The organism is Streptomyces fumanus (assembly GCF_014655295.1).
In the GTDB taxonomy this organism is placed as follows: Bacteria; Actinomycetota; Actinomycetes; order Streptomycetales; family Streptomycetaceae; genus Streptomyces; species Streptomyces fumanus.
Genome location: NZ_BNBI01000002.1, coordinates 171218 through 228888 on the forward strand (window position 1 = coordinate 171218; position 57671 = coordinate 228888).

Annotated in this window: 46 protein-coding genes and 1 pseudogene (2 of these 47 running past the window's edge); 15 read left to right on the top strand and 32 right to left on the bottom strand. The window is 71.8% G+C overall.

Annotation, left to right across the window (positions count from 1 at the left end; genetic code table 11):
* The 6 genes from IE316_RS05015 to IE316_RS05040 all read right to left on the bottom strand — a co-directional run.
* A protein-coding gene (locus IE316_RS05015; RefSeq protein ID WP_190202893.1) for a restriction endonuclease subunit S domain-containing protein crosses the window boundary here: on the bottom strand, window positions 1–866 show its 5' portion. The gene continues 382 nt to the left of window position 1, outside the view; only the first 866 of its 1248 coding nucleotides appear in the window; the start codon lies at window positions 864–866; its stop codon lies off the left edge, out of view.
* Complete coding sequence (locus IE316_RS05020; RefSeq protein WP_190202894.1) at window positions 863–2380, bottom strand: N-6 DNA methylase; 1518 nt, start codon at window positions 2378–2380, stop codon at window positions 863–865. The genes IE316_RS05015 and IE316_RS05020 overlap by 4 nt, the downstream gene beginning before the upstream one ends.
* Window positions 2377–2562 (bottom strand): hypothetical protein, encoded by a 186-nt coding sequence (locus IE316_RS05025; RefSeq protein WP_190202895.1) that lies wholly within the window; start codon window positions 2560–2562, stop codon window positions 2377–2379. Before IE316_RS05025 ends, IE316_RS05020 begins: the two co-directional genes overlap by 4 nt.
* A 257-nt stretch (window positions 2563–2819) precedes the next feature.
* On the bottom strand, window positions 2820–6410 hold the full coding sequence (locus IE316_RS05030; protein WP_491591178.1) for an ATP-binding domain-containing protein: 3591 nt from the start codon (window positions 6408–6410) through the stop codon (window positions 2820–2822).
* A gap of 127 nt (window positions 6411–6537) precedes the next feature.
* Window positions 6538–6879, bottom strand: coding sequence for a hypothetical protein (locus IE316_RS05035; RefSeq protein ID WP_229910204.1), 342 nt, complete (start codon window positions 6877–6879; stop codon window positions 6538–6540).
* Between the two features lie 74 nt (window positions 6880–6953).
* Window positions 6954–9455, bottom strand: coding sequence for an AAA family ATPase (locus IE316_RS05040; protein WP_190202897.1), 2502 nt, complete (start codon window positions 9453–9455; stop codon window positions 6954–6956).
* Window positions 9456–10205: 750 nt separating this feature from the next.
* Between IE316_RS05040 and IE316_RS05045 the strand changes: the two genes are divergently transcribed.
* From IE316_RS05045 to IE316_RS05055, 3 genes are all read left to right on the top strand, one after another.
* Entirely contained in the window at window positions 10206–11090 is an 885-nt protein-coding gene (locus IE316_RS05045; protein WP_190202898.1) for a hypothetical protein, read from the top strand.
* A 97-nt stretch (window positions 11091–11187) separates the two neighbouring features.
* A complete protein-coding gene (locus IE316_RS05050; protein WP_190202899.1) occupies window positions 11188–11844 on the top strand; it encodes a DUF433 domain-containing protein in 657 nt (218 codons plus the stop codon).
* Window positions 11834–12223, top strand: coding sequence for a PIN-like domain-containing protein (locus tag IE316_RS05055; protein ID WP_190202900.1), 390 nt, complete (start codon window positions 11834–11836; stop codon window positions 12221–12223). The genes IE316_RS05050 and IE316_RS05055 overlap by 11 nt, the downstream gene beginning before the upstream one ends.
* Window positions 12224–12270: 47 nt before the next feature.
* On the opposite strand, the gene IE316_RS05060 is transcribed toward IE316_RS05055, so the two are convergent.
* The 6 genes from IE316_RS05060 to IE316_RS05085 all read right to left on the bottom strand — a co-directional run bounded on the left by IE316_RS05060 (window position 12271) and on the right by IE316_RS05085 (window position 22294).
* Window positions 12271–15540 carry a type I restriction endonuclease subunit R gene (locus IE316_RS05060; protein ID WP_190202901.1) on the bottom strand — a complete coding sequence of 1090 codons (3270 nt, stop codon included), beginning with the start codon at window positions 15538–15540 and terminating at the stop codon, window positions 12271–12273.
* Window positions 15537–16775 (bottom strand): restriction endonuclease subunit S, encoded by a 1239-nt coding sequence (locus IE316_RS05065; RefSeq protein WP_190202902.1) that lies wholly within the window; start codon window positions 16773–16775, stop codon window positions 15537–15539. Before IE316_RS05065 ends, IE316_RS05060 begins: the two co-directional genes overlap by 4 nt.
* A complete protein-coding gene (locus IE316_RS05070) occupies window positions 16768–18408 on the bottom strand; it encodes a class I SAM-dependent DNA methyltransferase (RefSeq protein WP_190202903.1) in 1641 nt (546 codons plus the stop codon). Before IE316_RS05070 ends, IE316_RS05065 begins: the two co-directional genes overlap by 8 nt.
* A 15-nt stretch (window positions 18409–18423) precedes the next feature.
* Complete coding sequence (locus tag IE316_RS05075) at window positions 18424–20535, bottom strand: amino acid adenylation domain-containing protein (protein WP_190202904.1); 2112 nt, start codon at window positions 20533–20535, stop codon at window positions 18424–18426.
* 939 nt (window positions 20536–21474) lie between these two features.
* A complete protein-coding gene (locus IE316_RS05080) occupies window positions 21475–21792 on the bottom strand; it encodes a hypothetical protein (RefSeq protein ID WP_190202905.1) in 318 nt (105 codons plus the stop codon).
* A gap of 82 nt (window positions 21793–21874) precedes the next feature.
* Window positions 21875–22294: an ATP-binding protein gene (locus tag IE316_RS05085; protein WP_190202906.1), complete on the bottom strand. Its 420-nt coding sequence runs from the start codon at window positions 22292–22294 to the stop codon at window positions 21875–21877.
* A 175-nt stretch (window positions 22295–22469) separates the two neighbouring features.
* On the opposite strand from IE316_RS05085, the gene IE316_RS05090 reads away from it, so the two are divergent.
* On the top strand, window positions 22470–23384 hold the full coding sequence (locus IE316_RS05090; protein ID WP_190203281.1) for a helix-turn-helix domain-containing protein: 915 nt from the start codon (window positions 22470–22472) through the stop codon (window positions 23382–23384).
* On the top strand, window positions 23347–23484 hold the full coding sequence (locus IE316_RS35315; RefSeq protein ID WP_308438892.1) for a DUF397 domain-containing protein: 138 nt from the start codon (window positions 23347–23349) through the stop codon (window positions 23482–23484). Before IE316_RS05090 ends, IE316_RS35315 begins: the two co-directional genes overlap by 38 nt.
* On the opposite strand, the gene IE316_RS05095 is transcribed toward IE316_RS35315, so the two are convergent.
* The 4 genes from IE316_RS05095 to IE316_RS05110 all read right to left on the bottom strand — a co-directional run bounded on the left by IE316_RS05095 (window position 23441) and on the right by IE316_RS05110 (window position 28955).
* Entirely contained in the window at window positions 23441–24514 is a 1074-nt protein-coding gene (locus IE316_RS05095) for a PucR family transcriptional regulator (RefSeq protein ID WP_190202907.1), read from the bottom strand. The genes IE316_RS35315 and IE316_RS05095 overlap by 44 nt on opposite strands.
* 40 nt (window positions 24515–24554) lie before the next feature.
* Window positions 24555–26072 (bottom strand): flotillin family protein, encoded by a 1518-nt coding sequence (locus tag IE316_RS05100; RefSeq protein WP_190202908.1) that lies wholly within the window; start codon window positions 26070–26072, stop codon window positions 24555–24557.
* Between the two features lie 78 nt (window positions 26073–26150).
* On the bottom strand, window positions 26151–26648 hold the full coding sequence (locus IE316_RS05105) for an NfeD C-terminal domain-containing protein (protein ID WP_190202909.1): 498 nt from the start codon (window positions 26646–26648) through the stop codon (window positions 26151–26153).
* Window positions 26649–27092: 444 nt separating this feature from the next.
* Complete coding sequence (locus IE316_RS05110) at window positions 27093–28955, bottom strand: S9 family peptidase (protein ID WP_190202910.1); 1863 nt, start codon at window positions 28953–28955, stop codon at window positions 27093–27095.
* Window positions 28956–29085: 130 nt separating this feature from the next.
* Here IE316_RS05110 and IE316_RS05115 point away from each other — a divergent pair, with 130 nt between their 5' ends.
* Window positions 29086–29907: an SURF1 family protein gene (locus IE316_RS05115; protein WP_190202911.1), complete on the top strand. Its 822-nt coding sequence runs from the start codon at window positions 29086–29088 to the stop codon at window positions 29905–29907.
* Between the two features lie 33 nt (window positions 29908–29940).
* Here IE316_RS05115 and IE316_RS05120 read toward each other — a convergent pair whose 3' ends face one another.
* The 7 genes and pseudogenes from IE316_RS05120 to IE316_RS05150 form a co-directional block, all read right to left on the bottom strand.
* Window positions 29941–31149, bottom strand: coding sequence for a hypothetical protein (locus IE316_RS05120; RefSeq protein ID WP_229910205.1), 1209 nt, complete (start codon window positions 31147–31149; stop codon window positions 29941–29943).
* A pseudogene (locus IE316_RS05125) lies at window positions 31146–31725 on the bottom strand (SigE family RNA polymerase sigma factor). The gene IE316_RS05120 and the pseudogene IE316_RS05125 overlap by 4 nt, the downstream one beginning before the upstream one ends.
* Window positions 31726–32141: 416 nt before the next feature.
* Entirely contained in the window at window positions 32142–33218 is a 1077-nt protein-coding gene (locus IE316_RS05130) for an aspartate-semialdehyde dehydrogenase (protein ID WP_190202912.1), read from the bottom strand.
* Window positions 33218–34495, bottom strand: coding sequence for an aspartate kinase (locus IE316_RS05135; RefSeq protein ID WP_190202913.1), 1278 nt, complete (start codon window positions 34493–34495; stop codon window positions 33218–33220). The genes IE316_RS05130 and IE316_RS05135 overlap by 1 nt, the downstream gene beginning before the upstream one ends.
* 206 nt (window positions 34496–34701) lie before the next feature.
* Window positions 34702–35280, bottom strand: coding sequence for a Uma2 family endonuclease (locus tag IE316_RS05140; RefSeq protein ID WP_190202914.1), 579 nt, complete (start codon window positions 35278–35280; stop codon window positions 34702–34704).
* Between the two features lie 285 nt (window positions 35281–35565).
* Window positions 35566–35751, bottom strand: a complete 186-nt coding sequence (locus IE316_RS05145) for a DUF397 domain-containing protein (protein WP_190202915.1) — start codon at window positions 35749–35751, stop codon at window positions 35566–35568.
* A complete protein-coding gene (locus IE316_RS05150) occupies window positions 35744–36523 on the bottom strand; it encodes a helix-turn-helix domain-containing protein (protein WP_190203283.1) in 780 nt (259 codons plus the stop codon). Before IE316_RS05150 ends, IE316_RS05145 begins: the two co-directional genes overlap by 8 nt.
* Before the next feature lie 102 nt (window positions 36524–36625).
* Between IE316_RS05150 and IE316_RS05155 the strand changes: the two genes are divergently transcribed.
* Complete coding sequence (locus IE316_RS05155) at window positions 36626–37018, top strand: hypothetical protein (protein ID WP_308438893.1); 393 nt, start codon at window positions 36626–36628, stop codon at window positions 37016–37018.
* On the opposite strand, the gene IE316_RS05160 is transcribed toward IE316_RS05155, so the two are convergent.
* From IE316_RS05160 to IE316_RS05170, 3 genes are read right to left on the bottom strand one after another with little or no spacing between them, the layout of a single operon-like run.
* Entirely contained in the window at window positions 37011–37670 is a 660-nt protein-coding gene (locus IE316_RS05160; RefSeq protein WP_190202917.1) for a DUF5063 domain-containing protein, read from the bottom strand. The two genes, IE316_RS05155 and IE316_RS05160, sit on opposite strands and share 8 nt — an antisense overlap.
* A complete protein-coding gene (gene recR / locus IE316_RS05165; RefSeq protein ID WP_190202918.1) occupies window positions 37663–38262 on the bottom strand; it encodes a recombination mediator RecR in 600 nt (199 codons plus the stop codon). Before recR ends, IE316_RS05160 begins: the two co-directional genes overlap by 8 nt.
* A 57-nt stretch (window positions 38263–38319) precedes the next feature.
* Window positions 38320–38664: a YbaB/EbfC family nucleoid-associated protein gene (locus tag IE316_RS05170; RefSeq protein WP_190202919.1), complete on the bottom strand. Its 345-nt coding sequence runs from the start codon at window positions 38662–38664 to the stop codon at window positions 38320–38322.
* 232 nt (window positions 38665–38896) lie between these two features.
* On the opposite strand from IE316_RS05170, the gene IE316_RS05175 reads away from it, so the two are divergent.
* The gene (locus IE316_RS05175; protein ID WP_190202920.1) at window positions 38897–39619 is read left to right on the top strand and encodes an SLATT domain-containing protein; all 723 of its coding nucleotides are present in this window, start codon (window positions 38897–38899) and stop codon (window positions 39617–39619) included.
* Between the two features lie 252 nt (window positions 39620–39871).
* Here IE316_RS05175 and IE316_RS05180 read toward each other — a convergent pair whose 3' ends face one another.
* Window positions 39872–41413, bottom strand: a complete 1542-nt coding sequence (locus IE316_RS05180) for a substrate-binding domain-containing protein (protein WP_190202921.1) — start codon at window positions 41411–41413, stop codon at window positions 39872–39874.
* A 227-nt stretch (window positions 41414–41640) separates the two neighbouring features.
* Here IE316_RS05180 and IE316_RS05185 point away from each other — a divergent pair, with 227 nt between their 5' ends.
* The 3 genes from IE316_RS05185 (at window position 41641) to IE316_RS05195 (ending at window position 44718) form a co-directional block, all read left to right on the top strand.
* The gene (locus tag IE316_RS05185) at window positions 41641–42996 is read left to right on the top strand and encodes an aspartate aminotransferase family protein (RefSeq protein ID WP_190202922.1); all 1356 of its coding nucleotides are present in this window, start codon (window positions 41641–41643) and stop codon (window positions 42994–42996) included.
* Window positions 42997–43170: 174 nt separating this feature from the next.
* Window positions 43171–43866, top strand: coding sequence for a GntR family transcriptional regulator (locus tag IE316_RS05190; protein ID WP_190202923.1), 696 nt, complete (start codon window positions 43171–43173; stop codon window positions 43864–43866).
* A 201-nt stretch (window positions 43867–44067) separates the two neighbouring features.
* Window positions 44068–44718, top strand: coding sequence for a putative DNA-mimic protein (locus tag IE316_RS05195; protein ID WP_190202924.1), 651 nt, complete (start codon window positions 44068–44070; stop codon window positions 44716–44718).
* A gap of 82 nt (window positions 44719–44800) precedes the next feature.
* Here IE316_RS05195 and IE316_RS05200 read toward each other — a convergent pair whose 3' ends face one another.
* Complete coding sequence (locus IE316_RS05200) at window positions 44801–46084, bottom strand: adenylosuccinate synthase (RefSeq protein WP_190202925.1); 1284 nt, start codon at window positions 46082–46084, stop codon at window positions 44801–44803.
* Between the two features lie 186 nt (window positions 46085–46270).
* Here IE316_RS05200 and IE316_RS05205 point away from each other — a divergent pair, with 186 nt between their 5' ends.
* On the top strand, window positions 46271–47149 hold the full coding sequence (locus IE316_RS05205) for a diacylglycerol kinase family protein (protein ID WP_190202926.1): 879 nt from the start codon (window positions 46271–46273) through the stop codon (window positions 47147–47149).
* Window positions 47150–47191: 42 nt separating this feature from the next.
* Here the strand turns inward: IE316_RS05205 and IE316_RS05210 are convergent, their stop codons facing one another.
* Window positions 47192–47680, bottom strand: coding sequence for a GbsR/MarR family transcriptional regulator (locus tag IE316_RS05210; RefSeq protein WP_190202927.1), 489 nt, complete (start codon window positions 47678–47680; stop codon window positions 47192–47194).
* 73 nt (window positions 47681–47753) lie between these two features.
* Here IE316_RS05210 and IE316_RS05215 point away from each other — a divergent pair, with 73 nt between their 5' ends.
* Genes IE316_RS05215 through IE316_RS05225 form a run of 3 tightly spaced genes read left to right on the top strand, consistent with a single transcriptional unit; the run spans window position 47754 to window position 50555 of the window.
* Window positions 47754–48641, top strand: a complete 888-nt coding sequence (locus IE316_RS05215; RefSeq protein ID WP_190202928.1) for an ABC transporter ATP-binding protein — start codon at window positions 47754–47756, stop codon at window positions 48639–48641.
* Window positions 48638–50242: an ABC transporter permease gene (locus IE316_RS05220; protein ID WP_190202929.1), complete on the top strand. Its 1605-nt coding sequence runs from the start codon at window positions 48638–48640 to the stop codon at window positions 50240–50242. Before IE316_RS05215 ends, IE316_RS05220 begins: the two co-directional genes overlap by 4 nt.
* A gap of 37 nt (window positions 50243–50279) precedes the next feature.
* Window positions 50280–50555 carry a hypothetical protein gene (locus IE316_RS05225; RefSeq protein WP_190202930.1) on the top strand — a complete coding sequence of 92 codons (276 nt, stop codon included), beginning with the start codon at window positions 50280–50282 and terminating at the stop codon, window positions 50553–50555.
* Here IE316_RS05225 and IE316_RS05230 read toward each other — a convergent pair.
* The 3 genes from IE316_RS05230 to IE316_RS05240 form a co-directional block, all read right to left on the bottom strand.
* Entirely contained in the window at window positions 50538–51740 is a 1203-nt protein-coding gene (locus IE316_RS05230) for a cytochrome P450 (protein WP_190202931.1), read from the bottom strand. The genes IE316_RS05225 and IE316_RS05230 overlap by 18 nt on opposite strands.
* A 54-nt stretch (window positions 51741–51794) precedes the next feature.
* Entirely contained in the window at window positions 51795–53108 is a 1314-nt protein-coding gene (locus IE316_RS05235) for a wax ester/triacylglycerol synthase domain-containing protein (RefSeq protein ID WP_190202932.1), read from the bottom strand.
* Window positions 53109–53208: 100 nt separating this feature from the next.
* Window positions 53209–57671: the 3' portion of a type I polyketide synthase gene (locus IE316_RS05240; RefSeq protein WP_190202933.1), read on the bottom strand. It continues 2956 nt past the right edge of the window; the window shows 4463 of its 7419 coding nt (coding positions 2957–7419); its start codon lies off the right edge, out of view — the gene reads right to left on this strand; its stop codon occupies window positions 53209–53211.

A 57671-nucleotide genomic window follows, 5' to 3' on the forward strand; every position in this document is an offset into this window, starting at 1 on the left:
AGGGTCACGGCAGCGCGCATTCCGTCCGGTCGAGTGGCGATCAGGATGGTCCCCGGTTCGCAGATGTCGCCCGGCACAGCAAGACCTTGGCGTTCTGTGCCATCGAGGTACGGCAGGCGTGTGGTCAGGATGTCTGACGGCGCTCCCCAGTTGCAGGTGACGCCGTTCTCAGGAGCGGAAGACGACGCCGCCCTGCCGGTCGACGCACGCGCAACCCGGCCGAACTCGCACGTCGGCCATGACGTGCGGTACCGATTCCATGTGGCGTAGTGAGCGTCTGCCAAGGCGACCGCATCGGCCGCGATGGACAGATTGAGTCTCGTCTTGTCCTCGATCAGAGTGACCAGTTCATGGAGCTTCTCGATCCGTTCCAGCGGTGGAACGGCCACCGGCATCTTCCTCAGTGCGTCGATGCTGAGGGTCGGCTCGACGTGAGCGGAGACGTGCTGCTGGATCCATGCCTGAGCCCGACGAGTCCTCAGCCAGATGCGCAACCACCGTGTGATGTGCCGTTCCTTCGACCTGACGATGCCGACACTGCGGGTAGTCACCCAGCCCTCGTGCTCCTCGGTGACCAGGGCCGCGTCGCCGACCCGGCGCACGAGCACGACGACCAGGTCGTCGCGCTGCAAGGTCGCCCGCGTGGTCCGCTGCATGACACCGCCTTCGCAGCCGGGCTGATCCGTGGTGATGCGGCCGTCGCGGACGTCTCCGGCCCGTACTACTCCCTGATGGCGGGGCAGCCCTCGGTCGTTGATCCCGTACGTCACGTGGAGGTCTTTGGCGAGGTCCTCCAGCCTTGCGGTCGTCCATGCCTCCGGCCGTTCGGAGCGACCGATGTGGTGCGTGGCGAGATCGTCCCTCACAGTTCGTCCAGGACGCGCCGCAGGTCCCGTTCCAGTGCGTGCGACTTCTCGAACTTGCCGTAGAGATCCCATTTGAGTTCCTCCACGCGCTCGCGCGCTGCCGTGTGTTCGTCGGCTGGTTCCAAGGCATGGACCACAGGCAGGAGGACGTACCCAGCGTCCGCAACTTCTGCTGTGGAGAGCGAGGTGCACCAGCCGGGATCGTTCTCGTACCTGGCCGGCGCCTCACCTTGCATGGTGGGGGCGCCCCTCCAAGCGGACAGGGTGCGCAGAACGCGGCCGACCCCGTCAGCGGCAAGACGGCGCTGCCGGGAGCCGGCCATGGTCTCGTACGCGGTGCGGGCGTTGACGAACAGGATCTGCTTGCGACGGTCGGCGGCCCCCCAGCCCCGGTGAGGGCTCTTGTCCCGGTTTAGCAGCCACAGGCAGCAGGAGATACGTACGTGAGGGAAGAGGCCGGGTGGGAGTGCGACGACGCACTCGACGAGGTCTTCTCGGACCAGGCGCTCACGGATGCGCTTCTCGGACGGGCGCAGTCCGGTGGCGGCCCCGTCGGCCATCAGGACGGAGGCCCTTCCCTGCGGGGCAAGTGCGTGGGCGATGTGCAGGATCCACGCGTGGTTCGCGTTGTCCCGCGGGGGGACCGTGCCCGTCCAGCGCGGATCGTCGCCACGTGGAGGGGCGGCGCACCAGTCCGACAGATTGAACGGCGGGTTGGCCATGACGATGTCGTACGAGTCACTCGCCGGCTGGGCGAGACTGTCGGTGGGGGAGCCCACGTCGGCCTCGATGCCACGCGCGGCGAGGTTCAACCGCGCGATCTGCAACGTGTCAGAGCGAAGATCCCGGCCCGTCAGCAGGAGGTTCGGCTGCAGGCCGGTCCGTTCCCGCACATAGCGCTCCGCGTCGGCCAGGAGCCCCGCCGATCCACATACCGGGTCGAGCACACGGTGACCGTTCTGCGGCGCGACCGCTTCCACCATAAGACGCACGATGTCGCGCGGGGTGAAGTAGTGGCCTCCTCTGGCCTGGGCGGCGGACAGTTCCTCCAGGCACTGTTCCAGTAGCTCCACCACTCGGTCGGCCTGGTCGATCTCTGTGATCAGAGTCCGCAGATGGTCATCGACCGTCGGAGGAAGAGAGGGTACGAAGTTCTGGTCCGTATCGCCGTCCTCCGTGCGAAGCACGGGCGCCAGCCATGTGCTCACACAACGCCATACGTGAGGCCCGAGCGGCGAGGGTTTCGCGGCCTGGTCGACGAGCCAGCGCCATGACGGCAGTTGGCCACTGACTCGCCCCTCACCGTGGCCCTCCCCCGCTCGCGGGACGGCGTCCTGCGCCTTGTTCCTCACGTAGATCAGGCCGAGGACGATCCGGCAGGCATTCTGCGTGTTCATCCGAACGGCCAGGCTCTTCACCAGCCGCCGGACCCGGTACGACATCCCGCTCCCCCCGGCCGGCGGGACTCCGAGCGACGGTGTCGCGCTGCGCACGGGCTGCTGATCCACGGTCACACCAGTCCCAGTGTCGAGAGGCAAAGAAGCGCGAGCGTGAAGGTGGCAGCGAAGGAAGCGGCACCTGCTTGGAGCGCCCCCGTCATGGGCGCGCCGCCTGCCTTTTTCACGATCCCTCCCATCAAGGCGACGATCACGGCCAGGAGAAATGCCACGCTCGCGAGCAGCAGCTTCCGCTCCATCCCAACTCCCCATTCTTTCCCGGGCCTGCAGCACGGGCGCTGCCCGTGGTGATCCTGCGCATCGGCTCCGCCGTCACGTTCCACCAGAACCGTAAGAGCCCGGAGGGAACTAGGCTCTGGAGCACGCCGTTTGGGATTTCTCTAGGAGCGCGCACGCGGGTTAGCCCCTGAGGACATGGAGCACCAAGTTCGGGTTTTCAGCGCAGTGTTCGCTTCGGCGGCGCAGTGATGCGACTTCCGAGCCGTCGGCTCGGGGCTCAGTCCCGTAGGTGCAGGGCGATGCGCGAGTCCGGTCCTTCCCACCCGTCCGCGGTTCTCCAGACGGTGCCCACTCCGAAGACTCCTCGGAGCGCGCCCGCTGCCCATCCCTCCGCCGGCGGCTCGGAGAGGACCAGGAACCGGTGATCGATGGCACGGGACTCGAGGTGCTCGATCTCCATGAGACGTGCCGCGCCTGCGCGCAGGTCGGCGTAGGTCGAACGGTCCGCGCCGAGCACTTCGTAGAGGAAGAGGCCCTTCGGACCGTCCACGATCACGTCGGCCGCCGGTGAGTCCGAAGGGCGCAAGCCGGCCCTCAGGAGGGCGGCCTTCAGCTCGTAGCGCACGGCTTCGTGGGTGTTGCACTCTCTGTCGGCCTCCGCCCCGAGCACCAGTTCGCGTGAGAGGGCCTCATCAAGGGTCGGCTGCGCGGTGGGCTCGTGTGCGGAGATGTCCGTAGGAGCGGCAAGGTCCATCGAAGGAATGTCTTTCTGCTCATGTGTCGTCTGGCGTCCCGGCGAGGGCACCGGGCCCGTCCCGGGCTTTCGGTCACGCTCGGCTGCGTCCAGTTGTGTGAGCCCGCAGCCATGCGGTGGCGTGGGTACGGGGTCAGATGTGGTGTCCGTTTCGTGGGGTGGCTCGCCGTCGAACCGCCGGGACAGCTCCTCTCGGGCCTGAGCCAGGGGACCAGCCCAGTGGACGAATGTCGGGTCGGCCGCCAGGGCCGTGTGCAGGTCGAGAGTTCCCGAGGTGACCGCCTGACGTGTGCGCTGGGCGAGGTCCGCCAGGGCGCTGAGCCGGTCGCGGTCCGCAGAGCCCAGCAGACGCCATACGCTGAGCCAGTCGACCCGGTCGCGGCGCAGGCACCGGTTGGCCATGCCCTTCAGCTCCGAGAGGCGGTCCGTGGTCCCGGGCGGGACCGTGCCGCCGCCCTCGACGATGTCCTGGAGTGCGCCGAGGGCTCCCAGGTACCGCGGTGCCATCCGGGCACTGATGGGCTTGCGGCCGAAGTCACCGGCCGTGACGAGGCTCACCGGCCCCTCGTTCCGCGTCACCCAGGTGTCCAGCCGGACGCCCGCCTTGGGTGCGGGCTCCCCGTGCCGGGTCACGAGCAGCAGGGTGCGCGCGGTCGCCGGAGCAAGAGCCTTGACCTTCCAGTGCGCCCCCGGCCCCGGGCCGACCACGCGCACCGTGACCGGCGTACCGATCGGCAGCTCCTTGACGACCTGAGGGCTGGCGCCGTCCGGCGTACCGGCGGCCCCCGTCGCGGTGGCCGGGCCGGAGCCCAGGGGCGGGGAAGCCGGGGACGCCGAGGTGTCGTCGTCTTCGTCTGCGGTGCTCAGTTCTCGGGGCAGCGGGGTCGTGTGCAGGACGGTCAGCGTCTGAGTGCTCCGCGTCAGTGCGACGTACAGCTGCCGCAGTCCGGCCGGACCGCGGTCGGCGATGGTCGACGGCTCCAGGACGAGGACGTGGTCGAACTCCATGCCCTTGGCCTGTGCGGCGGGAAGGACGGACACCGTGCGCAGCTTCTCCTCGGTCATGCCGTCCACGCGGTCCACGCGTCGGCGGACCTCGTCGAGCCAGTCGGAGTCGTCGGGTACGACGACCGCGATCGACCGCAAGGACCGCCCGTCGTCGGTGCCGACGAGCCGGGCCGTACAGGCCGTGGTCTCCTCCAGGAGGCCCCATGGGGTTGTCGGAACGAGTCGGACCGCGTCCTCACCGGCCATCCGCACGGCCGTCGGATAGGGCAGGGAGGGCGCCACGGCACGGGCCAGGGGAGCCACGAACTCCATGATCTCCGCGGGCACCCGGTAGCTGGTGTTCAGCTCCGCCACCCGCCAGTCCCCGTGGTCCGAGAGGAGTCCGCCCAGCCGCTCCCAACCGGTGTACGTGTGCGGGCCGGTGGCCTGCGCCAGGTCGCCGAGCACCGTCATGGAGCCGGTCGGACAGCGCCTGCGCAGTGACCTGGCCTGCATCGGGGTCAGGTCCTGGGCCTCGTCGATCACGATGTGCCGGTAGCGCCGCGGGGTCTCCCCGGCGATCAGGAAGCGCAGTTCCTCGAGGCAGACGAGGTCGTCCTGGGTCCAGGGTTCGTCGTCCGCGTTGTCCGCCCTCGGTCGCCGGAGGGCGGCCTGCTCCGCTTCGTCGAGGTCGGTCGCGGCACACTCGCTCAGCCGGGTGCGCGAGTCGAGCAGGCTGCGCAGTGCCTCCTCGGGGCTCAACGAGGGCCATGTCCGCTCGACGACGGCCGTGACCTGCCGGTTGCGCTCCAGGTCGCGGCGTACGGTCCGGTCCCGGCTGCGGCGCGGAGCGATCCGTACGAGCTCGCTCAGAAGCCGGTCGACCAGCAGGGTGCGGAAGCGGTCCCTGCGCGCCCGGTACGCTCCGGCACCCTCGCGGGCGTTCTGGAGGAGGCCGAGCACCTCAGAGCGCGGGAGCCGGAGGGCCAGGCTGCCCACGGTGACGACGAAGGCCGCCTCGTCCTGGGCATGCGAGGGAGCGGATACGAGGGAGTCCAGGGCTTCCGGCCTGCACTCGCTCTCCACTCGTCGCCGCAGGACGGCCGCCATCCGTTCGTCGGACTTCACCAGCCGCGCTGCGACGGTGTCGGTGCCGCGGATCTCTCCCTCCCACAGGCGGGCCGACTGGACCGCGTTGACGTTGCGGGTACCGAGGGTGGGCAGGACTCGGCCCACGTAGTCGAGGAAGTTCTGGTGCGGTCCGACGACCAGGATGTCCTGGGCGCGGAAGTGGTCGTTGTTGACGAGCCAGGTCACGCGGTGGAGACCGACCGCGGACTTACCCGTTCCGGGTCCGCCCTGGATGACGAGGATGTCCGCGGGTGAGCCGGTGACCAGGGCCATCTGGTCGCGTCGGATCGTCTCGACGATGTCCCGCATCCGGCCGCTGCGTGACCTGCGCAGCTCCTGGAGCAGGAAGTCGTCGACCGGTTGGGGCTTCCTCCGCTGCCTGCGGGCGACATCACGTGGCGACGGAGCGGGCCGGGGTGGTACGGACTGCTCCTCGCCGGTCCGGTCGTCGTCTGCCACGTCCGGTGCTGTGGGGCCGTGCGGGGCTTCCGGTGCGGCGGTGCCGACGGCGGTCGTTTCCGGTACGGGCGTCTCATGCTCGGGCGCCGGCGCCTTGGCCCGTGACTCACCTGTCTGCGGTGCTCGGGATCGCGTGATCTCGTCGCGGTAGTCCTCGACCGTGCGCTCGACGCAGCGCAGCTGGCGACGCAGCAGCACCTCGCCGGGTGTTTCCGGCAGTGCGTTGTGCCAGCGTACGGCGATCGGAGTCGTCCAGTTGACGACCACCTGGTCCCGGTTCTCGGGGTCGAACACCGGGCGACGTCCGACGTAGAACGTCTCCGGCTCCTCATCGCCCGGGTCCTGAACGTCGACCCGGCTGATGACCAGGGCCTCTCCCCCGAGACCGCCGTAACTCTCCGCCGTCGCCTCCGCGCCTTTGCGGGCCGCGATGCTGTCCTTGCCGCTCGCGGAGGCCGTCGCCGCCGTCTGCCCGGTCAGTTCCGCGAGCCGTGCCGCGTAGCAGTCGTAGGCGCGGTCGACGGCCTTCTGTTCCACGGCGATAGTCGCGGCTCGTGATGTCGTCCTCACGTGTGTTCCCCTCCCGCAGCGCTGTGCGCGCTGTCGCGGGCCAAGGCCCGCCTCCCCTGGTACAGAAGTAGCAGATAACGGTGCTCGGACCGCCTCAAACGGACAACAAGGTGACCACCGAGACCACTTCGGTGCGCCAGTCGCGTACCTGGTCCTCGGTCGGTCCGATCTCGTACTGGTGGTAGTGGCAGCCCAGGCAGAGCCGGCACCACACGGCCTTGGCGCGGCGGGCCGTCTCCGGCTCGGCACAGGCGCGCAGCCAGAGGAACGCGGCCCGCTTGGTGCCCGAGCGGATGGCGCGCGGAGCGTTGCGGGCGGCGAGGCGGTCGGCGACCGCGCTCTCCAGCGCGGCCCGCAGGGCGAAGGCGGCACCGCGGTTCCTGCTCACCGCCGTGGCGGCGAGCACGGTGGGCGGAGCGGCTTCGACCCTGGCCACGGGGGCCGGCAAGGTCCCGGCCCCGGCTGCGAGGAGCAGGTCGGCGGCATCGATCAGCTGACGGGTGGTCGTGTTCACCGGGTGGTCCCCTCCGGCTTGCGCACGGTCTGGGCGACGGCTTCGACGTCCCTCACGAAGCGGAGGGGGTCGGGCATCGTGGTGCCGGACGGGTGCGCGCCCTCCTGGCACTGCCTGACGAGGCCCACCGCCTCGGATCCGCACCGCCTGCGCAGCTCGCCGTAGACGTCCGCCGCCCCCTTCGACGCGTCACCGAAGAGCCCCAGGGCAGCGATGTCCAGGAGCGTGACGGCGGCCGCGACGGTCTTCTCGGCCTCGGGCTCGGTCAGTCCGGCGCGGTGCAGCCGCAGCCAGGCGGCCTCGGAGAAGGCCCGCTCCAGGACGGTGCGGCACAGGCTGGGCAGTACATGGGTCATGACGGCCGGCGGAAGGTCCGGCGTGCGGGCGAGGGCGCACGCGTCGGCGAGCGCCTGGCCGATCGGATCGGTCACTCGCTGCACGGTCACCGCCGACCGCGCCTCCCGTTCCACCTCCAGGACCGTCACCGGGAACTCCTGGTGGGTGAAGGCCCGCTGGAGCCGCGTGTCGTGGGTGAAGACCACGACCTGGCGGGTCTCTCCGAGGTCGTGGAGGACCTTCGCGAGGCCGTGCACCTTCGCGGGGTCCATGGACTGTACGGGGTCGTCGATGACGACGAACCCGAACGGGCTGTCGGGCGCGGCGGCGCGCGGCAGGAAAAGGGAGAGCGCGAGGGAGTGCAGTTCGCCCTGACTCATGACGCCGAGGGCCGCCGCCTCCGTACCGTCCACCGACACGTCCATCGCGAGCTTGCGCACGGCGGCCTTCTCGCTGCCGGTCAGCCGGACGGAACGCAGGTCGACGCTGCTCTGCTGGCGCAGTTCCTCCCAGATCCGCTGCGAGTGGTCTTCGAAGGGCCGCAGCCGTTCCGCGCGCAGCTCGGCGCCTGCCTCCTTGAGCCACTTGCGGGCCGCCCTGACCTGGCGCAGCCGGGGCTTGCCGGCGTGGGCGGTGCGGGCCCGATCGAGCCAGGCGGCGAGGCGGGTGACACAGCGCCGCCACTCCTCGTCGAGCTTATCCAGCTCGCGGGCGGCCTCCTCCCGCAGGACGGCGCAGGCGTCGGCGAGGACGAGGGCGGCGGTTTCGGCGCGGGCGGCGAGCCGTTCGGCGTCGTCGATCGCACGGCAGGCCGCCCACTCCTCCCACGGGTCGACGAGCGGGGCGGGCAGCCAGGCGGGGGCCCGCCTGACGAGGTAGCGGACGGCGTCCACCGCGTCGCGCAGCTCGCTGCGGGCCTGCTGCGCGGTGGCCGCCTCCCGCCGCAGGACCGTCACCTGTCCGGCGGCCCGCTCGGCCCATGCGTCGTCGAGGGGCCGGTCGGACCCGCACACCGGGCAGGTGTCCTCGTCCGCGTGCCGACGGCTGTGCTCCAGGGCCCGGGCCAGCAGTTCGGCGCGCTGGTGGGCGTCCTCGGCACCCGAGGCGCGCACGTCGTCGAGTACGGCGACGGCCTCGCGCAGCCGGTCCACGGCCGCTCCGACGGCTTCGAGGTCGGGACCTGCCAGCTCGACGGTCGCGCGCAGCTCACGGAGGCGGTCGTCGTCCGTGTCGGGCAGTCCGCTCACGAGGGCGTCCAGCGCGTCGAAGTCGGGAGCGCCGGCGCGGTCGACGGCCGCGAGCGCACGCCTGGCCCGGTCGTCGTCCAACGCGGAGAGCGCCTCGACGAGGGCGGGCAGTTCCGTCTCGGCCGTCTTCACCGCCGAGTTCAGCGCCTTCTCCTCGGCCTGGAGCCGCGCGTCGGCGGCCATCAGCTCGCCGAGTCCCAGGATGGAGGCGACCGAGTCGTACAGTTCGCTGGGCTTGCCGCTGATCACCTTGTCGAGGTCGGAGTACGACAGGAAGGGGCGATGGTCGTTCAGCGCCTGCTGCCAGCCGGCGTCCTCGAAGGGACCCCGGCCGTGGCCCGGCCGCCTGAACTCGATGTCGGGCGCCGTGACATCGTCGCCCTGCCAGGTGCAGGTGAGCGTCGACAGCCGGGGGTCGCCGGCGATGGCGAGGCGGACCTCGACCTTCGGGTCGGCTCCGTCGTGCAGGTTGCGCCAGTGCCGGCGCCACACCTCGCCACGCTGCTTGTCGAGGCGGGCGGTACGTCCGGTGAACGCCGTCTCGACGCCCTCGGCGAAGCTGGACTTCCCCGAGCCGTTACGCCCCACCACGAGGGTGACACCGGGCTTCGCGCCCAGCGGCAGATGCGCCTTGCGGCCGATACCGCGAAAGCCGCTGACGCTGATGGATTCCAGGAACACCCGGTGGTCCGGGTGCGGGCCGACGGCCGCGTCGGCGCCGGTCCCCGCCCCGTCCAGCGCCTCGCGGATCAGCTCCCGGGCCGACTCGGCGAGGGTGGACGCTTCGAGGCGCTCGGCCAGTCGGGAGAGCGTCGGGGAGCCTCCGGTGCCGGGGCCAGTGCCCTGGGTGCCGGGGACTCGCTCGGCCTGCTCGTCCTGCTCCGGGGGCTGGTTGTGCTCGGGGTGTTCCGTCATGGTGCTCTCCGCCCTTCCGTGATCCGTTCCGACGGCTCTGCTGAGCCTGGGGTGACGGGACAGACGTTAGGGACGGCAGAGAGTTGCAGACCAGGAATATTTTGATAACCAGAGTTATCAATACTCGTTAATTGCAGGTCAGTTGCCTCTCAGGCTCAGCTCCGCCCACACCGTCTTGCCCACCGGGTGGCGAGGCCCCGATCCCCAGCGCACGGCCAGCGCGTCCACCAGGAGCAGCCCCCGGCCGGACTCATCCTCGGGAGGCGACGAAGGCACAGCTGTGGGCAGCCGCTTCGCGGAGGCGGCGTCAGCGACCTCGACACGCAGGACACGTCCGACGCCGACGGTTAGCCCCGTTGCCCCCAGCCACCGGACGGCGTGCCGCCGGGCGAGCTGCGCAGCTCGCGGAAGCCGCTGCCTGGGCTGCCTTCACAGAAGAGTTGAAGGTCGGACGCGACCGTTCCTGAGGCAGCCGGTCACCGGTCGCCGTCCGTCTTCCGGGCTCACCGGGCCCTTGTTCGCGAGGGCCCGGCGAGCCGCTGACCTCCTGAAAGAATCGGGGAAAGAACTACCCGCCCACCCACCCTCCCGGCGCCGGAGGGCGGGCGTCACCCGTGCGAGTGACCGGCTTGCAGGCGCGGGACACAGACCGTTACGTTCGCCGCGACAACCTCACACAGACGACGGCCCCCGGCCGGGACGGCAATCCCGATCGAGGGCCTGACCGATCAGGAAGCTCCAACCTTCCCAATGGCTGACTCGCAGTCTAACGCGCCCCTGCGCGCCGACGCCGGAACTCCGATCTCCGGCGTGATCCACGTACGCACCCGGCTGACGGCCGACTTCACGGTGATCTCCAACGCCCTCGCCCAGCGACGCGGCAGCGCGGTCACGATCGGCGTCGCGGCGTACATCGCCTCCCTGCCCGACGGCTCACCCGTGAGCATCGCCGCCCTCTGCGAGCACTTCAGCGAGGGCGAGATCCTCATCTCGCGTGCGCTCAGGGAGCTCGAAGCGGCCGGATACCTGGAGCGCCGCCGCGAGCGGACGCCCACCGGGCAGGTGCGCACCCGGACCTACTTCTACGACGTGCCCGGCGGCCACCCGGCCCCCGACGGGTCGCCGGAGCCGCCCCGCCCCCGGAAGCGGCCCACCCCTGCGGACCCTGCTGTCGCGCCCCGACGGGAGGCGGCGCCCGCTCCCGGTCCCGAGGAGCCCGGCGGCCCGGCGGCCGCACTCGCCGACGCCGACCCGAAGGCCGTCGCCGTCCTGACCACCCTGCGCCGGGTCGACCCCCGCCTCGTCCTGTCCGCGCAGGAGGCCGCCCGCCTGGCGCCGGCCGTCGCCGAGTGGCTGGCGGCCGGTGTCGGACCACGGGAGATCACCGAGCTGCTGACCGCACGGCTCCCCGACCGCTTCCGGGCCCGACCGGCCAGCGTCCTCGCCTTCCGGCTCCGGGAGACTCCGCTGCCCGTGCCACCCCCGGCACCGCTGCCCGAGCCGGGCGAGCGCCCGGCCGTGTTGCCGTTCCAGACCTGCGACGGCTGCGAGCGCGCCTTCCGCGCCCCGGAGCCCGGATACTGCCGAGGCTGCCGTGACCGCCTTGGCGAGGAACACCTGCGTGCGGCCGGCTGAGCCGATGGGCGGGTGTCCGGTTCGCTCCTGGGTGGCAGGCTTGATGTGCGACGATGCGAAACCGGGTACCGAGCAAGACGGCAGGAGGAGGTGGGGCATGGTCGACAGGTTCCGGGACGGACTTCTGACTCCCACGGAAACAGCCTCCTACCTGCAGATCCCGCAGTCGACGCTCCACTCGTGGCTGAAGGGCAGGGCCGCCGGGGCGCCCCTGGTCCACCAGGTCGAGCCGCCGCGCAAGGGGCAGCCCTCGGTGCCGTTCATCGCGGTGGCCGAGGCGCACGCCCTTCGTTCCCTGCGATCCCTGGGGCTCCGGATGAGCGAGATCGAGGAAGCCGCCGCCGCCGTACGGGACGCCTTCGCCACCCCGTACGGCCTCGTGTCGAAGCGGATCGCGACCGACGGCGTGGACATCTTCATCGAGCACGGCCTCGGCGATCTCCGCAGGGCCCGGGACGGTCAGGCGCCCATCCACGAAGTGGTCTCCGACTACCTTCGCTACCTGAACTGGGAGCCCGACGACGATTTCCCCTCCAGTCTGCGGCTCAGGCAGTACCCGGACTCCGTACCTGTCGTGATCGACCCGAGGTTCGGTCACGGGAGGCCCGTCGTGGCCGCCAACCGTGTCGCGGTCAATGCCATCACCGACCTCTGGGAGGCCGGGGAGAGCGTCGAGGACATCGCGTACGACTTCGACATGACGCCCGAGCAGGTGGACGAGCTGTGCCGGGCAGTGGTGCGCCTTGCCGCCTGAATTCTTCCTCGACCGCAATCTCGGACGTCGGGTCGCGGAAGGGCTGAGGGCGTGCGGCTGGTCCGTTCACCGCATCGGTGACGTCTTTCCCGACGACGGACAGGATGTCGCCGATGAGGAGTGGATCGCGTACGGTCTCGATCAGTCGTGGGTTCCGCTGTCGAAGGACGGCCGGATCAAGAGCAGGGACCTGGAGATCCGACCGGTTCTGGAGCGTGAGGCGGTGCTGTTCTACCTCGACAACCAGCAGCTGCGCAGTGTCGAGATGGTCGAACGGCTCGACGCACACCGCGAGGCGATCCATCGGGCAGTTGGCAGGGGCGGTCCCGCCGCCTACGCGGTACGACGCGACCGCGTGGAGCGCACCTGGCCGCCCTGATCGATTCGGCGGACGGCACGGACTCGGACCGCCCGCCGTGATCCCGTCTACTTCGCGGCGGGCGCCCACAAGGCTGCCACGATCTCCATCTGCTTGAGGACGAGGTCGACCGCCTCCCGCTCCTCCTCCGGCGGGTAGTCGAACATCGCCAGTACGCGGCGGATGCGGGTGCGGAGCTTGGCGCGGACGGGTTCCCGGGAGAGCCAGTCGACGGAGAGGTTCTTGCGGATGTCGGCCACGAGGGCACGGGCGATCTTGGCGAGGGTGTCCTGGCCGCCCTCCATCAGCTCGGCCATGTCGCGGTGGGCGACGGCGTCGTAGAAGGCCAGCTCGGCGTGGTTGAGCGGGGGGTCGAACCGCTCGCCGCGGCGGGCCTCCGCCGACACCTCCCGCGCCAGGGCGGCGAGTTCGGCGATGACCTGGGCGCTGGTGAGCTGCTGGAGCATGTAGCGCCTCATCAGGTCGTCCAGGCGCTCGGCGAAGCTCTCGTTGCGGACGACGTTGTGCTTGGTCACCTCGCGCATCTTCTGCTGTATCATGCGGCGCAGCGCCTCGGTGACCAGGTGCGGGGTCTCGGAGTTCTCCAGCTTGCGCAGTTGCGCCTCGTTGAGGCGGGTGATGTCCAGCCGCCCGATCCCGGCCTCCGCGTACAGGTCGGTGATCTCGTCGGCGTCGACGACGGAGGCCGCCAGGGCCTGGAGGTAGCGCTGGACCTCGGCGCTGAGCGGCTCCCCGGTCGCCTCGCGCCGGGCCGCGTCGATCTTAATCATCCAGGCCCGGACCTCGCTGAAGAAGGCGATGTCGCGACGCCAGTCGTCCAGTTCCGCGCAGCGCTCGGCGATCTCGCGGCTCATCGCGCACAGGCGGTAGAAGCGGTCGAGCCGGGCGGCGCTGTCCTTGAAGCGGACGGAGAGCGGCTTGGCACCGGGTTCGACCTTGTTGCCCGGGTTCTTCGGGTCCAGCAGGAAGTCGGCGGTCAGGCGCAGGGCGCGGATGCGGGTGTCGGGACGGCCGGTGTCGGCCAGCCACTCCCTCCAGTGGCACCCGGCCAGCAGGCCCTTGATCGTGGACAGCTCGTTCTTGACCTCGGTGATGGCCCGCTCGATGTCCGCGCCGAGCGTCTGGTCCTTGCGGTCCTGGTCCGAGTACTCGCGCAGGGCCTTGGCGAGGTTGTCGGTGAGCGGTGCGTAGCCGACGAGGAGGCCGTCCTGCTTGCCGCGGAAACGGCGGTTGACGCGGGCGAGGGCCTGCATCAGGTTGGCGCCCTGCATCGGGCGGTCCATGTACAGGGTGTGGATGGGCGGCGCGTCGTAGCCGGTCAGCAGCATCGAGTGGACGATCAGCAGCTCCAGCTCGTCGTCCGGGTCCTTGGCCCGGGCCTGGACGACCTTCTGCTGGGACGGGCGGAGAGCGTGCGCGCGCAAGTGCGGCTCGTCGGAGGGATCGCTGTGGAAGACGATCTTCATGACACCCTGGTCGGCCTCCTTGCCGACCCAGTCCGGCCGCCGCTCGGCCAGCGCGTCGAAGAGCCGCACGCAAATGTCCCGCGTCATGCAGACGACCATCGCCTTGCCGGGCCCGCCGAGGTCCGGCTTGACCAGCTCCCGGCGCGCCTCCCAGTGCTCGATCAGGTCGTCGGCGAGCTTCGCTATCCGGTCAGGGGCACCGTAGACGGTGTTCATCGCCGTGGCATACCTGATGACGCGGCGGCGCTCGGCGTCGTCCATACCCTCGGTGAGGGTGTTGGCCTGCTCGTCGATCTTGCTCGGGTCGACATCCTCGGGCAGGTCGACCTCGATGACACGCGGCTCGTGGTAGACGCGGACCGTGGCTCCGTCGTCGACGGCACGCTTCAAGTCGTAGACGTCGATGTACTCGCCGAAGACGGCACGGGTATCGGCGTCCGCCTTGGAGATCGGCGTGCCGGTGAAAGCGAGCAGGGTGGCGTACGGGAGGGCGTCGCGCAGGTGGCGGGCGTAGCCGTCGAGGCTGTCGTAGTGCGAACGGTGCGCCTCGTCGACGATGACCAGGATGTTGCGGCGCTCGGAGAGGAGGGGGTGGGACTTGCCGGCGTCCTTCTCCTCCTTGCTCAGGCCGAACTTCTGGAGGGTGGTGAAGAGGATCCCGCCGACAGTGCGCTCCTTCAGTGCGGCGCGCAGCTCCTCACGGGTGTCGAACTGGTGGGCCTTCTGCTGGAGGAGGGTCTCGCTGTCCCGGAAGGTGTCGAAGAGCTGGTCGTCGAGGTCGGTGCGGTCGGTGACGATGACGATGGTGGGGTTGTTCAGGGCGGGGTGGCGGGAGACCAGCGCAGCCGTCTCCACCATCTCCTCCGACTTTCCCGCACCCTGCGTGTGCCAGACGACGCCGGCCTGTCCGGTGCCGCGAGACGCCTCGACGACCGCGTCCACCGCCTTGTTGACCGCGAAATACTGGTGCGGCTTCGCGATGCGCTTGCCGGAGAGGGGCTCGCCCGGCCTGGGCGGGGGGAAGTTGACGAAGTTGCGGGTGAGGGAGAGGAACCGCTCCTGCGTGAACAGGCCGTGGAGGGCGAGCGTGAGCGCGTCCAGGCCGTCGTAGCCGGGAGCGTTGGTGTCGACGGGCTTGCCCTCGTGGTCGACGTTCCAGGGCGCGAAGTGCTCGTACGGCGTGAAGATCGTGCCGTACTTGGCGGTTATGCCGTCCGAGACGAGGCAGAGGACGTTGTAGCGGAACGCGATCGGGAACTCCGAGACGTACGTCTGGAGCTGGGCGTGCGCCGACTTGACGGTCGCGTTCTCGTCGGAGGCGCTCTTCAGCTCGACGACGGCGAGGGGGAGGCCGTTGACGTACAGGACGATGTCGAAGCGGCGGTGACTGCCGTCGGCTTCCCGGACGGTGACCTGGTTGACGGCGAGGTAGCTGTTCGCGTCGGGGTCCGTGAAGTCGACGAGGCGGACGGTCGGGGACTGCTCGGCGCCGAACTCGTCCGTGTACGTCAGGCGGACGCCGGTGGTGAGGTTCTTGTGCGCCTGCCGGTTCTCCGGGTACGCCTCGCGGGACGCGGGGTCGGTGGCGATGCGCATCGCCTCGTGGACGGCGGTGGCGGTCAGCTCCGGGTTCAGCCGCTCGATGGCCGCCTGGAGCTCGTCGTGCAGGATCAGGTCGTCCCAGTCCCGGCGGTGCCCGGTGCCGGGGGCGAGTTCCTTGCCGGCCTTGACCTCCCAGCCGAGCTCGCCGAGTTCATCGAGGGCGAGGTACTCCCAGGTGGACTCGGTCATTTTGGCGTCTAGGTGGGCGGGGGTGGGGGTAGTGGGGTCGCTGGTGCCTCCGGTGGTCATACGGCGTCCTCCACGATTTTCTCGGCGTCACGGACGCGGAGCTTGCCGGACATTAGTTGGGGGAGGAGGGTGTCGCGGAGGGTGGCTAGGGTGCGCGATTCGGCCGCTGCTTGCGCAGCCCTGCCATGCAATGGCGAAACTGCCTGCGCGAACTCGGCAACACCCTGGTCGCTCGCCAACCGGATCGGCATAGCCTTGAAATTCTTGCGACTCAGCTCCAGGAAAGTCGACCCGTTAGCCAGGCTGATCATTTCATCCACGCGAGATCGCATCTCGTGCAGCAGCCACCATCGCAACTCTTCGGACGGCGGCAGGACAACAATAAACCCCTGATTTACCGCAGCAGGCATCTGAGGCAGAGCAAAAGCTCCGATCGTTGCACGAGAGGTCATGAAAATGGATTGCGCTGGATAGAGCTGAGATGCACAGTTCTTCAGCCCTTCGCTCGTGATGGTCCTGCCGGTTGCAAATAGGTACGGCGCAGACAGGGCGGTCACGTCAGTTGGAGTGGCCCAAGCAATCCCCCCACCCCAGTATTCTTCTTTCTTCGTACTGGGCGTCCCTCCGCCGACAACAGTCGCTACCGAACCGAACGTCTCGGGCCCGAAGTCCAACTCTTGCATCGCACAGGAGTAATGGGCGTCCGCTAGCTCAAGGGCCACAGTCGCGATGCGCTCGTTCACCGCAATCTTGTCGTCTAGCGCCCCGAGCATCTCCACAACCGCGTCTTGTTCCGCTCTTGCGGGAACCGGCACTTCCTCGGTATCCGCGAAACGCGTGAATTGAAATCGGGCTACACCTGTATGCTGGACCTGATGGATCCACATATCTCCACTGTTGTACAAGTCCTGCAAGTACCAGAAGATGAAGCGTGGATTTACCTTCTGGTGATCAACCCTGAGGAAACGCGCAAAGCTAGCACAACTCACGTCCCCAGTGAAGAGATCAAGAAGCCGCTTGGTAACAAGGAGCGTGCGCCCCGTCGGGCGGTCACGAGTTCCCCCTGCTGTCTCAATCAAAATGTCATCCGGCTGAAGAAGGCGGCGATGCGCCGTCCTCTCCGAGAAGTATCTAAGCGGAACGCTCGCCACGTTCCCGAGACGCGATGAGGGAAAATCCGTTCCACGAATGGCATGTACCGGTACATAGCCGGGCGCAGGCTCCCCCTTCCCCCAGTCCCCGTCCTTCGTGTCGATCAACAATTCACGCAAAGGCACGGTTTTCCGCTCAGCCATCAATCCTCCCCAACTGCTCCCGCACCACAGCATCCAGCCGAGCCGACTCCTCAAGTTGCTCGAACAGCTCCTTTGTCAGCCGGGCGATCCGTTCCTCCACCGGCTCCGCGTCTGGATCTTCCTCAACCTCCGCGGCCCCTACGTACCGCCCCGGCGTCAACACATAGTCGTGCTTCTCGATCTCCTCGATCGTCGCGCTGTAGCAGTAGCCCGGAACGTCCTCGTAAGTGAGGCCCTTGGCCTTCGCCGACTTGGTGCCTCTCCACGCGTGATACGTGTCGGAAATCTTCTCCAAGTCCTGATCGGTGAACCTGCGCTCGGTCTTGTCGACCATCGTGCCCATCGACCGCGCGTCGATGAATAGGACCTGGCTTCGACGATCGTCAAGCGCCTTCGTACCCTGCGGGGACTTGTCCTTCGTCAGGAACCACAGGCATGCCGGAATCGCCGTCGTACGAAACAGGTTGCCCGGGAGCGCGATCATGCAGGAGACCAGATCTGCCTCGACCATCGCCGCTCGGACCTCGCCCTCGCCCGACTGCTTGGACGACATCGAGCCGTTGGACAGGACCACGCCCGCGCTGCCCCTGTCCCCCAGCTTCGACACGATGTGCTGGAGCCAGGCGTAATTGGCGTTCGACTGGGGCGGAACCCCGTACTTCCAGCGCCGGTCGTCCGTCTTCCTCGCCCAGTCGGACATGTTGAAGGGCGGGTTGGCCATCACGAAGTCGGCCTTGAGGTCGGGCAGCTTGTCGTCCGCGAACGTGTCCGCCCAGCGGTCGCCGACGCCCTTGGGGTCCATGCCGTGGATGGCGAGGTTCATCTTGGCCAGGCGCCAGGTGCGCTCGTTGGCCTCCTGGCCGTAGATCGCCAGGTCGTGCGTGTGATCCTTGCCCTTCCGCCGCGCCACGAACTTGCCGCTCTGCACGAACATGCCGCCCGAGCCGCACGCCGGGTCGTACACCCGCCCCTCGTACGGTTCCAGCACTTCGACGATCAGGCGGACCACGCTCGCCGGGGTGTAGAACTCGCCGGCCCGCTTGCCCTCGGCGCGGGCGAACTTCTCCAGGAAGTACTCGTACGTCTCCCCCAGTACGTCCTGCGCCGGGCGGTCGCCGTGCCCCGTGAAGCGGGCGTCGCTGATGAGGTCGACGAGTTCCTTCAGGCGGTTCTGGTCGACGTTGTCGCGGTTGAAGATCTTCGGGAGGACGCCGGTGAGGGCCTTGTTGGCCTTCATCACCTCGTCCATGGCCGTGTCGAGGAGCGCGCCGACACCGCCCTCCGCGCTGGCAGCGTTCTCCGAGATGTAGTCCCAGCGGGCGGTCGGGGGCACCCAGAAGACGTTCTTCTCGGTGTACTCGTCCTTCTCCTCCAGGAAGGACGCCCGGCGGTGCTCGGGGATCTGGGCCAGCTCCGGGTCGGCGGCCAGCTCGTCGCGGCGCTCGGCGAAGGCGTCCGAGACGTACTTCAGGAAGACCAGGCCGAGCACGAACTCCTTGTACTGGGCGGCGTCCATGGAACCGCGGAGCTTGTCCGCGGCCTTCCACAGGATGTCCTGGATCTCCTTGGTGCTGGAGACACTGAGCAGTTCGCCCTGTCCGGCGGCTGCTGCGGCTCGCTTGCGGGGAGGCATCGTTCCTTCTTCCAATCAACCAATGGGCAAATTACGTACGGTCGGCACGTCGCCCAGCGTGAGCGTGCCGTCCGCCAGGCCGGCGATGGTCAAGCTGCGGGCCTCGGCGAGGGCGTCGGCCTGGGCGCGCAGCAGGCATTCCCGGTGTTCGATCTCGGCCAGCAGGGCGTCGAAGCGCCGCACCTCGCCGGGGGTGAGGTCGGGGAGCTGGTAGTCCTCGATGCGGCGGGCGGGGCGTACCGCGCTGAGGCTGCGGCCGGTGCCCCGGGCGGCGCCCAGCAGCGCCGCTAGGACACGCGGCTTCAGCGGGCGATCGGCGTCGGGGTCGACGCGCAGGACGCGGGCCGGGAAGGCGACCACCGAGAAGCCGTCGTGGTCGACGTACAGGGCGAGGCGTGGGGCGAGGGTGTAGACGACGTCGCCGGGCTCGGTGAGTGCCACGCGGTCGTACTCGGTGGCCAGGACCAGCCGGTCGATGCGGCGGGCGCCGACGGGACGTTCGCCAGTGACCTCCTCGGGGCCGATGACCGCGTGGTGGCCGTCCGCCGCAAGGTGGCGGTCGTCGACGCGGTGGCCGGGGAGCCGGATCACCGCACGCCCGGCGATCAGCTTGCCGAGGGTCGTACGCCGGGGCAGGCGGCCCTCACGGCGCAGTACGCCCCCCAGGTAGGGGCCGTGCACGGACTCGTAGGCGCGGGCCTCCGCCGTCGCGCGCTCCAGGCGGGCCTCGGCCTCGGCGATCAGGGCGGGGCGCTCCTTGACCTCGTCGGACCAGATCGTGGCGGCGGGCGGGGCCGGCGGGGTGAGCGGGCCGCCGAAGGCACGGTCGAGGTCGGCGACGGGCACCACGCGGCCATAGCGCGGGTCGTGGCCGTCGAGTTTCCGGAAGCCTTCCGCACGCCAGAGGAGGACGTCCTCGGCGAGCCGCATGCGCACGTCCGCCGTGAGCTCGTCGGCGCTGATGTCGGCGAGTAAGACCTTGCCCTCCGCCTCGCGGACGGGGCCTCGGGTGAGCGTCCACAGGGCGGGGCGGTAGCCGGGGCGGAAGGGCAGGACGCCGCCGGGGAGGGCGATGACGGACTCGACGAGGTTGGCGCGCAGGAGGGCCGAGCGGAGCCGGGACGCCTCGGTGTCCTTGAGTGCGTCCACGAGCGCGTCGGCAGGGCCCAGGACGAGGGCCGTGCAGCCGGGACGGAGGAGGTCGGCGACCCGCTCGACCTCCTCCAGAGCGGTCAGGACGGAACGCGTCTCGCCGGGTCGATAGGGGAGCTGGGTGACGACGAGGTCCGGGTCCGCGAGGTGTTCCTCCAGGTCGGGGCCGGTCTGGACGTCGAGGTCGAGTTCGTCGACACCGGCGAGGAGGAGGCGGCGGCGGGTGATGCGGGCCAGCCGCTCGTCGGGATCGGCTGCGAGGACGGTGACGCGGTCGCGGTCCTCCGTGTCGTCGAGAAGCGCGGCGAGCAGGTCGCCGGCGCGGGCGTGCGGGTCGGCGAGGGTGAGGGACTCGCCGTGCTCCAGCCGGAAGCGTAGGTCGGTGAGCTGGGTGAGCAGGCGCCGCAGCTCGGGAACGGCGGCGTCGGCGGCGAGGGAGTCCAGGCCGAGGCGGGAGCGTGCGGCGAGCAGCCACTCGTAGGCGCCGTGCTCGTCGTAGGCGGCCTCGACGAGGTCCTCGGCGAGGCGGACGAGCGGGGCCGCGGTGGCGTCGAGGGAGCTCAGTTCCCGCAGGACGAAATCGTCCTCCGCGTCGATGCGTTCGGCGCGGTGCAGCACGGCGGACCACAGGGTGCCGTCGGCTTCGGCCTCGTCCGGCGAGCCGTTCGTGCCGTCGGTCAGCGGGCGGCCGTCGAGCCGGCGCAGGCACAGCAGGCTTCCCAGCGTCTCGACCAGCTGCCACGGCGTGAACCGGTCCCGCAGCGCGACGATGCCGAAGAGGGCCAGCTCGGAGCGGAGTTCCGCCGGAGCGGCGTTGCCCAGGCCGGACGTGATCAGCCAGTCGGCCACCTGTGCACCGTTGAAGAGCGGCCTTCCCGAGTTCTGGGACACGGCCGCGGGGAAGTCCCGGTGGCGGCGCCGCCAGGTGGACACGACCGGCCGCTTCACCCGCGCGAACGCGGCGATCTCGGACATCGAGACCAGGAGAGGTGCCGGAGAACGTAGTGTCGCGTCCGGCGTACCAGTGACCATGGTTTCCCCGTTTCCTCTCTCGTCCGTGTCAGGTGCTCCGACCCCGCCGGGCGGGCCCTGTACGCGCGGCGGCTCTGCTGTGTCAGCGGGTGCTCGCCTGGTGCCTCAGAACGATACGACGTTTCTGAGGCGCGACACGGTACGGGCTGCGATAACGGGGGTTATCGAAGAAACCTGCCCGGCCACGATCCTTGGGACCATTTCCCGCCATGCCCCAGGGCCTATCAGATGCCCGTGGCACAGCGTGGGTCTGTTGTCACCTGCGGTCGAAAGGGGCTCACTGTCTGCTGCAGTGGTTGTTCAACGTGCTCCTCGGGTCCACACCGTCTGGAACTGCGGCCGTGATGGCTTCCAGCGGATCCCCCGGAAGCCGAGCACGCGCTTGAGACCATAGCCGCGGGGACGGACAACGGACCTGTCGGTGAATGGTCTCTTCATAGGCGCGCACGTCGGTGTGGTGCGCCGGATGTACTGACCGCGTGCGCGCGGGGTTCGGGTGTTGCCTGCCGTGCGCCCTCCCCTGCGTCTGCGAAGCCACGCACGCTGGACATCGACAGGTGGCACTGGACTACCGGGGGTTGACGGTGGGCGAGTGGAAGCAAGGGAAGTGCGGTTGGCCAAAGGCGGCCGGCGGTCGTTGCCAGAACAAGACACTGAAGGGCACTTCGCGCTGCTACTTACACCAAGGCGACTGGACGAAGCGCGGCCAAGCCGAGCTGAAGAAGAGGGCGAGCAAGCGGCGCAAGAAGTGAGCTGGAGCCGCGGGGTGGGTGTCTCACTGTGGGACAGCGGCGACGGACCACCGCGAACGCCTGCGGGCCATCAACACCGAGGGGGTAGTGGGTTCAGTTGCTGCTCCGCGCCGAATCCGCGTGCCCGGCGTCAAGCGAGGGCAGGGGAGAGCAGTAGCACGAACAGGGCGATGGGTGAGAGCAACATCGTCGACATGTGCGCGAGCAGAGCTTTCGGCATGCGCAACACGGCGAAGGACGCCGCGCCTATCACCAGCCAGCCGACGTACAGCTTCCGGGCGGACTGCCAAGCGGCGGTCTCCTCCGCCCGGGTGGTGGGCTCCGTACCGATGGCCCCTATGGACGCCAGGAGCAGCGCCGCACACACAAGCAGGTCACCGAGAACGACGATCGCAGCCACAGGCCCGCCCGTGAGCTTGGTCTGGACCCAGGATCGTATAGCGCTCATGAGATCGAGAGCCTACCCATGTCCACAACGGACCCGTGATCACGGCGGCATGCTCGCGTGTACGTCAGCGGAGTCGGCGGCGCTAGGTCGTGGGGATCTCGGCCCATACCGTTTTGCCCAGCGGGTGGCGGGGGTGGGTGCCCCAGTGGTGGGCGAGGGCGTTGATCAGGAACAGGCCGCGGCCTGATTCGCCCTCGGGGCAGTGCGGGGGTGCTGTGGTCGGGGGGTGTTTTTCCGTTGCCGCGTCCGTGACCTCGATTCTGAGCAGGGACGTTGCCGGGTCGAGGGTGAGAGTGAGGGTGAAGTCTCGGCCCCTTACGTGGCCGTGGCGTACCGCGTTCGCCGTCAGTTCGCCGACGATCAGGGCCGTCGTGCCGGACGTGTCCGATGTCGGGGCGTGGCCCCAGTCCGCCAACTGCCGGACGGCGAAGTGGCGGGCCCGTCGGGCGCCTTTCGGGGAGGAGGGGAACTGGGCCCTTGTGGTGGTGGTTGCTGGCGGCACGGTGGTTCGTCCTTGGGGTTGGGCTCAAGTGTGTGCGGTGCGCGCTTCAGTTGTTACGTTCCGCAGTCAAGGGTCCTCGGGTGGCTCTACGGTTGGTAGGGGGCGCAGCTTTACCTTTCGCTTCGTAAGGAACGGACGTGACGCCTTGGCCGAACCCATTGATCCCAGCTCGTCCATGGCCGCGTTGTTCGGGGCGCGGGTGCGGCGGTTGCGGCTCGCCGCCGGGATGACTCAGGCCGAACTCGGGGCCAAGACGCATGTCGTCAGCAGTCGGATCGCCCAGATCGAGCGGGTGTGCGGGGCCCGGCCCACGTTGGAGCTGGCGCGCGCGCTGGATCGCGTACTCGGTGCGGATGAGTTGCTGGTCGAGTTGTGGCCCTATGTGTATCGGGAGATGTTCCCGGACTGGGCTCGTGTGTTCATTCAGTTGTCGGAGCAGGCCACGGTGATCGGGCAGTACGCAGGTCATGTGGTGCCGGGGCTGTTGCAGACGGAGGCTTATGCGCGGGCTGTGCTGAGTCTGGACGTACGGCTCAGTGGTGAGGAGCAGTTGGAGGAGCGGGTCTCGGCCCGGTTGGAGCGGCAGCATCGGCTGTGGTCGGCGGAGCGGCCGGAGTTGTGGGTCGTCCTGGATGAGGCGGTGCTGCGGCGGCCGGTGGGTGGGGCGTCGGTGATGCGGGAGCAGCTTGCTCGGCTGCTGAGCGTCGCCGGTGAGCGTCACATCACCTTGCAGGTGCTGCCGTTCGACCAGGGCGGACATGAGGCGTTGGGCGGGTCGCTGACGGTACTGACCCTGCCGGACGGTTCCGAGGCGGCGTACACGGAAGGCGCGGACTACGGCCAACTCATGGAAGAAACGGCCGAGGTCAGCCGCTACAAGGTGATTTACGATCGGCTGCGGGCGGCAGCCCTGCCCCCGCTCATGTCACTCGACATGATCCGGTCCGCGTTGGAGGGCGATCACCGTGGCGCACACATTCCGTCCGGAGCAGTACGACGGCGGCTGGCGCAGGAGCAGCTACAGCAATCAGGCCGGTGGCGACTGCGTAGAGGTGAAGGACGGAGTCCCCGGGCTCGTCCCCGTGCGTGACAGCAAGGTCGGTGGGGGGAGTGTGGTGGTCGTGGGGAGTGCTGCCTGGGCGGCGTTCATAGGGGCTTTGTCGGCCAGTCCAGTAGGCGGGCTCCGATGACCGCTGTCTGGAGGGTGTAGCGGTGGGTCGGGTCGGTGGGGTCGGCGCCGGTCAGGGCGTGGATGCGGGCGAGGCGGTAGGTGAGGGCGCGGGGGGAGAGGGAGAGGCGGCGGGCCGTTTCGGCGGATACGCAGCCGGTGCCGAAGTAGGCGGTGAGGGTGTCGAGGAGGGGTTGGGGGCCGCCCCGGGCCGCGCGTAGCGGGCCGAGGGTGTTCTCGACCAGGTCGGCCATGGCCTGGCGGTCGCGGGTGAGGACGGGGTAGACGAGGAGGTCGGCGGCGCGCAGGACCGGGGCGTCCAGGTCGAGGCGGTCGGCCAGGTCGAGGGCGTTGAGGGCTTCCTCGTAGGAGTGGACGACGCCGGCGGGGCCGGGCTGGGGGCGGCCGATGGCGACCTGGCCGCCGTCGGTGGCGGCGTACGCCTGCTTGGCGAAGTAGGACAGGACCTCGTCCTGGTCGCCGGGGGCGATGCACACCAGGCGGCCGTCCTTCGTGGTGAGCAGGATGCTGCGGTCGCCGAAGCGGCCGATGAGGGAGCGTTCGACGTCTCGGGGGACCGGGTCGCCGTCGTCGTACGGTGTCCGGCCGCTCGCCACGGCGACGGCGTGCGCGGAGGAGAGGCGCAGGCCGTAGCGTTCGGCGCGTTCGGCGAGGCGGCCCAGGTCGCTGCGGCCGTAGAGCAGGTCGTCGATGAACTCGCGGCGGGCCGCCTCCTCCTGGCGTACGGCGTGCCGCTGGGCGCGTTCGTAGCCCTCGGCGAGGGCGTCGACGGCCTGGGCGGCGGCGGCCAGCACGGTGTCGGGGGTGGAGCCGTTGCCGGTGGGCCAGTGCCGGCGGGTGGCGGCCAGGTGGGCGCCGACCAGGGCGCGCAGGCCCAGGCCGGCCTCGGCGGCACGCTCGCCGAGGGCGCGGCGGGAGTCGAGTTCCTCGCGGGTGAGGCGGCGGCCGGTGGCGGAGGCGTCGGCGAGGATGCGCGCATAGCCCGCCAGATACGGCTCGCAGGCGGTGGTGTTTCCGTACGTCGTCGCCAAGTACCTCGCCCCCTGTGCGCGCCGCGCTCTCCGCCTCTTTCTAGCGCACGGGGATCTGGGTGGCGGGGGTGGGTTCCGGTTCCTCCTGCTGCCGCCGGGTCGTGACGGTCTTCAGGAGGGTGGCCAGGTCGACGCCCGTGGTGGAGGTGAGGAGTTCCATGCCCTGGGCGACGTTGTCGGCGACCGTGCGGGACAGGCGGCTCGCGCCGTCCGTGCTGATCACCGTCATCTTGTCGACGGCGGAGAGGGGTTCCGACGCCTTGGCGACCACCTGGGGCAGGACCTCGATGAGCATCTGGAGGACCGCCGCCTCGCCGTAGCTGCCGAACGCCGCGGCCTTCTTCTCCATCGCCTCGGCCTCGGCCGCGCCCCTGGCGCCGATCGCGGCGGCCTCCGCCTCGCCCTCCAGGCGTACGGCCTCGGCGATCGCCGCGCGGCGGGAGCGTTCGGCCTCGCCCTGCTTGAGGCCCTCCACGGCCTGGGCCTCGGCCAGCGCGCCGCGCCGCTGCTTCTCGCCCTCACCGGTCAGCCGGGCGCGTTCGGCCTCGGCCTGGGCGGCGGCGATCCCGGCGGCGCGCTCGGCCTCCGCCTGCTTCACCCGGGCCACCCGGCGGGCCTCGGCCTCCTGCTCGGCCGCGTACCGCTTGGCGTCGGCGGGCTTGCGGACCTCGGTGTCCAACTGGCGGTCCTTCAGCGCGGCCTGCCGCTCGGCGACCTTCTCCTGCTCGGCGAGGATGTCCTGCTGCCGGGCCGCCTCCGCGAGCGGGCCGGCGGCGTTGGCGCGGGCGGACGCCTGGTCGGTCTCGGCCTTGATCTCGGCCTGCCGCAGGTACAGCGTGCGCTGCGCGACCGCTATCTCCTCCTCGGCCTTGAGGCGGGCCTGCTCGGCCGCCCGCCGGGCCTCGGCCTCGGCGATGTCGGCCTCCTGCTTGGCGCGGGCCGCCTCGGGACGGCCGAGGTCCTCCAGGTACGAGCCCTCGGTGGTGATGTCCTGGATCTGGAACGCGTCCAGCACCAGGCCCTGCCCGGAGAGGCTGGCCTCGGCCTCCTCCGCGACCTGCCCGGCGAAGGCGGCGCGGTCGCGGATGACGTCCTCCACCGACATCCGGCCGACGATCGCGCGCAGCGCGCCGGACAGCACCTCCTGGGTGAAGCCGACGATGCCGTCCTGCTGCATCAGGAAGCGCTGGGCGGCGGCGCGGATGGCGTCCTCCGTGCCGCCCACCTTGACGATGGCCACGCCGTCCAGGTTGGCCTTGACGCCGCGCAGGGTGACCGCGCCGCGTACGGCGACCGGGATGTGCCGGGAGGACAGGTCGAGGGTGAAGCGCTGCTGCACGAACGGCACGACGAAGACGCCGCCGCCGACCACGACCTTCTGGCCGCTGTTGTCGGTGACGATCCGGCCGGTCTCCGGGTCGGTGGAGCGCTTGCCGCGGCGGCCGGTGACGATGAACGCCTCGCTGGGGCCGGCCACCTTGTAGCGGCTGACCACGACAAGGGCCAGTAGTACGAGGAGTACGACGGCTCCGGTCAGTGCGATGAGGACAGGGCTCATGGCGGTTCCCCCTGGTGGTTCGGAGAGGAAGAGGAAGAGGAAGCGGTGTGGGTGTGGGTGTACGTAGGAGGGTGGGGGTCAGTGGTGCACCGGGCGGACGATCACCGACGTCTGGGTCGGGGCCGCCTCCACCCACACCTCGGTGCCGAGGGGCACCGGGGCGGTGCTGCGGGCCGCGCACTTGAGGGGCTGGCCGGCCAGGCGGAGCAGTACCTCGCCGTAGCCGTCGGCCGGGATGGCGGTGACCACCTTGCCGGAGGTGCCGAGGAGGTGGTCCGTGGTGGGGGTGACGGAGGTCTGGTCGCGCATCAGTGCGCGGCTGAGGCGGTACGTCAGCCAGGCCGTGCCGGTGCCGGCCAGGGCGCCGGTGAGGGTGGCGCCGGTGGGGCCGGTGGTGCCGGTGCCGAGGGTTATGGCGGCGGTGAAGCCGGTCATCGCCGTGAATCCGGCGATGACCGGGAGGGACAGCCAGCCGTCGAGGGCGCCGTCCAGTATTCCGTCGAGTACGCCGTCGAAGATCAGCGACAGGGCGAGCAGCACGGTCCCCGTGATGCCCAGGCCGAGAAACCAGGCCATGTGTGCTGCCCCCTCTCGCCCGTCGCTGATCTCCGGTGGGAGGGATCGTTGCATTGGGGGTGGTGGGGGGTCATTGCCGGGATTCGGCAATCTTTACGGGTTCTTGATGCCGGGATCGGTCAGGGGGTGGGGGTGGAGGTGGCGGGTGTGCAGTGGGCCGGCCAGGGGGCTCCGCCCCCTGGACCCCCGGCCTATGCCCACCCACCACCCGACTCGGTCCGCCTGGAGGTGGACGTCTGGCGCGTGTCAGATCGGTCCGCCGAGACGTGGGCCTCCGGCCCGCACCCTGACCCGACTCGGTCGCCCTGGAGGTGGGGCCCCGGGCCCGAGCCGACTCGGTACGCCCGGACGTTAGTCCCGGCCCGCGACCCGACCCGGCTCGGGCCGCCCGGACGTGAGCCCCCGGCCCGCACCCCGGTGCGGCCCGGGTCGCCCGGGCCGGGCTCAGTGGGTCGGCAGGTGGCGTTCTGCGAAGGAGAGTTCCAGGCGGAGTTGTTTGATGCGTTCGTCCACTACCAGGGAGCCGTGGCCCGCGTCGTAGCGGTAGACCTCGTGGGTGTGGCCGCGGGACTGGAGGCGGTCGACGTAGTTCTCGATCTGGCGGATGGGGCAGCGGGGGTCGTTGACGCCGGCGGAGATGTAGACGGGGGCCTTGACCTGGTCGACGTAGGTGAGGGGGGAGGACGCCTCGAAGCGGTCGGGGACCTCTTCGGGGGTGCCGCCGAGGAGGGTGCGGTCGAGGGCCTTCAGTCCCTCCATCTCGTCGTGGTACGCGGTGACGTAGTCGGCGACGGGCACCGCGGCGATGCCCAGGGTCCAGGCGTCCGGCTGGGTGCCGAGGCCGAGGAGCGTGAGGTACCCGCCCCAGGAGCCGCCGGTGAGGATCAGGCGCTCGGGGTCGGCGAGGCCGGAGGTGACCGCCCATTCGCGCACCGCCGCGATGTCCTCCAGCTCGATGAGTCCGACCCGGTGCTTCAGGGCGTCGGTCCAGGCCCGGCCGTAACCGGTGGAGCCCCGGTAGTTGACCCGGACCACCGCGTAGCCGTGGTCGACCCAGGCCGCCGGGCCCGCGGCGAAGGAGTCGCTGTCGTGCCAGGTCGGGCCGCCGTGGATGTCGAAGACCGTCGGCAGCGGACCGGTGGCGCCGGCCGGCTTCTGGACCAGGGCGTGCACGCGGCCGCCCGGTCCTTCGACCCACACGTCCTCCACCGGGACCGACGGCGGGCACTTCAGGCCGGGCGGGTCGAGGACGACCCCGCCGCGGGTGGAGCGGACCGCGGACGGCTCGGCGGCGGAGGACCACAGGTACTCCACGCTGCCGTCGGGGCGCGCGGTGGCCCCCGAGACCGTGCCGGGCGGGGTGGGGAGCTCCAGCAGCTCGCGCTGCGCCAGGTCGTAGCGGAACAGCTCGCTGCGGGCCTCAAAGCTGTGCACGATGAGCAGGCCCCCGCCGTCCGGGTACCACTCGGCGCTGACGTCGCCGGGCAGCTCCAGCGCCAGGTCGGTCTGCTCGCCCGTGGCCACGTCCCACACCAGCGGCTCCCAGCGGCCCCGGCGCTGGTGGCCGATGAGCAGGCGGGTGTCGCCGTCGACCGGCGCGAAGCCGAGGACCTCCAGGCCCAGCTCCCGGGTGCCGCCCTCGGTGTCGTCGAGCTCGGCGACGGTCGTGCCGTCGGGGCGCAGGACGCGCAGCGCCGAGTGCATGGCGTCGCCGTGCTCGGTGTGCTCGACGGCGATCAGGGTGCCGTCGTGCGAGAGGTCGCCGACGCCCGCGGACTCGCGGTGCCGGTAGATCTCCACCGGCTCCTGCCCCGCGCGGGCCAGGTGGATGGTGGTGCCCTCCTCGTCGGTGGAGCGGCCGATCACCGCGGTGCGCCCGTCCCGGCCGAGGGCGAGGCCGGCCGGGTAGGACGGGTCGAGGCCGGGAACCGCCGGTTCGTCCGGGCCGCCGGTGAAGGGCTGGCGGCGCCAGACGCCGAACTCGTCGCCGTCCTTGTCGTCGAACCACCAGATCCACTCGCCGTCCGGTGAGAGCACCCCGTCCGTCGTGCCGTTGGGCCGGTCGGTGACCTGGCGCTGCTCGCCGGTCGCGCGGTCCCAGGCGTACAGCTCGTACGTCCCCGTCGCGTTCGACACGAACAGGGAACGGTCCGGTGCGTCCTCCGCCCAGTCGGGCAGCGACACCCGGGGCGCCCGGAACCGCTTCTCCCAGTCGGGCATCTCCCCGCCCGGGACCCGCCCATTCTTCTTGTCCTGCTCCTGCTGCTCCTGCTGCTCCCGCGAGACGGATCCGTTGCGCTCAGTCATTCCCCCATACTGCCGCGCCCCTGCGACATCGCGCAGATCAGGTCCCCAGCCTGTGGATAACTTCCCGCGCCACCCGTCCGGAGGCGACCCCGGGGCCGGGCCGCCGCGCCGGACCCGTACCGTTGAGGGCGTGTACCGGTTTCTGCTGACGCCCCGTTGGTGGGGGATCAACGTCTTCGTCGTGCTCGCCATCCCCTTCTGCGTCTTCATGGGGTCCTGGCAGCTCGGCCGGTTCGAGGACCGGGTCGACGACCACCGCGCGGCGGACACCCAGGCCGCCACGGCCCGCGAGGAGGCCGCCCGGCCGCTGGCCGAGCTGCTGCCCGTGGACCAGGAGACCGTCAACCGGCAGGCCACCGTCACCGGCCGCTACGACAAGCAGTTGCTGGTCCCCGACCGGGACCTGGACGAGCGGCGCGGCTTCTACGTACTGACCCTGCTGCGCACCGACTCCGGCGAGGCCCTGCCCGTGGTGAGGGGCTGGCTGCCCGGCGACGCCGACCCGGCGAAGGCGCCGGCCCCGCCGTCCGGCGAGGTCACCGTCACCGGCGCGCTCCAGGCGACCGAGACGCCCGGTGAGAACGGGGTGAGCGCCCGGGGCGGGCTGCCCGCCGGCCAGACCGCCGCGATCAGCGCGGCCTCGCTGGTCAACCTGGTGCCGTACGACGTGTACGACGCGTGGCTCACGCTGAACCACGGCGACTCGGGGATGCGGGCCGTGCCGGTGAGCGCGGCGCAGAACTCGGGCCTGGACATGAAGGCGTTCCAGAACCTCGGCTACACCGCCGAGTGGTTCGCCTTCGTCGGCTTCGTGGTCTTCATGTGGTTCCGGCTGCTGCGGCGCGAGGTGGAGCTGATCCGGGACGCGGAGCTGGGGCTGGCTCCGGCGGAGGACGGGGTGACGGAGGACGGGACGGCGGAGCGGCAGGGCCGTAGCCCGTCCGCCGTCTGAACCGCCCGCTTCCCGTCTGAATCCGGCCCCGGCTCACGCCCCCGCCAGCACGCCCGTCCAGTACACCGTTCCCGCGCACGCGTTCGACACCGTGGCCGTCGCCGAGCCCGAGCCCGTCTCCGGGCTGTACGTCACCGTCACGCTGCCGCCGGCCGGGGTGTCCGCCGTGAGCAACTGCGTGGTTGTGTTGTCGGTGCCGTCACCACCCGTGGTGGTGCCGCCGGTGGCGCTCGTCTCCCCGGTCGGCGACGGGTCGGGCGAGGGTCCGCCGGTGGCGCCCCCGGTGGTGCCGCCCGTGGTCGGGCAGGTCTCCGAGGGCACCCACGCGAACCGCACCTCGTAGGCGCCGCCCGGCTTGAGCAGCAGGTTCCCGGCCTCCAGGGACGGGTCTGGCAGCCCGGCCGCGGGGTCCCCGGCGACGTGCCGGGCGGTGCTGACCCGGGCGGGGTCGGCGGCGCCCTGGGCGCTCACGCCGACCGAGCCGGGGCCGGCGACGGTACAGCTCGCCGAGGAGACGTTGCCGACCCGGAAGGAGCCGTAGACCACGCCGGTGGAGTCGGGGGCGGCGCTGGAGGCGATGGGGGTGCCGAGCTGGTCGGCGGTGCACGGGACGGCGTCGGGCGCGCTGCTGGACGACGGGTCGGTGCCGCCGCCCCCGGCGCCGGGCCCGGAGGCTTCCTTCTCGTCCTTGCCCTTCTCCTCGGACTCGGGCTTCTCCTTGTGCTTGCCCTCCTGGTCGGAGCCGACGGTGGCGCCCTCGCCGCCCGCCGGGTCCTTGCCCTGGCCGACGCCGCCCTGGGCCTGGGAGGCGTGGCCGGCGACGGAGGGGTTGGCGCCGGGGCCGGTGGAGTGGGAGACGTGCACCAGCGCGGGGATCGCCGTACCGACGAAGAGGGCGGCGGCGGCCAGGCCGACGGCGGCCTGCCGTTTGCGCGCCCGCCGCGCGGGGACCGCCCGCCGCAGGTACTCCAGGGTGCCGTCGCGCGGCTCCACCTCCTGGACCGCCTCGTGCAGCAGCCTGCGCAGCGCTTCCTCGTCCGGCGCGAGCCCGCCTCCGGGCCCGTCACCGATGGGCCCACCCCCAGCCGGGGAGGCCGAGCGCAGTCGATGGCGAAGTCCGTCGGACCCCTGCACGTCGGGGCCCTGGTCGTCGGGGCCGTGGTTCACAGTTCCGTTCCCAGCGTGCGTGTGCTTCGACTCCTGCTCGTCCGGCTCGCGCCGCGCGCCATGGCCGTCGCTCATGCCGGTGTCCCCATGGCGAGCCTGAGGGCGGCGATGCCGCGTGATCCGTACGCCTTGACCGAGCCCAGCGATATGCCGAGCGTCTCGGCGACCTGCGCCTCGGTCATGTCGGCGAAGTACCTCAGGACCAGGACCTCGCGCTGCCGGCGCTGGAGTCCTTTCATGGCCTTGATCAGGGAGTCCCGCTCCAACTGGTCGTAGGCCCGCCCCCTCCTCCGCGCTCGCCATGTCGGGCATCGGCTTGGAGAGCAGCTTCAGCCCGATGATGCGGCGGCGCAGGGCGGAACGGGAGAGGTTGACGACCGTCTGCCGCAGGTAGGCCAGGGTCTTCTCCGGGTCGCGGACCCGTTTGCGCGCCGAGTGGACGCGGATGAACGCCTCCTGGACGACGTCCTCGCAGGACGCGGTGTCGTCGAGCAGCAGCGCGGCGAGGCCGAGCAGCGAACGGTAGTGGGTGCGGTACGTCTCGGTGAGGTGGTCGACGGTGGTGCCCGCCGCCGTGACCTCCTCGGCACCGTCACGCTGACCGGGAAGGGGCGCGGGCTGCGCGGCGGGCATCGGCGCGATCACCGGCATGCCACCGGCCGCGCCGGCCGCCTGAGCGGGCCGGCGGGGCGGCCGCAGGGCCGTGCCGCGCGTCGCCACGGGGAAGTCGAGTACCTCTGCCACGCCAGTTGGACCCCCTCACCCCGGTGAGGGTTGTACGTGCCGAGGGTCACGTTCGTTTTCGTTCCGGCGCCGGGCAGCGCAACCGACGGTGCATCATTTGCCCTCATGCGTCCCGCTCTTCCCCTATATCCCCTAGGGAACAGACGTCCCCACGTCCGTTCCACGGCGTCCCCACGCCCCGGATGGGTGACCGCAAAGACGCTCCCCGCCGTCCGCGTGGTTGCGGAGGGCGGGGAGGAAATCCTCTGATGCGGCGGGACATTGATCAAGTGGTCCGGACCACTTTCCGGCGCACATCACAACCCGAGATCCTATAAAAGCCGCTAAAACCGCTCGGCGGCGACCAGTTCGGCGATCTGCGTGCTGTTGAGCGCGGCGCCCTTGCGGAGATTGTCGCCGCAGACGAAGAGTTCCAGCGCGGTGGGGTCGTCCAGGGCCCGGCGGACCCGGCCGACCCAGGTCGGGTCGGTGCCGACCGCGTCGGCGGGGGTGGGGAACTCCCCGGCGGCCGGGTTGTCGAAGAGCACGACCCCGGGCGCGGTGGCCAGAATCTCGCGGGCCGCCCCGACGGTGACCTCGCCCTCGAAGCGGGCGTGCACGGTCAGGGAGTGGGTGGTGACCACCGGCACCCGTACGCAGGTCACGGCGACCGGCAGCTTCGGCAGCCCGAGGATCTTGCGGGACTCGTCCCGCAGCTTCATCTCCGCCGACGACCAGCCGTCCTCCCGCAGCGACCCGGCCCACGGTACGACGTTCAGCGCGACCGGCTCCGGGAACGGGCCGGTCTCCTCGCCGACGGCCCGCCGCAGGTCGCCGGGGTGGGTCCCGAGGTCGGTGCCGGCCACCAGGGACATCTGCCGGCGCAGCGTCCGCACGCCCGCGTGCCCGGCCCCGCTCACCGCCTGGTACGTGGAGACGACCAGCTCGCGCAGCCCGAACTCGGCGTGCAGCGCGCCCAGCGCGACGATCATCGACAGCGTGGCGCAGTCGGGGGTGGCGACGATGCCGCGCGGGCGCATCCGTACCGCGTGCGGGTTGACCTCGGGCACGACCAGCGGGACCTCGGGGTCCATCCGGAAGACGCCGGAGTTGTCGACCACCACCACGCCCTTGGCGGCGGCGAGGGGCGCCCACTCGGCGGCGACCTCGTCGGGTACGTCGAACATGGCGACGTCCACCCCGTCGAAGGCGTCCTCGGTGAGCGCCACCACCTCGACCTCCTCGCCGCGCACGGCCAGCTTGCGGCCGGCCGAGCGCGGGGAGGCGATCAGGCGGATCTCGCCCCAGATGTCCGCGTGCTGGGACAGGATCCGGAGCATGACGGCGCCGACGACGCCGGTGGCACCGACCACCGCGAGCGTCGGCCGACCGGCCCGGGGGGGCCGTTCGCGTGCGGCCATCAGCGGCCGGTGCCTCCGTACACCACGGCCTCGTCGCTGTCGGAGTCCAGGCCGAAGGCGGTGTGCACGGCGCGGACGGCCTCGTTGACGTCGTCCTTGCGGGTGACGACCGAGATACGGATCTCGGAGGTCGAGATCAGCTCGATGTTCACCCCGGCGTCGCTGAGCGCCTTGAAGAAGTCGGCCGTGACCCCCGGGTTGGTCTTCATCCCGGCGCCGACCAGGGAGATCTTGCCGATCTGGTCGTCGTAGCGCAGGGAGTCGAAGCCGATGCCGGAGCGGTTCTTCTCCAGGGCGTCGATGGCCTTGCGGCCCTCGGCCTTGGGCAGCGTGAACGAGATGTCCGTCAGGCCGGTGGCGGCGGCGGACACGTTCTGCACGATCATGTCGATGTTGATCTCGGCATCGGCGATCGTACGGAAGATCGCGGCGGCCTCGCCCGGCTTGTCCGGCACGCCGACGACCGTGATCTTGGCCTCGGAGGTGTCGTGCGCGACACCGGAGATGATGGCCTGCTCCACCTGCTTGTCCCCTTGCTCGATCGGCTCGCTGCTGACCCACGTGCCCTTCAGTCCGCTGAAGCTGGACCGGACGTGGATCGGGATGTCGTACCGCCGGGCGTACTCCACGCAGCGGTGGAGCAGCACCTTCGAACCGTTGGCGGCGAGTTCCAGCATGTCCTCGAAGGAGATCCAGTCGATCTTCTTCGCCTTCTTCACCACCCGCGGGTCGGCGGTGAACACGCCGTCCACGTCGGTGTAGATCTCGCAGACGTCCGCGTCGAGCGCGGCGGCGAGGGCGACGGCCGTGGTGTCGGAGCCGCCGCGGCCCAGCGTGGTGATGTCCTTGCTGTCCTGGCTGACGCCCTGGAAGCCGGCCACGATGGCGATGTTGCCCTCGTCCACGGAGGTGCGGATCCGGCCCGGGGTGACGTCGATGATCCGGGCTTTGTTGTGGACCGAGTCGGTGATGACACCTGCCTGGCTGCCGGTGAAGGACTGGGCCTCGTGGCCCAGGTTTTTGATCGCCATGGCCAGCAACGCCATGGAGATCCGCTCTCCGGCGGTCAGCAGCATGTCGAGCTCGCGCCCGGCAGGGATCGGGGAAACCTGCTCGGCGAGATCGATCAGCTCGTCCGTCGTGTCGCCCATCGCGGAAACGACGGCGACCACCTGGTTGCCGTTCTTCTTCGCTTCCACGATCCGCTTGGCGACGCGCTTGATGCCCTCGGCATCGGCTACGGAGGAGCCTCCGTACTTCTGCACGACAAGGCCCACGTGCGCTCCTCGCTCAATCCGTCTCTTTCCGCACGTACGTATATGTACTGCGGTCGGCTCAGTCTAACGAGCGCCCGAATTTCCCCCCTGCGATACCGCATGGTGAGACCTACCGGCGTCCCGCCCGTCCAGGCAGCCTCCTGCCCACCGGCCACCCGGGCCACTCGGAACGTGCCAGGGGTCACACATTCACAAGCGGGGGCGTCTCAGTCGGCCAGTTCCTTGAGGGCCTCGGTGTCGAGGGTGATGCCGACCGGATCGGGGAGCTTGACAGTCGCGCCGAAGGGCAGCTTCTCCTCGTGCTGGTAGTGGCCGTTCTCCGGCTGGTTGAACACGACGACCGAGTGATGGTCCCGGTCGATGAGGAGGTAGACCGGAATCCCGGCGGCCGCGTACCCGTCGGGCTTTTCCACGCGGTCCCGCTGCGCGGCATCGACGTCCCATGAGGTCACTTCCACGGCCATCAGGGCGCTGTCGGGCGGCGACCACTCACCGTGTCCCTTGAACGCGCCCCTGGGCACTAGTACGCCGTCCGCTCGCGCCCGGCCCTTGCGGTAGCCCTCCGTCTTGAGGCCCCGCTCGGCGTGCAGCCACAGATCGGGGCGGTGCTGCATGCAGATCATCTGCAGCCAGGCGACGATCTCGCTGTGGTTGCCGTCCGGCATGGGCTTGACCGCGACCTTTCCCCTGATGAACTCCAGCCGCACCGTCTCCGGGGCATGCCGGTCGAGCTCCTCGAACTCCTCGACGGACATCTGCGGCCGGTGCCCGGTCCTGGGGGTCATGGCGTCGCCTCCTCGACACCATGGTGCCCCGACCGGCACGTCCTGCACGCTCACGACTTCCAGCGCCTCGAAGTGGGGACCGGACGGAACGCGTCGCGCCCGGGGCCGCGCGTGCGCCGCTGCGGGGGCATGGTCGCCTCCAGTCGTCGTCGGGCGAAATAACGGGGCCGCCTCAGTTGGGCAGTTGCCGTGAACCTAGGTGGCCTGCACGTAGTGACGCAAGCCGACCATGGAACGTCACCCGTACGAGGTAGCAACCCCATGAAAATGCTCGGCTCCGGGGTCTCAGCCCTCGGGCTGAACTGCGGTGATGAAGGCGGTCCAGGTGGCGGGGGTGACGTGGAGCTGGGGGCCGTTCGGGGGGTTCTTGGAGTCGCGGACGCGGATGGTGGGGGTGAGGGCGACCTCGACGCAATCGCCGCCCTCGTCGTCGCTGTAGCTCGACTTGATCCATTGCAGTCGGTCACTCATGACTGGTCACCATCCGCTCGATGAAATGGGCCGTCTCAACGGGGCCGAGGGCCTGGGCGCGGATCATACTAAGCCGCTCGGTCACGCGGCTGACGGCATCCGGATCGGCCGACAGCTCACTGGCGAACGGGCCCTCCGAGAAGACGTACCGCTCGTGATCGCCGGTCTCCAGCAGCACCATGGGGCCCATCAGCGCGGTGGCGCTGGCCCGCTCGAACGGCAGCACCTGTACGGACACGTTCCTCAGCTCGGTGACTTCCACCAAGCGCCGCAATTGCTCGACGCTCACCTGGGGACTGCGCAGGACGGCCTCGTACAGCACGAAGTTCAACGACACCAGCGGCTTCTCCTGGGTCAGGATGGCCTGCCGCTCCATGCGGGCCGTGATGCGCTCCTCGACCGTCTCCTTGTCCAGGGACGGCAGCCGGTTCTCGATCAAAGTCCGCGCGTACGACTCGACCTGCAAGAGGCCCGGAATCAGCGTGACCTCGTAGGACCAACGGCTGATCGCCTCCTTCTCGCGCTCCATGAACTCCCGAGCCCGCGCCGGGAATCGCTCCCTGGTCAGGTACTCCTTCCCGGCGCTCAGCAGGCCGCCCGCCCCGCACAACTCGTCGGCCACGTCGAGGACCCGGGCGGTCGGCATCCGCACCCCTTGTTCCATCGCCTTGATGGTGTCCGGGGCGTAGTTGGAGGCGGACGCCAATTGCTCGCGGCTCACGTGCGCCTTGGTGCGCCAGCGTTTCAATTGGTTCCCCACGAAACGCCACATGATCGGCGACTCGGACACTGCACGCACCTCCACGCGCTACACCACGGTGTGTGACCCCCATGTCACTACCGACCGTAGCGGCGTGCGCGGCAGCGTGTGACCATGATGAACGTAATTCACCGGCCCGCGTGGGTCCCCCTCGCCGGGCATCAACTGTGCCTCGCGGGCGTGCACTTCGACGCCGTGCGGATCGACGGCATCCGGGGCGAGCTGGTCGCCGACTGGCTGGTCGAGGCGACGGACGAGGACGCCGGGCCGGTCGTGAGCGAGGTGAGCGGCGGACGGTGGCTGTACTTCCTGCTGCCGCCGGGCGCCATCGCGGCGTACGAGTGGCCGCTCGGCGTGCAGTTGCTGGGCGGCACGGGCACGGGGACGGTCACGTACGTCGGCGTCCCGGCCCTGGAGGGCAACACCTGGCCGCTGCGCTGGTACAGCGCGCCGACGGCGACCGCCCCGTACGTGGACGCGGCGGCGCTCCGCCGGGCCGTTACTTGACCGGGCGCAGGCCCAGTGGGCCCGCGATCTCCTCGACCATGACGCGGCCGGCCTCCGCCTCCAGTGTCTCGTCGCCGAGGTCCTCGTCCGTGTCGAGGCCGTCGAGTTCGGCCAGCGGCTGGTCGAGGCGGACGTGGGCGACGACCGACTGGAGGGCGCGGAGGGTGGCGGAGGCGGTGGAGCCCCAGTTGGAGAAGTAGGAGAACTGCCACCACCACAGGGCCTCCGAGGTGCGGCCGGCCCGGTAGTGGGCCATGCCGTGGCGGAGGTCGGTGATGACGTCGGTGAGGTCGTCGGAGATCCGGGCCGGGACGGGCGCCTTGCGGGGCTCGTACGGGTCGAAGACCTCGGAGTAGACGTCGACCGGGTCGAGCAGGCGGGCGAGGTTCTCGCGGAGTTCGTCCACGTCCTGCTCCGGGCCCGGGTCGGGCTCGTAGCGCTCGTCCGGGACGATGTCCTCGTGGGCGCCGAGGCGGCCGCCGGCCAGGAGCAACTGGGAGACCTCCAGGAGCAGGAAGGGGACGGCCGAGGCCGGTTCGTCGCCCCTCGCCACCTCGGTGACGGCGACCAGGAAACTCTCGATCTGGTCGGCGATCTGGACCGCGAAGTCGTCCGGGTTCTGGTGGGTCGCGTGCAGCGTGGCGTCAGACATCTAGGAGTCGTCTCCCCTCGAAGGCCCGGCCGAGGGTCACCTCGTCCGCGTATTCCAGGTCGCCACCCACCGGGAGGCCGCTGGCCAGGCGGGTGACCTTGAGGCCCATGGGCTTGATCATCCGGGCGAGGTACGTGGCCGTGGCCTCGCCCTCCAGGTTCGGGTCCGTGGCCAGGATCAGCTCCGTGACCGCCCCGTCGGCCAGCCGCGCGAGCAGTTCCCGTATCCGCAGGTCGTCGGGGCCGACGCCGTCGATGGGGCTGATCGCGCCGCCGAGCACGTGGTACCGGCCGCGGAACTCCCGGGTGCGCTCGATGGCCACGACGTCCTTCGGCTCCTCCACCACGCAGATGACGGCGGGGTCCCGGCGCGGGTCGCGGCAGATGTTGCACAGCTCCTCCTGTGCGACGTTCCCGCAGGTCGCGCAGAAGCGGACCTTCGCCTTGACCTCCATCAGGGCGTGCGCGAGGCGCCGTACGTCCGTGGGTTCCGCCTGGAGGATGTGGAAGGCGATCCGCTGCGCGCTCTTGGGACCGACGCCGGGCAGCCGCCCCAGCTCGTCGATGAGGTCCTGGACCACGCCTTCGTACAACGGACTGCCGTCCTTCCTGGGGTTCCTTGATACGTACGGTAGAGGGGCCGGGCGGTCTTAGAAAGGCAGGCCCGGGATGCCGCTGCCGCCGCCCAGGCCCTGGGCCAGCGGGCCGAGCTTCTGCTGCTGGAGCGTCTGCGCGTTCTCGTTGGCCGCCTGGACCGCGGCGACGATCAGGTCGGCGAGGGTCTCGGTGTCCTCCGGGTCCACCGCCTTGGGATCGATCACCAGGCCGCGCAGCTCGCCGGAGCCGGTGACGGTGGCCTTCACCAGTCCGCCGCCGGCCTGCCCGTCGACCTCGGTCCTCGCCAGCTCTTCCTGGGCGTTCGCCAGGTCCTGCTGCATCTTCTGGGCCTGCTGGAGCAACTGCTGCATGTTGGGCTGGCCACCACCGGGGATCACGATCAGCTCCTATCGCTACGGGTTTTCCCGTTCGGCACGAGCCTACGTGGTCCGGGCGGCCCTCGCCCCAGCACTCTTTCGAGTGAGATGGACGCCGGGCCTCCACCTGATCAGCGACCCCTTCCGGGCGGAAAAGCGGCGGAACCGGACCCTTCGCCACCCAGTGGGCGGTAGGAAGGGTGCGGCGGAGTCGTCACGCAACGTGATCAGTGTGGTCGGTTGGGAGTGCCTGGTGGGTCAGCCGGAGAAGCAGCCCGAGGGGACGGCCGGGGTGGGGCGGGGTGAGCCGGGCGACCTGAACGGGCGGGCGTTCCCGCTCGGGGACTGGGGACTTCCGGCCGAGCGGCTGGACGAGCTCTACCGGTGGGTGGAGCGCGGGGCCCTGGACACGGCGGCCTGGTACCTCGCGGACCGGACGGGGAAGCGGCGGGGCGCGCGGGCGCTGCGCGGCGGCACGGTGGTCGGGGCGGTGGCGGCGGCGGCGCTGCCGCTGCTGGACCTGGCCGGGGTGGTCGGCGGGGTGGCTCCCTGGGGGTATCTGGCGCTGCTGCTGGCGGTGGCGTGCGTGGCCGGGGACCGGTACCTCGGGCTGACGTCCGGGTGGATGCGGGACGTGGCCACGGCGCAGGCGGTGCAGCGGAGGTTGCAGGTGCTCCAGTTCGACTGGGCGTCGGAGAGCGTGCGGGAGGTGCTGGGGCCCGCGGAGGGGACGGCCGGGGAGGCGGCGGAGCGGTGTCTGCTGGTGCTGCGGAGGTTCTCGGAGGACGTGGCGGAGCTGGTGCGGGCGGAGACGGTGGACTGGATGGTGGAGTTCCGGACGGGGGCGGCGCCGACGGGGATCCAGGTGGCGGTGGGGCGGGGGGTTGAGGGGGCGGTGGTGCAGGGGCGGTTCGGGGGGGTGGTGGGGGGGGCGCGGCCGCATATGCCTCGGCAGCGGCCTCCTGAGGCTCGGTAGGGCGGGGCTCGGTAGGGCGGGGCTCGGTTTGCGCCGGGCCGCGTTGTCGGGTGAGCGGCGTTGGGGCTGGGGCGGGGGCGTCGCGCGGCCCGGCGTGGCGGGGTGCCGCCGCGCCCACCCGTGCCGCCCTAGGCGGCACGAATGCCCGCGGTGGGGCGGGGTGCGCGGGTGGGCGGGTGGGCAGGTCGCGCGAGTGCGCGGATGGGCGGGTGGGTGGGTTGCGTGGGTGGGTGGGTGGGTTGCGCGGGTGGGTCAGTTGGTGCAGAGGCGTAGGGACGTGGGGGTCCAGCAGGGGATGTGGCCGTGGGTGCGGGTGATGTTCTGGCCGTTGCCGCGGGTGAGGTAGGTCAGGAAGCTGGAGGCGAGGGAGTCGGCCGGGGGGCGGCCGTAGGTGTAGGCGTACTCGATCTCGCGGTACGGGTAGGCGCTGGTGCCGTGTTCGATGGCGTCGACCGACGGGGGGTCGCCGTCGAGGTCGAGGCGGCGTACGCCGTCCGCCCGGCCGGCCAGGTTGAGCTCGCTGTAGCCGATCGCGCCGGGGACGTCCGCGACCGTGCCGAGGACCTGCTCGGTGGAGTCGAGTTCGCAGCGGACGACGGCGGCCGTGGGGTCGTCCCGGTGGACGCAGTCGAGGGAGGAGTTGGCGATCTCGCCCCGGCCCAGCACCCGGCGCTGGAAGACCTGCCGGGTGCCCGAGTTGGCGTCGCGGCTGACCAGCCGGACCGGGAGGTCGGGGCCGCCGAGCCGGCGCCAGTTGGTGATCTCGCCCCGGTAGAGGCGCCGTACGTCCGCCGTCGAGAGGTTGTCGCCGGGAAGCCGTACCGCGTCGTTGACGACCAGGGCGAAGACGGAGACCGCGACCCGGTTCTCGCGCAGCTCGGGCAGGCCGCCGGGCTTGGGGCCGTCGGAGAGGGCGACCACGGGCGGGGAGCCCTTCGCGCGGGCCGCGCCGGCCGCCGCCAGCTCCCGTACGCCCGAGGTCGAGCCGTGGGCGTCGACGACGATCTCGGCACCGGCCTCCGCGCAGTCCCGTTCGTAGGAGCGGGCCACCTCGCGCAGTACGGGGGCGAAGGCGGTGGAGCCGGTGAGGGTCAGGGTGCCGCTCTCGCAGCCGATCGGCGGCGGGGTGCCGTCCTGGGCGACGACCAGGCCGGCCAGGGTGACCACGCAGACGGTGAGCAGGATGGTGATCAGCCGGGCGGCGCGGCCGAACAGCGGCGGGGTGTCGTCCGGGGTGGCGCTGCGGTTGGGGTGGACGTCGCCGTCCCGGATGCCGCCGAACAGCCGGATGTCGCTGCCCACGTCGCCGCCGGAGAGCAGGACGAGCAGCTTGAAGTGGTCGCCGCGGTTGAGGGGGACGCGGGGGATGCGCAGGGTGTTGCCCTCGTAGCCGAAGCCCCGGCCGGCGGTGAAGTGGTCCATCAGATGGCCGGTGCCGGACGGCTGGGTGACCGAGACGCCGCGGATGGTGCGGTCGGCGAAGACCGCGGTCAGGCCGTGCGGCTCGGGGCCGGTGTAGTCGTCGCGGCCGATGCCCTGGGAGCCGTCGTTCTCGACGCGGAGCAGGACGAGGGTGGCGTCCGTCATGCCCGGGGTCTCGTCGAAGAGGCCGAGGCGGCGGTTGGCGCGGCCGGAGCGGACGTCGTCGCCGATGGGATTGTCCATCTGGACGCGGTAGCCGATGCGCTTGCGGCGCGGCACCCGGCGTTCGAACCAGAGCATCACGCCCGAGGCGGCGATGCCGAGGATCGCCGTGGCCACGGCGACCACGTTCTCCGCGCTCAACCACTCCACTGTGGCGCCCCCGCCGATGCGCGTCCGGTTCGGTCGTCTGCACACCGTACGGGTGTACGAGGCGGTGCGTCCGGTCCGTCGGGCGATGTTCGCCGGTTGTTCAACCAGGTCTCCGGACGGGCGGCGCCCCCGGTGGTCCGGGCGTCGACACCCTGTCGTGGAAAGGGCCGTCCGGCAGACAGGACGCCGATACCCTTTCCGCATCGCGGACATCTACCCTCGGCCGCATGACGCCTCAGACCGACCCCCAGGCCGGCGCCGCGGTGAAGGCCGCCGATCGCGCGCACGTCTTCCACTCCTGGTCCGCGCAGGAACTCATCGACCCGCTCGCCGTCGCCGGCGCCGAGGGGTCGTACTTCTGGGACTACGACGGCAACCGCTACCTCGACTTCACCAGCGGCCTCGTCTTCACCAACATCGGCTACCAGCACCCCAAGGTCGTCGCCGCGATCCAGGAGCAGGCGGCGAAGCTGGCCACCTTCGCGCCCGCGTTCGCCGTGGAGGCGCGCTCGGAGGCGGCCCGGCTGATCGCCGAGCGGACGCCGGGCGACCTGGACAAGATCTTCTTCACCAACGGCGGCGCGGACGCGGTCGAGCACGCGGTGCGGATGGCCCGGCTGCACACCGGCCGCCCCAAGGTGCTCTCCGCGTACCGCTCGTACCACGGCGGCACCCAGCAGGCGATCAACGTCACCGGTGACCCGCGCCGCTGGGCCTCGGACAGCGGGACGGCCGGGGTCGTGCACTTCTGGGCGCCGTTCCTGTACCGGTCGCGGTTCTACGCCGGGACCGAGGAGCAGGAGTGCGCGCGGGCGCTGGAGCACCTGGAGACGACGATCGCCTTCGAGGGGCCGTCGACCGTCGCCGCGATCGTGCTGGAGACGATTCCGGGCACGGCCGGGATCATGGTGCCGCCGGCCGGTTACCTGGCCGGGGTGCGGGAGATCTGCGACAAGTACGGGATCGTCTTCGTACTGGACGAGGTGATGGCCGGCTTCGGGCGGACCGGCACCTGGTTCGCGGCCGACCTGTACGGGGTGGTGCCCGACCTGATGACCTTCGCCAAGGGCGTGAACAGCGGCTATGTCCCGCTGGGCGGGGTGGCGATCTCCGCCGAGATCGCGCAGACGTTCGCCAAGCGGCCGTACCCGGGCGGGCTGACCTACTCCGGGCACCCGCTCGCCTGCGCCGCCGCCGTCGCCACGATCACCGCCATGGCCGAGGAGGGCGTCGTGGAGAACGCCGCCCGGCTCGGCGAGACGGTCCTCGCACCGGCGCTGCGGGAGCTGGCGGAGCGGCACCCCAGCGTGGGCGAGGTGCGCGGGGTGGGCATGTTCTGGGCGCTGGAGCTGGTCCGGGACCGGGAGACCCGGGAGCCGCTGGTGCCGTACAACGCGACCGGGGAGGCGAACGCGCCGATGGCCGCCTTCGCCGCCGCCGCGAAGGCGCGCGGGCTCTGGCCGTTCGTGAACATGAACCGCACCCATGTCGTCCCGCCCTGCACGGTGACCGAGGCGGAGCTGAAGGACGGCCTGGCGGCGCTGGACGCGGCACTGTCCGTGGCGGACGAGCACACCGCGTAGTCCACGTCGCGGGACGGGACGCGAACGGGATTCGAACGCGTAGGGTGGCGTGCTCGGAGACATATACGCGCACGCCGCCCATACACGCGCAGGCGGCCCCCCGCGCACCGGGGTGGCCGCCGCCGCGCGCTTGGCGCCCGCCGTGCCCGGACGCGACGAGGAGACCGCCCGACCATGCCCGGCCCCACCGGCAACGGTGCCGTGACGCGCAGCACCCTGCGGCGGCAGATAGCCGACGCGCTCCGCGACGAGGTCCTGGCCGGACGGCTCAAGCCGGGGCAGGAGTTCACCGTCAAGGAGATCGCCGAGCAGTACGGCGTCTCCGCCACGCCGGTCCGCGAGGCGCTCGTCGACCTGTCCGCGCAGGGGCTGCTGGACGCCGACCACCACCGCGGCTTCCGGGTCCACGAGTACTCCCCCGACGACTACCGCGGCATGGTCGAGGCCCGCGGACTGGTCACCGACGGCATGTTCCGGTCGCTCGCGGACGGCCGGGCCGACCTGGTCGACGGGCCCCGGCTGGCCGCCGCCCTCGCCGGGGTGCGGCGGCGCGGCGAGGAGGCGCAGCGCGCGGCCATCGCCGGCGACCTCACCGTCCTGATCGGCTACGACCTGCGCTACTGGCGGGAGCTGAGCGCCCTGTTCGGCAACCCCTACCTCTCCGACTTCCTGCACCGGCTGCGGGTGCAGAGCTGGGTGTGCACCGTGCAGCACCTGCGCCGGCTCAGCGATCTGCGCGGCACGCTGTGGTCCGGGCACACCGAGCTGGTCGACGCGCTGGCCCGGCGGGACGCCGAGGCGGCCCGCGGGTGCGTCGCCGCGTACAACGCGCACTCCCTCGCGCTGATCGAGCGGCTCACCGGCGGATGACCGGCACGGCCGGCGGCGGCCGATGACGGGCCGGTGCGGGGTTGCCGGGGCGCTCGTGGGTATGGGGTCTGCACGACCGACGCACGCCCACCGCACCGCCCATCGCGCCGCCCACCGCATCGCCCATCGCGCCGCCTACCGCACCGACTACCCTTCCTGACCACGTGATCCGGATCGCCGTGCTGTGTGAGGAGCCCTCTTTTGGCCTGTGACCTGTGGCTGGTACCGCTCGTCGACATCCTGTGCCACACGCCGGACAACCCGTTCGCCGAGGAACTCGCGCAGTACGACAAGGCACTGGCCGCGGCCGGGCTGCCGCCGGTGCCGGTGTACCAGTACATGCCGGGGCTCTCCGGCGAGGTGGCCCCGGTGGCCGTCTTCGACTACGACGCGCTGCACTTCCTGCGCCGCGCCCACCTGCTGCGGCTGTGCGGGCTGCCGGTGACGCCGGTGGACGAACTGGGCGGTGACTACGAGCAGTTGCTGGAGATGTTCGAGGCGACGGCCCAGCAGTCGCACCTGGTCTGGCACTACGACCACGCGGGCGCGTACGTCCCCGTCGACTTCCCGCATCCGCTGTCCAGCGACGAACTGCTGGCCGGCGGCGGCCCCTTGGGCTCCTCGCACGGCCTGCTGCGCGAGCTGGAGACGGTCGCTCCGGCGATCGGCATCGACCCGCTCAACCCCCCGCCGGCCCCCCAGCCCCCGCCGGCCCCCACGGAGCTGGAGGAACGGGCCGTGGCCGCCCCCTACGACCCCAGCCCCTTCGCCCGCGAACGGCACGTCTGGCTGGGCCTGCACGCGGCGGCCACCCGGAGCCTGGCCCAGGGCTCGATGATCGTCTTCAGTTGACCGCGACCGCCGCCGACGCCCCCTGAGAGGGGGCCGAACGGCGGCGGTCGCGGTCGGTGCGGTGCGGGGCCGGTGCCGGGGCCTACAGGAACGAGTTGATCTCGATCGTCTCGTCCCGGCCCGGGCCGACGCCGATCGCGGAGATCGGGGCGCCGGACATCTCCTCCAGCGCCTTCACGTACGCCTGGGCGTTCTTCGGCAGGTCGGCGAAGGTCTTCGCCTTGCTGATGTCCTCGCTCCAGCCGGGCAGCATCTCGTAGACCGGCTTGGCGTGGTGGAAGTCGGACTGCGAGTACGGCAGCTCCTCGACGCGCTTGCCGTCGATCTCGTACGCCACGCAGACCGGGATCTGCTCCCAGCCGGTGAGCACGTCGAGCTTGGTGAGGAAGAAGTCGGTGAGGCCGTTGACCCGGGTCGCGTAGCGGGCGATCACCGCGTCGAACCAGCCGCAGCGCCGGTCGCGGCCGGTGGTGACGCCCCGCTCGCCGCCGATCCGGCGCAGCGCCTCGCCGTCCTCGTCGAACAGCTCGGTCGGGAACGGGCCCGCGCCGACCCGGGTGGTGTACGCCTTGAGGATGCCGATGACCCGGCTGATCCGGGTGGGGCCCACGCCGGCGCCGGTGCAGGCGCCGCCCGCGGTCGGGTTCGACGAGGTCACGAACGGGTACGTGCCGTGGTCGATGTCCAGCAGGGTGCCCTGGCCGCCCTCGAAGAGGACCACCTTGTCCTCGTCCAGCGCCTGGTTGAGCACCAGCACGGTGTCGGCGACGTACGGGCGGAGCTTGTCCGCGTAGCCCAGCAGCTCCTCGACCACCTGGCCGACGGCGATCGCGCGCCGGTTGTAGAGCTTGGTGAGCATCTGGTTCTTGACGTCCAGCGCCGCCTCGACCTTCTGGGTGAGGATCGACTCGTCGTAGAGGTCCTGGACGCGGATGCCGACGCGGTTGATCTTGTCGGCGTAGGTGGGGCCGATGCCGCGGCCGGTGGTGCCGATCTTGCGCTTGCCCAGGAAGCGCTCGGTCACCTTGTCCACGGTGACGTTGTACGGCGTGATGATGTGGGCGTTGCCGCTGATCAGGAGCTTGGACGTGTCGACGCCACGCTCGTTCAGCCCGCTCAGCTCGGAGAACAGGACCGACGGGTCGACGACGACGCCGTTGCCGATGACCGGCGTGCAGCCGGGGGACAGGATTCCGGAAGGGAGCAGGTGGAGGGCGTACTTCTGGTCGCCCACGACTACCGTGTGGCCGGCGTTGTTGCCGCCCTGGTAGCGCACCACATAGTCGACGGAACCACCGAGCAGGTCCGTCGCCTTTCCCTTGCCTTCGTCACCCCACTGAGCACCGAGCAGCACAAGTGCGGGCACGCGCGTACACCCCTTCCGGGCGGGGCATGTCCAAGGTCGAGGGCGCGCGCGGGAACCGATGTGCCGCGCGCACCGCGACCGTCGTTGGCCGCCAACCGTCGGACCGGGTGCCCCGGAATAGACGAAGCCCCTGGCGCAACAGCGCAAGGGGCTCTTGCACAAAGATGCTACCCGAGGAAGCGAGGCATGGCCGAGGTGGCGACTTCCGCGAGGCCCGATCAGTTGCTGCTGGTCATCGACCCGGTCGCCCGGCGGGCCGACGGCGAGTCCGTCCGGATCGCGAAGGACGTGCTCAGCGCGGGTGCCGCGCACACGAAGGTGTGCCTGCCGGACGGGCCGGAGGAGTTCGCTCGGGCGCTGCGCCGGCGGGGGTCGCGGCGGCCGGTGGTGGTCGGCGACGACCGGGCGCTGCTGCGGGCGGTGACGCTGCTGCACCGGCACCGGGAGCTGGCCGGGTGCGCGCTGTCGCTGGTGCCGGTCGGTCCGGTGCTGGGCCTGGCCCGGTCGCTGGGGGTGCCGACGGGGGCGGTGGCGGCGGCGCGGGCGGTGCTGGAGGGGGCGGAGCGGCGGCTGGACCTGCTCGTCGACGACAGCGACGGGGTGGTGCTGGGGGCGGTGGGCATCCCGCCGGTGCCGCGCCGGGGCCTCGGCGCGGCGGCGGAGGGGGCCGCGGACGGGGCGGCGGACGGGGCGCGGCCCTGGCTGCGGACCTACCACTCCCTGGTACGGACGCTGGCGCATCCGCGTCCGGTCCGTCCCGGGGCGCAGGTGGGCGCCGGGCCGGCCCGGCTGCGGGTGGAGGTCGACGGGGTGACGCTGGTCGACCTGGACCAGCCGGTGGAGGCGGTGTCCGTGGTGCCGGGCACGGCCGGGGTGGCCGAGGTGGAGGTCCGGCCGCTGTCGGTCGGCGCGGAAGCCTCCCCCCTGACGGCGGCGGGCCGCACGGTCACGGTCTCCGGCGCCCACTTCCGCTACCGCGCCGACGCGGTCGAGTCGGGCCCGGTGGGGAGACGGACCTGGACGGTACGGGAGGGGGCGTGGGGGCTGACGCTGCCGACGCGCTGAGCTCGCGGGTCCGGTCCGGGCGGCGCCCCCGTCACCCGGTGGTCAGGGGAACAGCTCGTCCCGGTGCTCCCGCCACCGCTCCATCATCGCGGCGATCTCCCCGTCGATGAACTCGAAGAAGGCCAGCGTCTCGGCCATGCGGCGGCCGGCCGGGGTCTCGGGGCCGAGGCTGCGGATGCCCTCGCCGAGGGCGGCGGCCCAGCGCTTGAGGATCGACTCGCGGTTGGTGAGGGTCTCGTACCACTGGTCGCTGTGCACCCGGTACCGCTCCCGCCGGGAGCCCGGCTCGCGCTCCCGGGACACCATGTGCTGCTGGGCGAGGTAGCGCACGGCCCCGGAGACGGCGGCCGGGCTGACCTTGAGCTGGTCGCCGAGTTCGGCCGCGGTCAGGGTGCCCGCGTCGGAGGCGAGCAGCGCGGCGAACACCCGGGCCGGCATCCGCTGCATCCCGGCCTCCACGAGCTGGGCGGCGAAGCCCTCGACGAACCTCGACACCGCCGCCGGATCGCGCCCTGGTCCTGATTCCGTCATGCCCCGATCATCCCGCACATCGTGACGGTTTCTTAACTTCACAAGATTCTGAAAAAAGCGTACGCTCCAAACCATGACGAAGGCAATCAGCGTCTCCGGCCTGCATAAGTCGTTCGGCCGCACGCACGCGCTCGACGGCCTGGACCTGGAGGTGGAGGCCGGCGAGGTGCACGGGTTCCTCGGGCCCAACGGGGCCGGCAAGTCCACCGCCATCCGCGTCCTGCTCGGCCTGCTGCGCGCCGACTCGGGCGCGGCCCAGGTCCTCGGCCACGACCCGTGGACGCACGCGGTGGAGGTGCACCGCCGGATCGCGTACGTCCCCGGGGACGTGACGCTGTGGCGCAACCTCTCCGGCGGCGAGGTCATCGACCTGTACGGCAGGCTGCGCGGCGGCCTCGACACCCGGCGGCGCGCGGAGCTGATCGAGCGGTTCGAGCTGGACCCGACCAAGAAGGGCCGCACGTACTCCAAGGGCAACCGGCAGAAGGTCGCGCTGGTCGCCGCGTTCGCCGCGGACGTCGACCTGCTGATCCTGGACGAGCCGACCAGCGGCCTGGACCCGCTGATGGAGGAGGTCTTCCAGCGCTGTGTCGCCGAGGAGCGCGACCGGGGCCGCACCGTCCTGCTCTCCTCCCACATCCTCAGCGAGGTCGAGGAGCTGTGCGACCGGGTCAGCATCATCCGCAACGGGCGGACGGTGGAGAGCGGTTCGCTCGCCGAGCTGCGCCATCTGACCCGGACCAGCGTCACCGCCGAGCTGGCCGGTCCGCCCGACGGGCTGGCGGGGCTGCCCGGCGTGCACGACCTCGACGTACGGGGCAACCGGGTGCGGCTCCAGGTGGACACCGGGCACCTGGACGCGGTCCTGCGGTCGCTGGGCGCCTCCGGCGTCCGCTCGCTGACCTCGACCCCGCCCACCCTGGAGGAACTCTTCCTGCGCCACTACCAGGAGACCCGATGACCGCCACGGCCCTCGCGGTACGGCCCGGCGGGTTCCGCCCGCTGGCCGGCACCGGCACGCTGCTGCGCTTCGCCCTGCGCCGGGACCGGGTGCTGATCCCGGTCTGGGTCGCGGTCAACACCCTGCTGGTGCTCTCCATGCCCGGCACCCTGGAGAGCCTGTACGGCACGGCGGCCGAACGCGCCGACCTGATCCGGCAGATGGAGACCAACTCCTCGCTGCGGGCCATGGTCGGCCCGCTCTTCGGCGACTCCCTGGGCGCGCTCACCGCCTGGCGGGTCGGGGTGTACGCCGCCGTGCTGGCCGCGGTGATGAGCCTGCTGATCGTGGTCCGGCACACCCGGGACGAGGAGGAGAGCGGCCGGCAGGAACTCGTCCAGTCCGGCATGGTCGGCCGCCGCGCCCCGCTCACCGCGGCCCTGCTGACCGCCGCCGCCGCCGACGCCGTGCTCGCGGTGCTGCTCGCCGCCGGGCTGGCCGCGCGGGGCGCCACCGGCGCGGTCGCCTTCGGGGCGGGGGTCGCGGGCACCGGCCTGGTCTTCGCCACCATGGCCGCGATCGCCGCCCAGCTCACCGAGAGCGCGCGGCTGGCCCGGGGCCTGACCGCCGGGGCGCTGGGCGCCGCCTTCGTGCTGCGGGCGGCGGGCGACTCGGCCACCACGGACGGCTCCTCGCCGCTGACCTGGGTCTCTCCGCTGGGCTGGCAGGAGAACCTGCGGCCCTTCGCCGGGGAGCGCTGGTGGGTGCTGCTCCTGATCGCCGGGGCGGCGCTGGCGCAGGGCGCGGTGGCGTACGGGCTGACCGGCCGCCGGGACGTCGGCATGAGCTTCCTGCCGACCCGGCCGGGACCGGCGCACGGCCGCCTGGGCACGGCGGGCGCGCTGGCCCGGCGGTTGCAGCGCGGCTCGGTCCTCGGGTGGAGCGCCGGGTTCTTCGTCGCCGGGCTGGTGTACGGGGCGATGACCGAGGGCGCGGCCGATCTGGTCGGTGACAACGAGGGGGCGCGGGAGATCATCGCCCGGCTGGGCGGACAGGCCGGGGTGACCGACGCGTTCGTGGCCGCGATGATCGGGACCCTCGGCCTGATCGCCGCGCTGTACGTCACCGGTTCGGTGCTGCGGCTGAACGGCGAGGAGACCTCCGGGCGGGCCGAGCCCGTGCTCGCCGGGGCGGTGGGGAGACTGCGCTGGGCCGCCGGGCACCTGGTGGTCGCGTTCGGCGGGTCGGTGCTGATCCTGCTGCTCGGCGGGTGCGGGTACGCCCTCGGGTACGGCCGGGACCCCGGGCCGATCCTCGGCGCGTGCCTGGCGCAGGTGCCGGCGGTGTGGGTGATCGGCGGGGCGGCGGTGCTGCTGCACGGGCTGCTGCCCCGGGCGGCGGTCGCGGCCTGGGGCGTGGCCGGGGCGGTGCTGCTGCTGGGCTGGATCGGACCGGCCCTGGACGTGCCAGAGGCCGTGCTGGACCTCTCCCCGTACGGGCACCTGCCGAAGCTGCCGGGCGCGGCGATGGACTGGCCACCGGTCCTGCTGCTGACGGCCCTGGCCGCGCTGCTGACGGCGGTCGGCCTGGCGGGACTGCGCCGCCGGGACCTGACGACGTGACGGAACCGGCGGCGGGACCGGGGCGTCCTTCCCGCTCGTGGGGAGAGCGAACCGGGACGCGGTGACCTGCGCCGGCTGCCTGCTGTCGGCGGCCGGCGCGGTGTCGGCCCTCTGGCTGTGGGGATCGTCCGGCCGCACCTGGCGGCATCTGGGCCACGGCTTCGAGGGCGAGGGCACGGACTACGGCGCCGTGCTGCTGGAGTTCCCCCTCGTCCTCACCGGCGGCGCGCTGCTGCCCGCCCTGGTCTGGGGGGCGGCGGTCCGGTTGCTGGGCCGCCGGGGGAACCGGCGCGCCTCAGACCCGGACCGCTAGCCCGGCCAGCCCCCGGATCACGAAGTTCGGCTTGCGCTCCGGGTCGCCGGCCGGGGTCAGGGACGGGGCCCGTTCCAGCAGGGCCCGCAGCGACGCGGCGAGTTCGACGCGGGCCAGCGGGGCGCCGATGCAGTAGTGGAGGCCGGCGCTGAAGGAGATGTGCGGGTTGTCCCGGCGGGCCAGGTCGAGGCGGTCCGGGTGGGCGAAGACCGCCGGGTCGTGGTTGGCGGAGCCGAACAGCAGCGCCACCTCCGCGCCCCTGGGCAGCACCGTCCCGTCGATCTCCACCTCCTCCAGCACCCAGCGCTCGAAGAGCTGGAGCGGGGTGTCGTACCGCATCAGCTCCTCCACCGCCGTGGGGATCAGGGAGTGGTCGGCGCGGAGGGCGGCGAGCTGCCCGGGGTTACGGAACAGCGCCCACCAGCCGTTGACCGTGGCGTTCACCGTGGCCTCGTGACCGGCGTTGAGCAGCAGCACGCAGGTGGAGATCATCTCCTGCTCGGTGAGCCGGTCGCCCTCGTCGTGCGCGGCGATCAGCGCGGAGACCAGGTCGTCGCCGGGTTCCTCGCGCCGCTCGGCGATCAGGCCGCGCAGATACTCGGTGAACTCCACCGACGCGCGCACCGCCCGTGCCGCCGTCTCCTCGGACGGGTTCAGCTCGTACATGCCGCAGATGTCGGCCGACCAGGGGCGCAGCGGGGCCCGGTCGGACTCGGGGATGCCGAGCATCTCGGCGATCACCGCGACCGGCAGCGGCTCGGCAACGTCGGTCAGCAGGTCGCCGCCGCCCGCCGCCACCAGCCGGTCCACCAGCTCGCCGGCGAGGGCGTCGACGTACGGCTTGAGCCGCTCCACCGTGCGCGGGGTGAACGCCTTCGACACCAGCCGGCGGATGCGGGTGTGGTCCGGCGGCTCCAGGTCGAGCATCCCGTGGTCGTTGAGCGTGTGGAACGGCTCGTGTTCCGGCGGGGGCGGAGTCCGCCCGAACTCCTCGTGGGTGAACCGGTGCATGTAGGTCCGCCCGAGCCGCCGGTCCCGCAGCAGCGCCGACACATCGGCGTGGTGCGGCACGAGCCACTGCCCGCTGGGCTCGAACCAGTGCACCCGCCCCGTCGCGCGCAGCTCGGCGTAGGCGGGGTACGGGTCGGCGACGAACGCGGGGTCCCAGGGGTCGAAGGCTGCCATGACCGGACGCTAGCCCGGCCGGGGCACGGCTGACCAGGGGGTACGGCGGGAGACTCACTCCTCGTGGGCGGTACGGGCGGGGGTGCCGCCGGTGGTCGCGGCGGCCGGGGTGCCGGCCCCGGACGTGGCGTAGGCCCGCTCCAGTTCCGTCAGGGCCTCGTGCCACAACCGCGGCAGGCTGCTCGGGTCGGGCTCACCGCGGTCACTGGTGAAGCAGACGGTGGCCTGTCCCTCGTACGTGGTCAGGGCCACGCTCAGCGGGTGGCCGAACAGCAGGGGCGGCAGGCTGACGATCCGGCGTACGGGGTGTCCGTTCACCGCGAACCCCGCCCCGAGCTGGACGTTGCTGGTCAGCAAGGCGGTCCGGCTCCGGTCGAGCAGCCACCGGGTGGCGAGACCGGACACCCGGGGCAGGGCGCGCAGGGCCGCCCGCTGCTGCGGGATCCCCGCGTCGCGCATGTCCGTGCTCGCGCGCATCAGGTCCAGCCGCCGCCGCGGATCGGGTTGCGCGCAGTGCAGTTCGGCCCGCAGGGCCACCAGATGATTGCCCAGCGTGGCCAGCTCGTGGCCCGCGGGACGGCTCTCGGCGGGGACGACGCAGTGCAGCGGCCGGGGGCGGCGGCCGGTCCAGTCCTGGGGTGTCCAGGCGCGCAGGGCGCCGGCGGTGACGGCCAGGTAGATCTGGTTGAGGGTCGCGTCGGCCGCGCGGGAGAGCGCTTCGAGGCGGTCGGTGCCGCAGGTCGCGATGTGCAGGGTACGGGTGGGGTCCGCCGCCTGCCGGGCGGGGGTCCAGCGGGCGGTCGGCCGCAGCAGGGACGGCAGGGTCCGGGCCGCCCAGCGGGCCGCCGAGGCCGGGCGGAGCGGTGGTTCGGATTCGGGCGGGACGCTCAGCGGGAGTTCCATCCCGGGGAACATCACGGCGCTGAGCCCGGCCATGCCCCCGGCGGCGTCCTGCAGGGCGTGGTGCACCCGGCAGGCGATGGCGTAGCGGTCGGCGGCCCAGCCGGTGACGAGCCACACCCCCCAGTTGTCGGCGCCTTGCGGGAAGGGGGCGTCGAGCACCGCCCGGCCGATGCGTTCGAGTGCCGCGGGGCCTTCCGGGACGCGGAGTTCGTGGACGTGCGCACGGGGGTCCTGGTCGCCGGCGTGCTCCCAGACCCGCCGGTTGTCGGCGCACACCCGGTAGTGCCAGGCGGGCACCCGGGGCACCGTGTCGGCGACCAGGTCGCGCAGTTCCCCGACGCTCGGCGGTGTTCCCTCCAGGACACCCAGGACGCCCAGGTAACCACCGTGGTGCCGGAGGGCGCGGGCCGCGCGGTGCAGATGCCGGTCGACGGGTGAGGGTCGGGGCGCGGGGAGGTTGCTCATCGGGTAGGGCCACTCCGTTCTCGTCTGGTGTCCGGGCCGCTCCCGGCCGCGTACGGCGGGGTGGACGTACCGGGGCCGCCCCGGCGGTCCGCGGGCGGGGTCAGGGCGTGGTGGTGCCCGTGGCGGTCTGCTGGAGGATGCGGTGGATCCGGTCGGTCAGGTCGGTGAGGCACCGGACGGTCACCAGCTCCATCATCGGCAGCTCACAGCCGAGGGTGCGCTGCACGGAGATGGCGAGTTCGGCCAGCATCAGGGAGTCCACGCCGAGGGCGCTGATGTCCTTGGTGACGTCGATGCGGTCGGGCGAGATCTGCAGGACGTCGGCGGCCAGGCCGATCAGGGTGCCGGTGAGGACGGCGCGTGCCTCGTCGTCGCTCGCCGCACCGGCGTAGCGCACGGCGAACTCCTCGGCGGCGTCCAGGGTGCGGCCCCCCGTCCCGCTACCGGTCAGCGGGACGAAGCGGGCGGCCGAGTGCAGGGTGGCCACGGTACGGGCCATGCGTGGCCAGTCGAACCGCCCCACCGCCGTCACCGTGGTCCGTCCGCCCGACAGCCGGTCCAGGAAGTCCAGGGCTTCCGCGGGCGGCAGGGCACCCGCCCCGAGGCGGTCGAAGGTCTCCGTCATCCCCGCCCGGAAGAGGTAACCGGTCTCGTCGATGCCGCCCCAGGCCACGGCCAGGCCGGCCGCCCCCCGGTCCCGGCGGGCGCGGACCAGCGCCTCCTGGAAGAGGTTGCCGGCCACGTAGGGCGCCTGGGTGGGATTGCCGATGAGGGCGGAGATGGAGGAGTAGGCCACGAAGTGGTCCACCCCGTGCTCACGGGTCAGCTCGTCGAGCACCAGGGCCCCCTGCATCTTGGGGGCCAGGACCGCGTGGAACCGGTCGGCGTCCAGTTCGGCCAGCGGCGCGTCGTCCAGGTGCATCGCCGCGTGCACCACACCGCCGACGGGACGGCCCTGCGCACGCGCCTGGGCGAAGACCTCGCCCAGGGCCGCCGGGTCGGTCACGTCGGCGGCGTGCAGGTGGGCGGTGGCGCCCAGCGCGGCCAGCTCCCGCACCAGCTCGGCCGCCCCGGGGGCGAGCGGGCCCCGCCGGCTCACCAGGGCGAGGTGCCGGACGCCCCGGGCCGCCAGGTGCCGGGCGGTGGCCGCGCCGAAGCCGCTCGTGCCGCCGGTGACGAGGTAGGTGGCGTCGGCCGCCGGGGCCGGCGGGGGGACGGGCCGTTCCAGGGCGGGCGGTTCGGCCAGTGAGATGACGACCTTGCCCAGGTGGCGGGAGTGCTGCAGGGTGCGGAACGCCTCGTGGACCTCCCCGGCCGGGTACGGCTCGTGGGGCAGCGGCCGGTAGACGCCCTCGGCGACCCGCTGGCCGACCTCGCGGAAGGCGGCGGCCAGCTCGGCGGGCGCGTGCACCGTCAACTGGTTGACGTCCAGGGCGTGGAAGGACAGGTTGTTGCGCAACGGGCGCAGCAGCAGCGGCTGGTTGGCGTAGATGTCGCGTTTGCCGAGTTCCACAAACCGGCCGCCCGGCGCCAGCGCCTCCAGGCTGCGCGTGATCGCCTCGCCGGACAGCGAGTTGAGGACCACGTCGACGCCGCGCCCGCCGGTGACGTCCCGTACCTGCTCGGCGAAGTGGAGCGTGCGGGAGTCGCAGACGTGGTCGACGCCGAGGGCGCGCAGCAGATCGCGCTTGACGGGGGTGCCGGCGGTGGCGATCACCCGGGCGCCGAGCCGGTGGGCGTACTGGAGGGCGGCCAGGCCCACGCCGCCGGCACCGCCGTGCACCAGCAGGGTCTCGCCGGGCCGCAGACGGGCCAGGCGGTCCAGGGCGTAGTGCACGGTGAGGAAGACGACCGGCAGGGTGGCCGCCTGCGCGTAGCTCATGCCGTCCGGGACGCGTCCCACCGATTCCGGCCGCACCCGCACGTGTGAGGCCAGGGAGCCCGGCGCGACGGCGTAGACGCGGTCGCCGGGGGCGTACCCGGTCACCTCGGACCCGACGGCGGTCACCTCGCCGGCGCACTCCAGACCGAGGGCGGGGCCCTCGGGCAGCGGTACCTCGGCGTCGGGCGGGAGCAGGCCAGTGGCCAGCATCACGTCGCGGTAGTTGAGCGCGGCGGCGTGCACGCGCAGGAGCAGCTCGCCGGGTCCGCAGGCGGGCCTGGGCCGCGCGGCCCAGGCGGTCCGGCTGCGCAGTCCCTGGCTGCGCAGTTCCAGGCCGTAGGACTCGTCGCCGTCCGCCGGGGAACCGGCCGCGGGGTGGCGGTCGGTCAGCCGGGCCACGAAACGCCCCCGCGGGGTCAGGACGACCTCGTCCTCGGCCGGGCCCTGGACGGCGGTGGCGGCGTGCCGGAACTCGCCCAGCAGCCGGTCGGCGTCCGCGGCGGTGTCCGGTCCGCTCTCCAGGGAGATGCGGCGCACGCTCAGGTTGGGGTGTTCGTTGGCCAGGGTGCGGGTGGTTCCCCAGACGGCCGCCGCGGCCGGGTCCTGGGGCCGCTCGGGGAAGGGCAGCGCGCCGGTGGGCCGGGTGACCAGCCAGAGTGCCGGGGCGGTTTCCCGGGCACCGGCGGACAGGGCGCGTGCCACGGCGCGGACCGTCTGCGCCCGCCGCACCGCCTGGCGGGTGAGGGCGGCGGCGTCGCGGGCACCGTGGTCGTCGAGGAACAGGACGCAGTGGGCCGGGACGGCGCCGGACAGCGGCGGCTCCCAGCTCTCGGGGTCGGCGGCCGCGGCGGTCGTCACGTGCTGGGCGCCCGCCCGGGCCAGGGCGTCGGCCAGCGCCGCGGGCAGCGGGTTCGCGGCGTCCTCCGACAGCAGGAGCCACTGGCCGGGCAGGTCGGCGCGGCCCGCCGCCGTGCCGTCCGCCCGTGCCGGGGAACCGCCGGCGACCGGCGGACGGGCCAGCAGCACCTGCCCGGCGGCGGCGGCCGGCCCGCACGGGGTGATGTCGGTGAAACCCGCGTCCCGCAGGGCGGAGCGCAGCGCCCCGGCGTCGTACGGCCGGGCGGCCCCCGGGGCGTCGAACAGTCCCTGGAACAGCACGGCGTGCGGCAGCGGGCCGCGGTCCAGGGCGAGCAGCAGCCCGCCCTCGGCGAGCATCCGGCCGATCCGGTGCGCGGCCGCGACCGCGTCCCCGTGCGGGGCACCGGAGGTGATCACGAGGTCGTACGCCCCGGCCGGATCATCCGGCCCGGACGCCTCGTCGTCGAGGTCGAGGACCCGGTAGTCGACGAAGTCGTACGCCTCCAGCCGGGCCCGCGCGCGCGGGAAACCGTCCGCGTCCGGGGCGGTGACGGTGTACTCGGTCAGCTCGGCCGGCAGCAGCGGCAGCAGTTCGGCGCTCAGGTCACCGGCTCCGGCGCCGATCTCCAGCACCCGCAGCGGGGCGCCCGCGGGCCGGTCGGCGAGGATCCGGCCGAGCAGCAGCCGGGCATTCCGGCGCAGAGCGGGGGACAGCGTGCTGGAGTGGAAGCGTTCCCACAGGTGCCGGTCGCCTTCGGCGGTGAACAGCTCCCGCGGGTCCTGCCCGCCGCCGAGCACCGCCGCCAGGCGCCGCCCGCACCGCTGGTGCACCGCCAGCAGGGCGGCCATGTCGGGGTAGTCGGCGAGCAGGGCACGCGCCCGCTGGTGCGCGGCACTCTCCGTACGGTGCTCCCAGCCACCGCCCCCGGCCTCGTCCACGGCCGCCAGCAAGCCGTGGTCGACCGCGATCCGGGCGAGCTGGACCACCTGCTGTCCGTACTGGTCCGGCAGGTGGGCGGCGTGCAGATCAGCCGGCCCGAACCGGGTGCGGCCGGGCAGCAGGCGGGTGAACGCGTGCGCGCTCCAGTGCGCCGTCGACTCCCGCAGGCGTCGGAGGAGGCCGGGCAGACGATCGTCGGTGAGTCCGGCGCGGGCCGTGGCGGTCGCCTCGGCCACCTGCCGGGGGGCCGGCAGTTCCGCGGGCCGGACGGTGCCGGGAAGGGTGGCGGAGCGCAGCACGACGGAGGTCTGCCCCGCCGCCGAGGCGGCCAGCGCGTCCGTCCGCCGCATGCGGCAGGCGCGCAGCTCGGCGGCGACCGCGCCCGCCCGGTCCGTGATCAGGATGTCGAACTCGGCGTCATGGCCGGTGATCCGTACCGACCGGACGTAGAGGTACCCCTGGGTGTCGAGGGGCCGCCACACCCGGACGGCGCCGAGCGCGGCGGGCAGGAAGGTCTGGTAGTGCCCGGCCCGCCCGAGGAGGGCCGCGGCGCTCTGCAGGGCGCCGTCCAGGATGACGGGGTGGGCGTGGAATCCGTCGGGTGACACGGGGAGGCGGTATCCGACCAGCGCCTCGTCCTCGTCCGCCCGCCCGCCGGTGACGACGCGGAAGGCGGGCCCGTAGTCCAGGCCGACGGCGGAGAGGTAGGAGTAGAACTCCTCCGGACTCGTCTCCTCCTCGGGCAGCCGGGCGCGCACGGCGTCGAGGTCCAGCGGTCCGGGAACGGGTGCGAGGAGCCGGCGAGCCCGGCCCCGGACGTGCAGTTGCCAGGGGGACCCGGCGTCGGGACGGCTGGCGATGCGGACGATGCCGTCCTCCGGTG

Excerpts from the sequence above, each read along its gene's own strand:
- IE316_RS05025 (WP_190202895.1), bottom strand. The coding sequence starts at position 2,562 with ATGGAGCGGAAGCTGCTGCTCGCGAGCGTGGCATTTCTCCTGGCCGTG.
- IE316_RS05040 (WP_190202897.1), bottom strand. The coding sequence starts at position 9,455 with ATGACGGAACACCCCGAGCACAACCAGCCCCCGGAGCAGGACGAGCAG.
- IE316_RS05045 (WP_190202898.1), top strand. The coding sequence starts at position 10,206 with ATGGCTGACTCGCAGTCTAACGCGCCCCTGCGCGCCGACGCCGGAACT.
- IE316_RS05050 (WP_190202899.1), top strand. The coding sequence starts at position 11,188 with ATGGTCGACAGGTTCCGGGACGGACTTCTGACTCCCACGGAAACAGCC.
- IE316_RS05060 (WP_190202901.1), bottom strand. The coding sequence starts at position 15,540 with ATGACCACCGGAGGCACCAGCGACCCCACTACCCCCACCCCCGCCCAC.
- IE316_RS05065 (WP_190202902.1), bottom strand. The coding sequence starts at position 16,775 with ATGGCTGAGCGGAAAACCGTGCCTTTGCGTGAATTGTTGATCGACACG.
- IE316_RS05070 (WP_190202903.1), bottom strand. The coding sequence starts at position 18,408 with ATGCCTCCCCGCAAGCGAGCCGCAGCAGCCGCCGGACAGGGCGAACTG.
- IE316_RS05075 (WP_190202904.1), bottom strand. The coding sequence starts at position 20,535 with ATGTCCGAGATCGCCGCGTTCGCGCGGGTGAAGCGGCCGGTCGTGTCC.
- IE316_RS05080 (WP_190202905.1), bottom strand. The coding sequence starts at position 21,792 with ATGAGCGCTATACGATCCTGGGTCCAGACCAAGCTCACGGGCGGGCCT.
- IE316_RS05090 (WP_190203281.1), top strand. The coding sequence starts at position 22,470 with ATGGCCGCGTTGTTCGGGGCGCGGGTGCGGCGGTTGCGGCTCGCCGCC.
- IE316_RS05100 (WP_190202908.1), bottom strand. The coding sequence starts at position 26,072 with ATGAGCCCTGTCCTCATCGCACTGACCGGAGCCGTCGTACTCCTCGTA.
- IE316_RS05105 (WP_190202909.1), bottom strand. The coding sequence starts at position 26,648 with ATGGCCTGGTTTCTCGGCCTGGGCATCACGGGGACCGTGCTGCTCGCC.
- IE316_RS05110 (WP_190202910.1), bottom strand. The coding sequence starts at position 28,955 with ATGACTGAGCGCAACGGATCCGTCTCGCGGGAGCAGCAGGAGCAGCAG.
- IE316_RS05120 (WP_229910205.1), bottom strand. The coding sequence starts at position 31,149 with ATGAGCGACGGCCATGGCGCGCGGCGCGAGCCGGACGAGCAGGAGTCG.
- IE316_RS05130 (WP_190202912.1), bottom strand. The coding sequence starts at position 33,218 with ATGGCCGCACGCGAACGGCCCCCCCGGGCCGGTCGGCCGACGCTCGCG.
- IE316_RS05140 (WP_190202914.1), bottom strand. The coding sequence starts at position 35,280 with ATGACCCCCAGGACCGGGCACCGGCCGCAGATGTCCGTCGAGGAGTTC.
- IE316_RS05145 (WP_190202915.1), bottom strand. The coding sequence starts at position 35,751 with ATGAGTGACCGACTGCAATGGATCAAGTCGAGCTACAGCGACGACGAG.
- IE316_RS05150 (WP_190203283.1), bottom strand. The coding sequence starts at position 36,523 with ATGTGGCGTTTCGTGGGGAACCAATTGAAACGCTGGCGCACCAAGGCG.
- IE316_RS05155 (WP_308438893.1), top strand. The coding sequence starts at position 36,626 with ATGATGAACGTAATTCACCGGCCCGCGTGGGTCCCCCTCGCCGGGCAT.
- IE316_RS05160 (WP_190202917.1), bottom strand. The coding sequence starts at position 37,670 with ATGTCTGACGCCACGCTGCACGCGACCCACCAGAACCCGGACGACTTC.
- IE316_RS05185 (WP_190202922.1), top strand. The coding sequence starts at position 41,641 with ATGACGCCTCAGACCGACCCCCAGGCCGGCGCCGCGGTGAAGGCCGCC.
- IE316_RS05190 (WP_190202923.1), top strand. The coding sequence starts at position 43,171 with ATGCCCGGCCCCACCGGCAACGGTGCCGTGACGCGCAGCACCCTGCGG.
- IE316_RS05205 (WP_190202926.1), top strand. The coding sequence starts at position 46,271 with ATGGCCGAGGTGGCGACTTCCGCGAGGCCCGATCAGTTGCTGCTGGTC.
- IE316_RS05210 (WP_190202927.1), bottom strand. The coding sequence starts at position 47,680 with ATGACGGAATCAGGACCAGGGCGCGATCCGGCGGCGGTGTCGAGGTTC.
- IE316_RS05215 (WP_190202928.1), top strand. The coding sequence starts at position 47,754 with ATGACGAAGGCAATCAGCGTCTCCGGCCTGCATAAGTCGTTCGGCCGC.
- IE316_RS05220 (WP_190202929.1), top strand. The coding sequence starts at position 48,638 with ATGACCGCCACGGCCCTCGCGGTACGGCCCGGCGGGTTCCGCCCGCTG.
- IE316_RS05230 (WP_190202931.1), bottom strand. The coding sequence starts at position 51,740 with ATGGCAGCCTTCGACCCCTGGGACCCCGCGTTCGTCGCCGACCCGTAC.
- IE316_RS05235 (WP_190202932.1), bottom strand. The coding sequence starts at position 53,108 with ATGAGCAACCTCCCCGCGCCCCGACCCTCACCCGTCGACCGGCATCTG.